We start from the raw sequence: 57,189 nt of genomic DNA, 5'->3' as shown, positions 1-57,189 counted from the left end.
ACCAGGCCAGGCGAGTGTCGATAACCCCCAATACTACTCCCACGAGCATTAACACTAGCAGTTGCTTCACCGCCACTCGGTAAACCGGCGGTCTTTTTATGCCCACCTTTTGCTCACCTGATGCTCATCAACGCGTCTTCTCTCATTACGCTCGATGTCGAAATACTGCCAGTTCTGCTCTAACTTTGCCCATATCGGCTCATTTTGTAACCATAAGAGCGACGCGAATTATAGGTTGAAGCACCCCGGCAATCAACCGTAAGCGTCAACAGTCGCCTCATCAATTAGTTGAATACACTATCTTGTGGTGAAAAGTAGCAATAACCCTAGGGGTTGTATCCCAGGTGCACAAGTATGCCATCCAGTTCATCCAGGCTGCTGTAATTCAACACCAGTTTGCCCTTGCCTTTGTTGTTGTAAGAGATGGAAACCGGCACGCCAATTTTTTCCGACAGGGATTCTTCCAGTTTGCTGACGTCCGCATCGGCTTTTTCAACTTCTATTTTCGGCAGCCCTTGCTGGATTTTACGCACCAGCGCTTCGGTCTGGCGTACTGACAGCCCTTTCGCCACCACCTGGCGGGCAATGTCGCTCTGCTCCCCATCCTCCAGTGTCAGCAGCGCGCGGGCGTGGCCCATTTCCAGATCACCGTGTTCCAACAGGGTTTTTACATCCTCGGTCAGACTGATCAGGCGCAGGAGGTTGGTGATTGTGGTGCGGGATTTACCCACCGCTTCGGCCACTTCCTGGTGGGTCAAACCAAACTCGTCTTGCAGACGCTTGAGGGCAATGGCCTCTTCAATGGGATTGAGATCCTCGCGCTGGATATTTTCAATTAGCGCCATGGCGATGGCGGCTTCGTCAGTGACCTCGCGGATCACACAGGGGATGGTGTCCAGCCCCGCCAGCTGGGTGGCACGCCAGCGTCGCTCCCCGGCAATGATTTCGTAACGATCCGCAGCTATCGGACGCACTACGATGGGCTGCATGACGCCCTGGTTTTTGATGGACTCCGCCAACTCCTGCAGAGCCTGCTGGTTCATGTCCCGACGCGGCTGGTACTTGCCGCGCTGGATAAACTCCACCGGTAATTGACTCAACTTGCCGTCGCGCCCCTCCTCCGGTGAAGTGACGGCAGCAATTGCGTCTGCAGGTGAGTTGGCATTGGTGCCTAACAGGGCGTCCAATCCACGTCCCAGTCCTTTTCGTTTTGCTGCCATAAAATTTTGAATTCCTGCTTGATCTCGAGGCGGGGCTTTAAGCGTTAGCGAGTTATACGCAAGCGGCTCAGGCCTGCACGGTTTCGTTGACTTGAGCCGCTTCATGGCGGCGCAATATTTCCCCCGCCAGAGCCAAATAAGCAATAGCGCCCTTGGATTGACGATCGTAGACCAAGGCGGGTTGGCCAAAACTCGGCGCCTCCGCCAGGCGCACATTGCGCGGTACACAGGTACGATATAAACGATCGTCGAAATAACTCGTTAACTGCGCCGAGACGTCGTTGGTAAGGCTGTTGCGCGGATCATACATGGTGCGCAAGATGCCTTCGATGCGCAGCCCGGGGTTGAGTACCGCCTGAATCTGGTTGATGGTGTTGACCAGCGCCGACAAGCCCTCAAGTGCGTAATACTCACACTGCATGGGGATAATCACCCCGTCGCAAGCCACCAGTGCGTTAACGGTCAGCATGTTGAGCGATGGCGGGCAATCCACAATGATGTAATCAAAACGGCCATCGAGACTGCCCAGGGCCTCACGCAAGCGTCGCTCCTTGGCGGATAACTCCAGCATCTCCACTTCCGCTGCGGTCAGATCACCATTGGCCGGCAACACCGAGAAATCGCCAGTTTCGGAGTACACCAGAGCCTGCTCAGCAGTACAGCTGCCGACCAGTACTTCGTAGATGGACAGGTCGAGGCTGTTCTTGTCGATCCCGCTGCCCATGGTGGCATTGCCCTGGGGGTCGAGGTCTACCAGCAAGACTTTTTTGCGGGTGGCCGCCAGCGATGCAGCCAGATTGACACAAGTAGTGGTCTTGCCGACCCCACCTTTCTGATTAGCGATGGCGAATGTTCTGGTCAAATGAGTGTCCTGCAAAACCAAATAAGATTAACTGGATAACACCAGCAAATGACGTTGTCCGTCTTCGCGGGGGACCTGTAGGGTGTGAGAGGCTAAAACCTTATAGTGTTTTCCCACCTCTCTCAACTCGTCATGTGGATAAATGCCTTTCATGGCGTAATAAACACCGTCCGGCTGGAGCAAGTGCTGGCAGCCCGCCAGCATATCCCCGAGACTGGCAAACGCCCGGCTGATGACTGCTTCAAACAGCGGCTGCGGCTGCCAGGCTTCAACGCGGGTATGCTCAATACTGACATTATCCAGGCCGAGCCGGGTTTTTACCTGGAACAAAAAACGGGTTTTCTTGCCGTTACTGTCCAGCAGGGTAAAACGCTTTTGCGGGAAGAAAATAGCCAGCGGAATGCCCGGCAGGCCACCACCGGTGCCTACATCGACAATGCGCTCGGCCTCGATATAGGGGGCCACACTGAGACTGTCGAGCAAGTGGCGATCGACCATTTGCCGGGGGTCGCGAATCGCCGACAGGTTAAACGCCTGGTTCCATTTGTCGAACAATTGCACGTAAGCGATCAGTTGGCTGGCCTGGTGTTCGCTGACCGTCAGCCCCATCTGCTGGAGCCCGCCCAGCAATTGCTGCAGTAACTTGTCTTCCACTACCTCAACCACCGGCAGATTACACCAGCGCCTGTTTTTTCAACAGGCCTTTTTTCTTCAGGTAGATCAATAACAGCGACACGGCCGCCGGCGTGACACCTTGCACTCGCGACGCTCGGGCCAGGGTTTCAGGGCGGGCATCGGCAAGTTTTTGCTTGATTTCATTGGACAACCCCTCCACCACAAGGTAGTCAAAATCAGCGGGAATGGGGGTATTTTCGTGCTGGCGTACCCGCAGGATCTCGTCCTGTTGACGGTCGATGTAACCGGCGTACTTGGCATCGATTTCAACTTGCTCCCTAACCTGGGGGTTGTCGCTGGGGGTACCCTTGAGGGCCGCCACATCAGCGTAGGTCAACTCCGGCCGCCGCAACAAATCCAGCAAGCTGTATTCCCGCTGCAGCGGCGATTTCAGCTTTTCAGCCAGTTGCGTCGCGGCGCTGCTGCCGGCCTGAATCCAGGTGTCGCGCAGTCGCTGCTGCTCGAGCTCGATCGCTTCCCGCTTTTCAGTGAACGCCTGCCAGCGGGCATCGTCCACCAAACCCAACTTGCGACCGGTCTCGGTAAGGCGCAAATCGGCATTGTCCTCGCGCAACAGCAGGCGATATTCCGCCCGGCTGGTAAACATGCGATAGGGCTCGCGGGTGCCCATGGTAATCAGGTCGTCGACCAGCACCCCGATATAGGCTTCATCCCGGCGCGGGCACCAGTCGTCCTTGCCCTGGGCTCGCAGCGCGGCATTGGCACCGGCCAGCAACCCCTGGGCCCCGGCCTCTTCGTAGCCAGTAGTGCCATTGATCTGGCCGGCAAAATAGAGACCGTCAATGCACTTGTTTTCCAGGTTGTATTTGAGGTCACGGGGGTCAAAGAAATCGTATTCGATGGCGTAGCCGGGACGAGTGATATGGGCATTCTCGAAGCCTTTGATGGAGTGCACCAGTTCCAGCTGCACGTCAAAGGGCAGGCTGGTGGATATGCCATTGGGATAGAGTTCGTGGGTGGTCAGCCCCTCGGGTTCGATGAATATCTGGTGCGAGTCCTTGTCGGCGAAACGATGCACCTTGTCTTCCACCGATGGGCAGTAGCGCGGACCGATACCGTCGATCACGCCGGTGTACATGGGGGATCGATCCAGCCCCTTGAAAATGATGTCGTGGGTGCGCTGGTTGGTGTGGGTAATCCAGCAACAGGTTTGACGGGGGTGATCTTGCACCCGGCCGAGAAAGGACATCACCGGTTCCGGCGTATCTCCGTACTGTTGCTCAAGACCGGAAAAATTGACACTGCGCGCGTCAATTCGCGGTGGAGTTCCGGTTTTCAAGCGGCCGACTCGCAGCGGCAATTGGCGCAATCGCTGCGCCAGGGCGATAGAGGGCGGGTCACCGGCGCGGCCGCCGGAGTGATTTTGCAAGCCAATATGGATTTTGCCACCGAGAAATGTGCCCACGGTTAACACCACCGTGGTGGCGTGGAAACGAACCCCCATCTGCGTAACAACACCCTCGACCCGCTCGCCCTGGCCGTGGTCAGCGACGATCAGGTCGTCAGCTGCCTGCTGGAAGATATCGAGATTGGGCTGGTTTTCCAGGATATTGCGCACTGCCGCCTTGTACAGAATCCTGTCCGCCTGGGCACGGGTGGCCCGCACGGCTGGCCCTTTACGGGCATTGAGGGTGCGAAACTGGATGCCACCCTGGTCGGTGGCGAGGGCCATGGCACCACCCAGGGCATCAATCTCTTTCACCAGGTGGCTCTTGCCAATACCGCCAATCGCCGGGTTACAACTCATCTGCCCCAGAGTTTCGATGTTGTGGGTCAATAGCAAGGTATCGACCCCCATACGCGCAGCTGCCAGCGCAGCTTCGGTACCAGCGTGACCGCCACCAATCACGATTACATCATAGCGTTTCGGATAATCCATACACTGATCTCAGGGGGAAAAATGACTCTGTGGCCGAAGGCAAATTTCGGCGGCCGCATATTATAGGGGTGCTGGCGGATTTGATCAAAATTTCAGCGATGGATTTTGCCTATAAAACAAAATTATTAATTAATAATCTTTTAAATATATATATGTTGTTAAGTAGTTGTTGTTATTAATGGTCGCGCAGATATCTGTGGATAAGCCAAAAAAATCTTTTAAAAACAAAATTTTACAAGATTTGTAAGAGCTGTATTGAAGCGGTATGTCCTGCTCACAAGCTGCTGCTATCCTGCTGACAGAAAAGGTGAGATAGAGGCTGGCAGGAGAAACTCCCGGTTATCCCCATTTTCATGCCCAGTTAATTCAGGCTGGATACAGGCGTTGTCCACATTTTGGCTTTTAGGTCAGGCAAAAGTATTAATTTTCAGACGCTTAGGGGATAAACCTGTGAATAGTTGTGGATAACCTTTGTATCTTATGGTGGTAAATAGATTACAAGGGCACGCAGGAGCTTTCAGGTGACAAAATAGGGGGATTAAGCGATGGAAGAAGAATGGCGAAGATTATTTGCCAATACAGAAACTGGAGAAGATGCGCCCGAGTAATTCGTCCGGGGTAAAGCTGCCGGTGATTTCACCCAGTGCATTTTGTGCCTGGCGCAAATCTTCCGCCAGCAACTCACCGGCACCCATGTCCAGCAATTGCTGCTGACCGGTAAGCAGGGCACTCAGTGCTCGCTGGAGGGCATCCAGGTGGCGACGGCGGGCGATAAAGCCACCCTCCAGGGTGGCCTCGTAACCCATACACTCTTTCAGGTGGGTGCGCAGCTGGTCAATGCCAGCTCCGGTTTTGGCCGATAAACGGATTACCGCCGACTCGGTTGGCAGCTCTGTAGTGCAGGCGGGGTTGAGATCGGACTTGTTCAAAACCAGGGTGATGCGGTCGGGATCCGGCAACTGGTCGACAAACTCCGGCCAAATAGCGGCCGCTTTCCGCTCGCTGGTGGTGGTGGAATCCACCACCATAAGGATGCGGTCTGCGGCGCGAATTTCCTGCCACGCGCGGGCGATGCCGATTTGCTCCACCTCGTCGGGGCTGTCGCGCAGGCCGGCGGTATCGATAATGTGCAGAGGCATGCCATCGATGTGTATTTGCTCGCGCAGCACGTCGCGAGTGGTGCCTTCTATGTGGGTAACGATAGCCGCTTCCCGCCCGGACAGGGCATTGAGCAGGCTTGATTTACCGGCGTTGGGGCGACCGGCAATGACCACCTTCATGCCCTCACGCAGGAGCGAGCCCTGGCGCGCCTGCTCCTGCACCCGACGCAATTGCTGCAGAATCTGCTGCAGATCGCTGGCGACCTTACCGTCGGCGAGGAAATCAATTTCCTCCTCCGGAAAGTCGATGGCCGCTTCGACGTAAATGCGCAGTTGGATCAGCGCTTCCACCAGCTGGTGTATCTCTTTGGAAAAGGCGCCCTGCAGGGAGTGCACGGCGTTTCTGGCGGCTTGTTCGGAGGAGGCTTCAATCAGGTCGGCAATGGCCTCGGCCTGGGCCAGGTCCAGCTTGTCGTTGAGAAAAGCGCGCTCGGAAAACTCCCCCGGTTTGGCCAGGCGGGCGCCCAGCTCGGTGACCCGGCGCAGCAGGCAGTCGAGAATGATGGGGCCGCCATGGCCCTGCAGTTCCAGCACATCCTCGCCGGTGAAAGAGTTTGGGCCGGGGAAATAGAGCGCTAATCCCTCGTCAATGGTGTGTTGGTCGCCGTCGAGAAAGGCACCGTAGTGAGCCTTGCGTGGCTGCAGGGGGGCAGCGATTACGGCCGCCGCAATGGTGGCGGCGGCCGGGCCGGATACGCGCACAATGCCGACCCCGCCCTTACCGGGCGGGGTGGCTATGGCGGCTATGGTGTCTGTGCGGTAAGGCATAGGCTCCCGGAGGTTGTCGCAAGTGCTCGGCAGCGTCAGCGCGCTAGGTTTTGTCCCCGGCTTCAATCTGGCGGGTAATCACGTATTGCTGGGCGATGGAGAGGGTATTGTTAACCACCCAGTAGAGCACCAGGCCAGCGGGGAACCACATAAACATAAAGGTAAACACCAGCGGCAATAACTGCATTACCTTGGCTTGGGTAGGGTCCGGTGGGGTCGGGTTGAGTTTTTGCTGGATCCACATGGTGACGCCCATGACCACCGGCAGGATAAAGTAGGGGTCCTTGACGGACAGGTCGGCAATCCAGCCCAGGAACGGGGTGTGGCGTAATTGCACACTCTCCATCAGTACCCAGTAGAGGGAGATAAACACGGGCATCTGCACCAGGATGGGCAGACAGCCACTGAGCGGGTTGATCTTCTCCTTTTTATAGAGCTTCATCATCTCCTGGGACATCTTCTGGCGGTCGTCACCATAGAGTTCCTTCATGCGCTGCATTTCGGGGCCGAACTTGCGCATTTTCGCCATGGACTTGTAACTGGTGGCGGACAGGTGAAAGAAAGCCAGTTTAATCAATACGGTCAGGGCGATAATAGACCAGCCCCAGCTGCCGAGAATGCCGTGGATAAAGTCCAGCACGTGAAACAGCGGTTTGGCAATCCACCAGAGCCAGCCGTAATCAACAGTGAGGTCCAGGTAGGGCGATATGGACTCCAGCAGGTCAATGTCCTTGGGGCCGGCATAAAAAGAAGCTTTTATAACGCCATGGCCACCGGCGGGCACGGCGGTCTGGGGACTGGTAAAGCCCAACAGGTAGATGTCACCGCGGCCTTTGCGCAAACTGTAGTTATTGGTTTGCTCACTGTCGGGGATCCAGGCACTGAGGAAATAGTGTTGCACCATGGCGACCCAGCCGCCCTGGATGCTGGTTTTAAAACCGCCGGCGCGCACCAGGTCGGGGTCGGCCAGATCGTCAAAATCGAGCTTTTTGTAGTTGGTTTCGGTGGTGGTCAGCGCGGCGCCCAGATAGGGTTGCATGCCAAGCCCGTCAGCGGATACCGGGTTGTGGCTGTCGCGCTTGATTTGGCCGTACATGGCGGCCTGCCAGGTTTCCGGGCTCTGGTTGTCAATCAGGTATTCGACATTGACCAGATTGCTGTTGCGCTGGAAGGTGAAACGTTTGGTAATTTTGACGTCGCCTTGCTGGTAGTACAGATCAACCGAGAGGCTGTCCTGTCCCTGGGCAAGGCTGTATTGGGGCTGGCCACTGCGAAACAGCGGGCGACCGGCGGCGGTGTCGGTTGCGTTTTGGCCTATCAGTCCGCTTTGGGCAATATAAATAGTCGACTCGGTGCGGTTCAGCAGAATCAGCGGTTTATTCTTGTCCTCCAGGGATTCCTTGTGTTGCAACAGGGCGACTTTGACAAGGTCACCGCCAAGGGTGTCGATCAATACCGAGAGGGTATCGGTTTCGACACTGACCAGGCGGTTCTTGGCGGGTAAACCGGGTGACGGCAGGCTCGCCGGATTTTCGCTGCTGGCAGTGGCGGTTGGGATGTCACTGGCCATACTTGAATCGGCGGCGGCATCAGCCTCCAGCACAGTGTCCAGCGCAGTATCTGCGACAGCTTGTCCCGGAGTTGTAGTAATGGTTGTTTCCTGGGAAATAACTGGCCGGTTGCGTTCCTGGAATTCTCCCCATTGGTTAATCAATAGAATGGAAACTAATCCTATAGCTCCCAAAATGCTTATTCTTTGCCAATCCATTTAATTCGCTGCCGTAGTTAATTACTGGTTAATGGTCTGATGGTGATGTATCCGGGTGCTGCTGCGGCTCGGTACCAGGGACAAAATCGATACCGCCGGGGTGCCAGGGATGGCATTTTAACAGTCGTTTCGCTGTCAGTATGCAGCCTTTTATCAGGCCGTGATGTCCGATAGCCTCTTCGGCGTAGTGCGAACAGGTTGGGTAGAAGCGACACTGGTTGCCGACCCATGGGCTGGCGAGGTATCGGTAGACTTTAATCAGTGCGATACCCGCAGCTTTCATGCCGTATTTCCCGAGCGCGCCGGCGGTTGCAGATCGCCGGCTTTTTTGATCAGTCGGGACCACTGTTTATCGAACAGCTTGTGCTGGTTTTTCTTGTCCAGTTGGTCGAGACCTCTGCGCGCCAGGATAACGATATCCAGCCCGGCCAATTCCTGCTGGCGCAAGCGAAAGGTCTCGCGCAGCAGGCGTTTGATTTGATTGCGGCTGGTTGCCAGGCGAACGTTTTTCTTGCCGATTACCAGTCCCAGGCGAGGGTGGTTGCGGGTGTTTGGGCGGGAGAGAATCAGCAGATGAGCGTGTGGTGCGCGCACGGGGGCGTCGTTGAATACAGCCTGAAAATCGCCGGCGTTGAGTAACCTGTGAGACTTAGTGAAAGCCAAACTCGACACGCGACTATCCATCGACAATGTTACTGTTCGATTATTTAGGAGTGACCGGCGCCCGGGAAAATACCCGGGGGCGCAGTCCGGAGTGCAAACTTCCGCAATAGCTTGAACGGGAAGAATGGGCCTCTTTGCAGATCAAGGAGTGACAGCGCAGGATCTATTACGCTGCCAGTTCCTGACGACCTTTGGAGCGACGACGAGCCAGAACCTTGCGGCCGTTTTTAGTGGCCATACGAGCACGAAAGCCGTGGGTACGCTTGCGCTTTAATACGCTGGGTTGGAATGTTCTTTTCATGGGTCTGTCCTGCTGTTTAAGTCATAAACCGAAGCAATCGCGCGAATCTACTTTTGTTGCCGAGCCGCTAAAATGCAAACCATGGCAGCGGGGAGGAGATTCACGCAGGAAAAAAGAGGCGCGAATTCTAATAAATTAGGCCGTGTATTGCAACCAATTTACAGATCTGGGAAGTATTTTGTGAAATCGGTTTCTGTACCGTGTTTTGCACTGCTAATCACCAAGTTTTCAATAGTTTATACACAGACTTATACACAGGTGGTTGGGGCTGGGCTGCTACCAAAGATGAGTGTATGATGGGAAATGCTTCAGATTCGTCCTTCTAACTTATTGAAATATAAATAATTATTTTAATGGGTTCTGAAAATATAAAATTAATTGTGGATAACTTACCCGGGTTGTGGGTAAAATACCGCGCTCAGAAAATCAGCCGAAAAGGGCGCTCAGTAAAATAATGGAAAGCTTGTTGAGGGGAGAGGTTTTGCCAGAATCGGTCTGGAAACGATGCGCCGAATCATTGAAAAGTGAGCTGCCGTCGCAGCAGTTCAATACCTGGATTCGCCCCCTGAAAGTCGATGCAGGTTCTGCGGGTCAAAATCTGAGATTAATCGCACCAAATCGTTTTGTGATGGATTGGGTGAACGATAAATTTCTGTCGCGGATACAGGAGTTAGCGGGTCAGCATAGCAACCAGATGAATTTCTCGGTAGAGCTGTTGGTGGCCAATGCACCAGTTGCCGGCGGACGATTCCAGCGCCGTGAAAAACAACCTTCTATTATTACTCAACCCGCGCTCACGGCAGTTCCCGGTTTTTCCGGCGAATCGCCTGATACTCCCGCGAATCCAGAGGCGTCGTCGGCAGTAACCAATGTGATCGATGCGAGCTCGGCGCTCAGAAGCGAAGTACAAGGGGTTCGTGTTTCTCCGCAAAATAGTAATCGCGCTTCGACTGTTGAAGTTGAAGGCGGGTTAAAGCATCGCAACTATCTCAATGAGAGTTTTACGTTTCAGAGTTTTGTTGAAGGTAAATCCAATCAGTTGGGGTTGGCTGCCGCACGGCAGGTCGCGGAAAACCCGGGCGGCGCTTATAACCCGTTGTTTATCTACGGCGGTGTAGGTCTGGGCAAAACTCATTTGATGCACGCTGTGGGCAATGCCATGGCAGCTCAAAATCCCCACGCGAAGGTTGTCTACTTGCACTCCGAGCGGTTTGTGGCGGATATGGTAAAGGCTTTGCAACTGAATGCCATCAGTGATTTCAAGCGTTATTACCGCTCGGTGGATGCACTGTTGATTGATGATATTCAGTTTTTTGCCGGTAAGGAGCGATCACAGGAGGAGTTTTTTCATACCTTCAATGCGCTGCTGGAAGGTGGGCAACAGATTATCCTGACTTGCGATCGCTACCCGAAAGAAATCAATGGACTTGAAGAGCGCCTGAAATCCAGGTTTGGGTGGGGCTTGACGGTCTCAGTAGAGCCTCCCGAGCTCGAGACCAGGGTCGCGATCCTGATGAAAAAGGCAGAGCAATCAAATATGTTGTTGCCCAATGAAGCGGCCTTTTTTATTGCCCAGCGGATCAGGTCTAATGTCCGTGAACTTGAAGGGGCTTTGAAGCGGGTTATTGCCAATGCGCATTTTACGGGCCGAGCCATTGACGTAAACCTGGTCAAAGAAGCGCTTAAGGATTTGCTGGCTCTACAGGATAAGCAAGTTAGTATCGATAATATCCAGCGAGTAGTGGCGGAGTATTACAAGATAAAGGTCAGTGACGTGCTATCCAAACGGCGCAGTCGCTCGGTTGCTCGACCCCGGCAAGTCGCTATGTCGCTGGCCAAGGAATTGACCAATCACAGCCTGCCTGAAATCGGCGATGCGTTCGGCGGACGAGATCACACTACTGTGTTACACGCATGTCGCAAGATCAAGGAACTGCGTGAGCAAGACGCGGATATTCGCGAGGATTGGAAGAATCTGCAGCGATCTCTGACGACGTAATTAAGCTATTATTAACCTCCATTTTGTTGAGATACCGCGGTTGAATTTGGTTGTGGCTGGCAGGGGATTTTCAGTCGCATCGGATTAGGTAAGCAGGAAGTGAACCCAGGAGATTAGAGATAAAATCATGAAATTCAGTGTATCCCGTGAAGCAATTTTGAAACCTTTGCAACTGGTGGCCGGAGTCGTTGAGCGTCGCCAGACCTTGCCCGTTTTGGCTAATGTGCTGTTGGCTTTGGATAAAAACCAGTTATCCATTACCGGTACCGATCTGGAAGTGGAGATTATCGCCAGAGTCGATCTGACTGACTCAGTAGATATAGGTGAGATCACTGTCCCGGCACGCAAATTGTTGGATATTTGTCGTTCGCTCCCTGACGATGCAACGCTGAATTTCAGTTACGATAATCAGCGGGTTGTACTTAAATCCGGTCGCAGTCGGTTTACCCTGTCGACCTTGCCCGCGGCCGACTTTCCCAATGTCGAGCAAGCTTCAGGGGACATTTCTTTCAGCTGTGAACAACAGGATATCAAACGCTTGATTGATCGCACTGGCTTCGCCATGGCGCAACAGGATGTGCGCTATTACCTGAACGGTATGTTGTGGGAAGTGCAAACTGGGCTGTTGCGCGCTGTAGCTACAGACGGACACCGTTTGGCTATGTGTACTCGGCCTGTATCATTCAGCACTGACGCTTCGGTGCAGGCCATCTTGCCGCGTAAAGGTGTGGTGGAATTGGCCCGGCTGCTGGATGGGGAAGGTCTGGTCGATGTCGTGCTCGGGTCTAACCATATCAGGGTTGTCACGGAAAACTACACGTTTACTTCCAAACTTGTGGATGGAAAATTTCCCGATTACGAGCGGGTACTGCCACGGGGCGGAAATAAAGAAGTGATTGGGAGTCGAGAAGAGTTGCGCCAGGCCTTTGCGCGCACGGCGATCTTATCTAATGAAAAGTATCGTGGTGTGCGCCTGCTGTTGTCCGATGGTCAATTAACCATAGTTGCCAATAACCCGGAGCAGGAAGAGGCTGAGGAACAGGTTGGTGTGGAGTACAGTGGCGATTCACTGGAGATAGGCTTTAACGTCAGTTACTTGCAAGACGTCACTTCGGTTCTCAGTTCTGATAAAATCAAAATCACGCTTTCGGATTCCAATAGCAGTGCTCTGCTGGAGGAACCGGAAAACAGCGATTCGGTTTATGTCATTATGCCAATGCGCTTGTAATTTATGGCTACGCACGGCAGGTATACTGGTTAGTTTCTTATAATAGTGTTTTAAAGATATTCCTATATGACTGTAAAGCGCCTGGTGGTTACCAACTTGCGTAACCTCAAGGCGGTCGATCTGTTGTTATCACCGGGGCTGAATGTGTTCTACGGCGATAACGGCAGTGGTAAAACCAGTGTTCTGGAAGCAGTCAGTATCCTCTCTCTCGGCCGCTCGTTTCGCAGCCGCAAGTTTAAATCCCTTATTAATTACGACGCCAGCAGCTATACCGTTTTTGGTGTTGTTTTGGATGACAATCAGGTTCAAATTCCTGTTGGTATACAGCGCAGTGCCAACGGCGAAGTAATCATTAAAAAAGCCGGGCAGCGTTGTTCGGCGGCTGCCGAGTTAGCGCAGAGTTTGCCGATTAGGGTAATTAATGGCCATTCTTTTGCTTTGCTGGAAGGTAGTCCGCAAAACAGGCGGCAGTTTCTGGACTGGTTGGTGTTCCACGTGGAACACGAGTTTTTCGATGTTTGGCGAGCTTACGAAAAATGCCTAAAACAACGCAATAGCCTTATCAGACGTGGTAAAATTGACCGTTTAATGCTGGATTCCTGGGATGCTGAGTTGGCGCTGGCAGGCGAACGACTGCACGCCATGCGGCGTGCTGCCTTTGATTTGCTAGAAGTACAGTGTGGTCAGCTTCTGGCGACCGAAGGTGTTGGTATTGATGGGTTACGTCTCAAATACTCTCCAGGTTGGGATACGGAGCAGTCCCTAAGGGAAGTGTTGCGAGCCTGCCACCAACGAGATATTGATTTGGGTTACACCTTGCAGGGCCCTCATCGAGCTGACCTAAAACTCTATCAAGGTAAGAACCTTGCCGTGGAGGTTTTATCCCGAGGCCAGCAAAAGGTCTCGATTAGCGCGTTACACATCGCCCAGGGCATGGTGCTTAAAGAGCAACTGGATAAGCGTTGTGTGTATTTGATTGATGATCTACCGGCAGAACTGGATAGTAACTTCCGGTTTATATTGGCGGGTTGGCTGATTGAAATGGGTAGTCAGGTGTTTGTAACAGGGGTGGAAAGAGCGGCTGTACTTGGTCCGTGGCAGGATTTGTTGTCGAAAAAGGACAAGGTGAGTACAAAAGTGTTTCACGTGGAACACGGCAGCTTGACCCCGGAAGTGATTGAATAAGCCCTTTGGGAAGGAAGCTCCAGGCTTGATGCTTGATAGTGCATGTTTTAGCTGGAGCAGTACGTAGTGTTTATATTAAATTCTCTCATCGATTTGCTTAACAGGCTCCGGTCGAGAGTAACTTACAGAAATAAGCTTAAGCTATGTTGCTTAAATGTTGGAGTACAGGTTAATGTCAGAAAATATCTATGACTCATCCAGTATAAAAGTATTAAAAGGGCTGGATGCTGTGCGAAAGCGGCCCGGTATGTACATTGGTGATACCGATGACGGCACCGGGCTCCACCATATGGTGTTTGAAATCGTGGATAACTCTATCGATGAGGCCCTGGGTGGATACTGCTCGGAAATCAATATTGTCATTCACCCGGATGAATCGGTATCTGTATCGGATAATGGCCGGGGTATACCCACAGAAATCCATGAAGAAGAGGGGGTTTCTGCTGCCGAAGTGATTATGACGGTCCTGCATGCCGGTGGTAAGTTTGACAGTAATACCTACAAGGTATCTGGCGGCTTGCACGGTGTTGGTGTGTCAGTTGTAAATGCTCTGTCCGAAACCTTGAAGTTGACCATTCGCCGCGGTGGCAAGGTGTACGAGCAAATTTACCATTCCGGAGTACCGGAAGGCCCACTGGCGGTAGTGGGTGAAACCAAGCTGACCGGTACAGATGTACATTTCCACCCTTCTTCGGAAACCTTTACCAATATTGAATTTCATTTTGATTATCTCGCCAAGCGACTGCGGGAGCTGTCATTTCTGAATTCCGGGGTCAAGATCGTCCTGAAAGACGAACGTAGCGGCAAAGTTGAGGTATACCAGTATGAGGGCGGTCTGCGTGCCTTTGTTGAGTACCTCAACCTGAATAAAACACCGGTTAATAAGGTCATGCATTTCAGTACCCAGCGTGAAGATGACGGTATTGGTGTCGAGGTGGCTTTGCAGTGGAATGATGGTTTCCAGGAAAACATCTATTGCTACACCAATAACATTCCCCAGCGGGATGGAGGTACGCACCTCGCCGGATTCCGTGCGGCCCTGACTCGAGGCTTGAACAGCTATATTGAAAAAGAAGGAATCGGCAAAAAAGATAAGGTTAATACCACCGGGGATGATGCTCGTGAGGGTTTGACCGCAATTATCTCGGTGAAGGTGCCGGATCCCAAGTTTTCCTCCCAGACCAAAGAGAAACTGGTCTCCTCAGAGGTGAAAACGGCGGTTGAACAGGAGATGGGCGCCGCTTTTAGTGATTATCTGATGGAGAGCCCGCAGGAAGCGAAGGCTATTGTTGGCAAGATGATCGAAGCCGCCAAAGCCCGGGAAGCCGCTCGCAGGGCCCGGGAGATGACACGTCGCAAAGGCGCCCTGGATATCGCTGGCCTTCCGGGCAAGCTGGCTGACTGCCAGGAAAAGGATCCGGCACTGTCTGAACTGTACCTGGTGGAGGGTGACTCTGCCGGTGGTTCCGCCAAGCAAGGTCGGGCACGCAAGACCCAGGCTATCTTGCCACTGAAGGGTAAGATCCTGAACGTGGAAAAAGCCCGTTTCGATAAGATGTTGTCCAGCGCCGAGGTGGGTACCTTGATTACTGCCCTGGGTTGCGGCATTGGCACCCAGGAGTTTGATCCGGAAAAGCTGCGTTATCACAGTATCATTATCATGACCGATGCGGACGTGGACGGTTCTCATATCCGCACTCTGTTACTGACGTTCTTCTTCCGTCAAATGCGCGAATTGATTGAGCGAGGTCATATCTACATTGCCCAGCCGCCTCTGTACAAGATCAGCAAGGGCAAACAGGAACAGTACCTGAAAGACGATGATGCCCTGAACCAATTCCTTACCCAGGCGGCTCTGGAAGGCTCATCCCTGCACGTAAATGCTGACGCACCCGGTATTACCGGTGAGGCTTTGGAGAACCTGGTAAAAGAGTATCGCACGGTAATGGCGACCATCCAGCGACTCTCCAGGCTGTATCCCTCTGAAGTGCTGGAGCAGTTGATCTACCTGGATCGACTGCCCGAGGCGCAATTAGCGGATCGCAATGCCGTGGAGCAGTGGAATGAGCGCTTGATGGATCGCCTGCTGTTAAACAACGCCAGCGGCAGTCATCGCTATGAAATGGTGATCAAGGAAGACCCTGAGCGCAACCAGTTCCTACCCGTGGTGCGTATCACCGCGCACGGTGTCCCCAGTGACTTTTTGTTTTCCCGGGATTTCTTTTTGTCCGGCGAATACTCTTCAATCATCACCCTTGGGTCTCACCTGGAAAACCTGATTGAAGCGGGTGGTTTTATTCAACGCGGTGAACGCAAACTTGAAACCACTGTTTTTCGCGAAGCGCTTGAATGGTTGATGGTGGAGTCGCGCAAGGGCTATAACATTCAGCGTTACAAGGGGCTGGGGGAGATGAACCCGGAGCAGCTGTGGGAAACCACTATGGATCCGGAATCCCGCCGCATGTTGCAGGTAACAGTTGAGGACGCTATCGCCGCAGATCAGATTTTCACCACCCTGATGGGCGACCAGGTGGAGCCGCGGCGCGAATTTATCGAAACAAACGCTTTGGCAGTAGCGAACCTGGATGTTTAGTGAGTGACTGCTTACTGATCCTGCAGACTATACAGAGCAACGCTACGGTGTGTGTACGGTATGGCTATGCTGGGGCCGTGACGCCTCTGGTGAGGCGCCTGAGCTTGGTCTGGCGGACCGCAGGCTTCTGGGTATATCTCGGTGCTTATGGTCGTGCTGCGGACCTGTTCAGGACCAGCCGCAGGCCCTCCGCGCTCCCGGTTTCTAGACAGGGCTTTAATAGTCCCTGTGCTCCGCTTCAGTAATTGTTCGTAGCAAAACATGGTTTGGAGCGGCGGCTCGGTGGCGGTTCCCCGGCAGACTGGCCGCAGGTCCTTCTCGCTTTTCATCCCTGCTGCGAATTGTGAACTACTTAAGATTGTCGCTTCTCTGCGTTTCGCTTAAATATTGGCTAGTAGCAAAATAGGGTTTGGCGCGGCGGCCCGGTGGGTTGTGCCTTGCCAGACCGGCCGAAGACTCTTCGGACTTTTCGCGCTTTTGGTTATTTGTGCACGTCCTAATTGTCGCTTCTCTACGTTTCGCTTAAATATTGGTTAGTAGTAATACTTGGTTTGACGCGGCGGCCCGGTGGGTGTGCCCTGCCAGACCGGCCGCAGGCTCTCCGCGCTTTTCGCGCTCCCGGAAACTCACTCCGCTGACGCTACGTTCAAACATCCGTCCGCGAAAGCCCGAAAAGCGCGGAGAGCCTAAACGCGACCTGATTGGTCTGGCAGGGCACACCCACCGAGCCTTGACCAGGCATCGAGCGAGATTCTGGAAAAAACAAAATAAGGATAAAGATAAAGATAATGAGGTCCTCGCGAGAATCAAATATCTTGATCTTCTGCGGGTTTTGGTGGGCATGACGGGCGTACCGATCAGGTCTTGAGCAGATTTCAGATCTGTAAGCTCGAAGTGAGATTACACTGCTCTTAAAAGCGCAATGTAGTCAGCGGTGGGGGGAGCCCGTTGCGGATCAATCAGGCCATGCTTATCCCCCCGACCACATTTGGGGTAGTCGGCGAGGACTGTTCGAATCCCAATTTTTTGCGCGTCTTTTTGCGCAAAAAATGGTTGAGTTTCACAGCCGCCAAATGTGGACGGGGGGATATGGCCGATCCGCAACGGGCTCCCCCCATCGATGACGGGCAGTCCACTCATATCTCAAATGTGCAATTCTATTCAGTCTGTACGGAGAGCACTATTGGCTCCCACAGTAACTATGGGTGTCCCTGTAAGAATCGCAATGGGACCCCTAATGATGACGGGCAGCCTATTCATATATAAGAGGAGTAGCGAGAGAGGATAGCGACCTGAGTTAAATTCAGGTTAAGGAGTGGGTATTACGTTTGAGGACTAAAGCCCCAAAGTGTGCTGGGTGGATATGCTCGATCAGCAACAAGCTGCAATGGCACCGAAAGCAGCCCGACCGCGAGGTATGTCGGCCAGACGTCTGGCGGTTCGTCGATTAATACAACCCGCCAGACTTCCAACCTAATAGACTTGCAACATATATCGGGAGGCTAAAATTCAGCCCTTGACCGAGAGCAGGGATATATCCGCGACGCGCAGGAACAATTCCCGCAACTGGCTCAATAGTGCGATGCGGTTGTTGCGCAGGGCTTCGTCATCCACCATTACCATGACACCGTCAAAGAAGGCGTCAACCGGTTCTCTCAGTGCCGCCAATGCGGTGAGGCTTGCGGTGTAATCGCTGCGGGCGAAAAGAGGCTCGACTTCCTGCGCCATCTGCTCAAGGGCAAGCGCCAATGATTTTTCCGCTTCTTCCTGTAGCAGGGCCGGGTCCAGGGTTGTACTGGTTGCGTCCGCCTTGGCGAGAATATTGGATACCCGTTTATTGGCTGCGGCCAGCGCCTGGGCCTGGGGCAACTGGTTAAACGCGCTCACTGCCAACACCCGCTGGTGGATATCCAGCGGCTGGGTGATCTCCTTGCTTTGCACCGCCTGGAACACTTCGGCGGGAATGTTATCCTCCTCATACCAGGCGCGAAACCGCTCGATCATATACGCCAGTACCGCCTCAATGGTGGCTTGTGGCTGGGTGATATTGGCCTGATGCAGCTCCACTGACCACTGCAGTAACTGCTTGAGGTCGAGGGCAAGCTCTTTCTCCACCAGGATGCGCAGAACACCGAGGCTGGCGCGGCGCAGGGCAAAGGGATCCTTGGAGCCGGTGGGCTTTTCGCCTATCCCAAAAATGCCGCAGATGGTATCCATACGGTCGGCCAGGGCGACGATGGTACCTGTTATCGTCTCCGGCAGGGAGTCGCCGGCGAATTTGGGCTGATAATGCTCCTTCAGGGCACAGGCAATTTCGTCATCCAGGCCTTCGTGTTGGGCGTAGTAGTAACCGGCCAAACCCTGCATCTTGTCGAATTCACCGACCATGCTGGATACCAGATCGGACTTGCACAGTTCTGCCGCTGTTTCGACCTTGCTGTTATCGGCATTTAGCAGCGCGGCGATTTTTCCGGCCAGGGCCTTGATTCGCTCGGTCTTGTCATAGATTGAGCCGAGCTTGGCCTGAAACACAATGGGCTTCAGGCGCTGGCGAAATTCCTGCAAGCTGGTTTTCTTGTCGGTCTGAAAGAAAAACGCGGCATCGGACAAACGGGGGCGGATGACCCGCTCGTTGCCGTCGATAACCTGGGCCGGGTCGAGGCTTTCGATATTGGCAACAGTGATGAAATTGGGCATCAACTTGCCGTCGAAATCCACCACCGGGAAATATTTTTGGTGTTCCTTCATGGAGTAAATCAGGGCCTCGGGTGGCACCTTGAGAAAGCGTTCCTCGAAGCGGCCGGTTAAGGCAACCGGCCACTCGACCAGGGCGGTGACTTCGTCGAGCAAGTCATGATCGATAACCGCAACGCCATTGACCTTGTCAGCTTCCGCCTCGACCTGCTGCCGGATCAATTGTTGGCGGGCGTTAAAATCCACCATTACATGGGCTGTGGTAGTGAGCTTTTTCAGGTAGTCGTCGGCGTTTTCCACCAGCAGCGGCTGGTCGTAGTGAAAGCGATGGCCGCGGGTTTCCCTGGAGGCTTGCAGACCCATGATTTCAGCGTCGACGATTTCATCCCCCAGCAGCATAACCAGCCAGTGCACCGGTCTGACAAACTCGGTGCGGCGTGCGCCCCAGCGCATGCGCTTGGCGATTGGCAGGTTGGCAAGCGCGGTGCTGACGATGGCGGGCAAGAGGCTGGTTGCGGCTTCACCGCCGGCCACTGATCGGTACACCAGCTTGTCGACCTTGCCGTCATTTTCGCTGGCCAATTCGCTTAGCTCAATGCCGTTTTTACTGGCAAACGCCTGTGCAGCCTTGGTGGGATTGCCGTCGGCATCGAAGGCAATTTTCGCCGGGGGGCCCCAGATGACGACGTCCTTGGCGGCGGTTTGCTCGGCCAGGTCGCGCACTATCAGCGCCAGCCGACGCGGCGTGGCATAGGGCTCCAGCGTGGTAAATTCCAGCCCCTGTTGGCTCAGGCCTTGCTCCACTTCAGCAGCAAAAGCCAGCATCAATTTCTTCAGGGCGGTAGGTGGCAGCTCTTCGGTGCCCAGTTCAACCAGGAAATGCTGAGTCATTACTGCTCACCTCCTTCGCTCAATTGCAGTATTTGCTGGCGCAGATTGGCCTCCGCCAAGGGGAAGCCCAGTTGTTTGCGCACATCAAAATAGGCCTGGGCGACAGCCCGGGCAAGGGTCCGAACTCGGAGGATAAAGCGTTGCCGCTCAGTCACGGAAATGGCGTGCCTTGCATCCAGCAAATTGAAGGCATGGGAGGCTTTCATCACCATCTCGTAAGCGGGCAAGGGTAATCCCTTGTCGATCAGGCGCTGGCTCTCCTGCTCACACACATCAAAGGTCTGGAACAGAAAATCCACATTGGCTTCCTCGAAATTAAAGTGGGACATTTCCACTTCGTTTTGGTGGAAGACATCGCCATAGGTCACTTTTTCCCCAGTGGGACCAACAGTCCAGACCAGGTCAAAAATGGAATCCACACCCTGCAAATACATGGCGATTCGCTCCAGACCGTAGGTGATTTCGCCGGTTACCGGATAGCACTCGAGACCGCCTACCTGCTGGAAATAGGTAAATTGGGTGACTTCCATCCCATTCAGCCAAATTTCCCAACCCAAGCCCCAGGCTCCCAGGGTAGGTGACTCCCAGTTATCTTCCACAAAGCGTATATCATGAATGGCAGGGTCTATGCCCAATTCACGCAGGGAGTCGAGGTACAGTGCCTGGATATCGTCCGGTGAAGGTTTCAGCACCACCTGGTATTGATAATAGTGTTGCAAGCGATTGGGGTTTTCACCGTAGCGACCATCGGTAGGCCGGCGGCAGGGCTGCACATAGGCCGCGTTCCATGTTTCCGGGCCGATGGCCCGGAGGAAGGTGGCCGGATGAAAAGTACCGGCACCCACTTCCATATCCAGTGGTTGCAGGACCACACAACCCTGCCGGGCCCAGTATTGTTGCAATGCGAGAATCAGCCCCTGGAACGTGCTGACATCGGGTTTATTGAGTTCTGACACGATGGCCTGACCCTCCGGCGAAAAATTCATTTTTAAGACCCTGTCCAATGGGGCTAAGGCGCAGCCTAACTGCCAGCCTGGGACAGGGAAAAACAGGGGCCAGATTATAGCCTCGCGCGCTTGCTGCACCAAGGAATGCCGCTGTTTTTTCAGCTTTGTTGTTCAATTACAGGAGATTCGGTAGAGTGCCCGACAATCCGCGCGGAATTCCAACTTATATGACAGCCAACAAACAGCGACCTCCAGCACCGATAAAAGAGTGGCTGGCACTGCGATTATTGCAATTCAGCGCAGTATTGCCCCTGCCCCTGAGCCGCGCCCTTGGCGCTGTCATTGGTCGCTGTGGAGCGCTGTTGCAATCCCGTTCCTATCTGGTGACATTAAAAAACCTCGAGCTGTGCTTTCCAGCCATGCCCGTTGCAGAGCGACGCCAAATTGCCCGTCTGAGCCTCGCCGAAACTGGCAAGATGTTGCTGGAGACCGGCTCTATCTGGCTGCGGGAGATCGCCTGGGTCAATAAAAAAATCCTGCGCGTTCACAACCAGTCGTTACTGGATGCCGCCCTGGCCAGCAATCGCGGTGTGGTATTACTCGCTCCACACCTGGGCAATTGGGAGGTGTTGGGCCTCTATCTGGCCCAGGTTAGCAATGTGACGAGCTTGTACCAGCCACCGGACATGCCGCAGTTTGAAACGATTATTCGCCAGAGCCGGGAAAAGTCCGGAGCCAAACTGGTGCCCACTAACCGGCGCGGGGTAATGGCACTGCTAAAAGCACTCAAGGCGGGGGAGTTGACGGCTATCCTGCCCGATCAGGTGCCGGATAAAAAAGCGGGTGGCAGCTTTGCTCCGTTTTTTGGGCAGCCGGCCTTAACCATGACGCTGGTGCACAACCTGCTTCGCAGTGCTAACTGTGTGGCGCTTGCCGGATACGCGCAGCGGGTGCCAGGTGGTTTTGAAATCCATTTTCTGGAAGCGGATGCGGAAATATATTCTGTAGACCCTGCGCTGGCGTTGGCAGCAATGAATCGGGCTGTGGAGCAGTGCGTACTGCAAATACCGGAACAATATCAATGGGAATACAAACGTTTTCGCAAACAGCCGGACAACAAGCCCAACCCTTATAGCCCTGGTTAATCCACTACTGCTCGACGTTACTGATTGGTAGATGCAGTTAAATGGAGCGGAGCTATTTCCTGACGGATGAGATTCCAGCGCAGCAGGCCGAAGAATTGTGAGCCTGGTAGCCGGCCGAGCCTTAACGGCGCCAGAACATCGGGCTGAATAACACCAGCAGGGTGAAGACCTCAAGCCGACCCAGCAGCATGGCAAAACACAAAATCCATTTTGCCGTATTGCTGATATCACCGTAATGGGCAGCCACATCACCGAGGCCCGGGCCGAGGTTGTTGATACAGGCACCCACGGCAAAAAAAGCGGTGATAACATCGAGGCCGGTGGCGATCAGCGCCAGGAACATGATCAGGTAAGCCAGCACATAGACGGAAAAGAAGCCCCACACCGCATCCACCACCCGCTCGGGAACACTGGTGGTGCCGACTTTGATGGGGAATACCGCGTTGGGGTGGATGAGTCGGTGAATTTCCCGAACCCCCTGTTTGAAGATCAGCAATACCCGAATGACCTTGGTGCCGCCGCCGGTAGAGCCGGCGCAGCCGCCCATAAAGGAAAAATACAGCAACATAAACGGCAGGATATTCGGCCAGATACTGAAGTTGGTAGTGGCAAAGCCGGTAGTGGTTAATACTGATACCAGCTGGAATATGCCGTGGCTGAAGCTGTCGCGCAAATTGAATATTTTATAGTAGTAGAGTAAACCAACGGTGAGAACGGAGCCCAGTATGATCGCTGCGATATACATGCGCCATTCGGGGTCACGCAAATAGTGACTGAGTCGCTTGTCCTGCCAGGCGTAAAAATGCAGGGCAAAGTTGATGCCCGAAATCATCATAAACACCACGGCAATCGCCATGATAAGCTCGCTTTGGAAAAAGCCGATACTGGCATCGTGGGTGGAAAAACCACCGATGGCCACCGTCGCGTAGGAGTGACAGATGGCGTCAAACAGGGTCATGCCTGCGCCCCAATAGGCCAGGGCACAGGCGATGGTCAAACTCAAATAGATAGTAAAAAGTGCCTTGGCGGTCTCGGTGATACGGGGGGTCAGCTTGCTGTCCTTGACGGGACCTGGTGTCTCTGCGCGATAAAGCTGCATGCCCCCAATGCCCAACATCGGCAGAATGGCGACGGCGATGACGATGATACCGATGCCGCCGAGCCACTGCAGTTGCTGGCGGTAGTAGAGTATGGATTTGGGCAGATCGTCCAGCCCGGTGACAACTGTGGCGCCGGTGGTGGTCAGCCCGGACAGGGATTCAAATACCGCGTCTGTTATGGATAACTGCAGGCCATTGGTAAAGATAAAGGGCAGGCAACCGAACAGGCCCAGTACCGACCAGAACAGGGCGGTAACCAAAAAGCCATCGCGGTTGCGCAGATCCTGGCTGCCTTTCTCGGCGCCTAACCAAACCAGCAAACCGGTGGTGAAGGTAATGGCGAAGGCCAGCCAGAATGCCACCTGGTTTTTGTCTTCAAACCAGATGGACACCAGTACGGGCGGCAGCAGCGTCAGGCTGAATAACATCAGCAACACGCCCAGGATACGACCTATAACGCTATAATGCATGGCTAGAAAAAGGTAAATCCGACCTGGAACAATTGCTCAATATCCTTGGTGTGCTTTTTCTGCACCAGAAAGACAATGACGTGATCACCGGACTCGACCACAATATCATCGTGAGCAATTAATACCTGGCTGCCTTTTTCAGACTCGCGGACGATGGCTCCAATGGTTGCCCCGGCCGGCAGGTCAATATCTTCGATGGCCTTGCCCACTACTTTGGATGTGCGTTCATCGCCATGGGCGATAACTTCAATGGCCTCGGCCGCACCGCGGCGCAGGGAGTGCACATTGACAATATCGCCGCGGCGCACATAAGTGAGCATGCTGCCAATGGTGGTCTGCTGCGGTGAAATAGCAATATCGATAGCTCCTCCCTGGACCAGGTCGACATAAGCGGGATTGCTGATCAGGGTCATGACTTTTTTGGCCTTCAGGCGCTTGGCCAGCATGGACGACATGATATTGGCTTCGTCATCATTGGTCAGCGCCAGAAAGATGTCGGTATCCTCGATGTTTTCTTCCAGCAGCAACTCCTGGTCAGAACCACTGCCCTGCAACACAATGGCCTGGCGCAACCGCTCCGACAGATACTTGCAGCGCTCCTTGTTGAACTCGATCACCCGCACACTGTAGCGAGACTCAAGGTTTCTCGCCAACCGAAAGCCGATGTTACCACCACCGGCAATGGTGATGCGCTTGTACTGGTTTTCCACCCGTCGTAATTCGTTCATTACCGCGCGAATATCCGATTTGGCGGCGATAAAAAATACTTCATCGTCGGCCTCGATAACGGTGGATCCCTCGGGAGTGATGGCGCGATCCCGTCGATAGATTGCGGCCACCCGGGTATCCACAGAGGGCATGTGCTCGCGCAAGTAACTCAATTCCTTGCCCACCAGCGGACCGCCATAGTAGGCCCTGACAGCCACCAATTGCACCAGTCCGTCGGCGAAATCCAGTACCTGCAGGGCGCCGGGGTGCTCAATCAGGCGAAAGATATAATCCGATACCAGGCGCTCGGGGCTGATCAGGACATCGATGGGTATGGCTTCAGCGCGGAATAACTCCGGCTTGCTGAGGTAGGCGTTGGAGCGAATGCGGGCAATTTTCGTCGGTGTGCGAAACAGGCTGTAGGCCACCTGGCAGGCTACCATATTCAGTTCATCGTCACTGGTTACGGCAATCAGTAAATCGGCATCCTCGATGCCGGCCTGGATCAGGACGTTCGGGTGTGCCGCCTCACCGGTGACGATGCCGATATCGATGCGGTCAACCAACTCTCGCAGGCGCACCTCATCCCGGTCGACGATGGTAATGTCGTTGGCTTCATTGGCCAGGTTTTGTGCCAGTGAGCTGCCCACCTGGCCAGCCCCCAAAATGATGATTTTCATGGTCCTATGACCCTATTGATCGGCTGACCAACGTCGATCGTGTTAGTGCACGAGTTAATCTGCTTTTATCAGGCAGGCGTAATAAAAACCGTCGTTACCCTGCGCGCTGGGCAATAATTGCCGGCCGCAAGTTTGCGCCAATCCCCAATCGACCTGCAGGGGCTGGTGGCGGGCAGTGGCGCACTGCGACAGGAATTGCTCTACGACCGCGGTATTTTCTGTCGGCAGGATTGAGCAGGTTGCATAGATCAGCCTGCCGCCGGGGCGCAGAGTCAACCACAGGGCGTGTAATAAAGCCAGTTGCAATTCGGCAAGCTTAGCAATATCTGTGGCCTTGCGCAGTACCTTGATGTCCGGGTGGCGGCGGATAACGCCGGTAGCTGAACAGGGCGCGTCCAGCAAAATGCGATCAAATGGCTGTTGGTCCCACCACTGCTCTACTTGCAGGGCGTCAGCACAGAGCAGTTGCAGCGGTGCCAGCGGCTGTTCGGGCTGGCGCAACCGCTGCAGGTTTTCTTCCACTTTCAACAGCCGCCGGGGTTCCAGTTCCAGTGCCACCAGCTCGGTCAAGGTGGGCTGTAACTGTCGCGCCAACTCAAGAATGTGACCGGTTTTGCCGCCCGGGGCGCAACAGGCATCCAGCACCCGCTGCCCCGGTTGCAGTTGCAGCAGGTCGGCCGCCAACTGTGCTGCTTCATCCTGCACACTGACTCGACCCTGCGCAAACCCGGGCACCTGATCCACTGCCACAGGTTGCTCCAGGGTGATACCGTAAGGGCTATAGGGGCAGGGGTGGCCGGTCATACCGGCACTGTCCAATTGCTGCAGGTATTGCTGGCGGCTGACCTGGCCAAGATCGAGGCGCAGGGTAAAAGGGGGGTGACTGTTGTTGGCGTTATAAATCTGCTCCGCCTGCTCGGGCCAATGGGCGTCGATGCGCTTGCGCAACCAGTTGGGGTGAGCGGTGAGAAAGGCCGGGCTGCTGGCCAGGTTGTGGTGCAGTGCGACCTGTTGCCGTTGATAGTTACGCAATACCGCGTTGACCAGTTTTTCCGCCCAGGGTTTCTTCAGGGCTTTGCAGGCCTTGACGGTGGTGTCGATAGCGGCGTGGTCGGGAATGCGCAAATAGAGAAGTTGATAGAGTCCCAGCAGCAGCAGGCTGTGGATATCGAGGTCTTTCGTCTTTAACGGTTTGTCCAGTAGTCGTCCCAGCAGCGCCTGCAGTTTGGGCTGCCAGCGCAGGGTACCAAAACAGAGTTCCTGCAGCAGCGCTTGCTCGTTTTCGGCAACCTGTTGTTGGGCGGGTGCCATAAGACTGGCGAGGGAGGCTTGCTGGCGCAACACCGAGCTGATGGTCAGGGCCGCTTGTGCCCGCACAGGCAAGAGTGGTGTGTTCATGGCTTAGAGCACGCTGCCCACTTGGAAGCGCTGCCCGTGACCATTGAGAATCTCCGCCACCGGCAGTATTTTCTTGCCGGGAAATTGCAGTTGCAGCAGTCGCAGGCTGCCTTGGCCACAGGCAATATCAATACCCTCGGCGCTGGCCGCGAGGATGGTACCCGGCGCGGCACCACTGTCGCCGCTGGTGGTTACTCGCGCTTGCCACACCCTGACCGGTTGGTCGCCCAGCTGGAAATAGGCCACCGGGAACGGGTTAAAGGCGCGAATCATATTGTGCAATTGCCTGGCGGGCAGGTGCCAGTCGATGGCCGCTTCTTGCTTGCTAAGCTTGGCGGCGTAGCAGGCCTCGCTATCGTTCTGGGGGCGCGCCTGGATACTGCCCGCCTCGATTTGCTCCAGCGCCTGCAACAGTGCCGGGCTGCCCAGTTGTGCCAGTTTATCCTGCAAGCTGCCGCCGGTGTCCTCGGGGCTGATAGGGCACTCTGACAGGATCAGTATCGGGCCGGTATCCAGCCCCACATCCATTTGCATGATGGTGACACCGCTGCTGGTATCGCCGGCGGCAATGGCGCGCTGGATCGGCGCTGCGCCGCGCCAGCGGGGCAATATTGACGCGTGGACATTGACGCAGCCATGGCGTGGCGCCTCCAGCACCGCCTTGGGGAGGAGTAAGCCGTAGGCGACCACGACCATGACATCGGCCTGCAGTGCTGCCAATTGCTGTTGCGCCGCGATATCCTTGAGACTGGCCGGCTGGAACAGCGGCAACTGGTGCTGCTGGGCGAGGATCTTGACCGGGCTGGCGATCATTTTTTTGCCGCGCCCGGCACGTCGATCGGGTTGTGTGTAAACGCCTACTATCTGGTGATCGCTGTCAATCAAGGCTTGCAGGTGTTGGGCCGAAAATTCCGGGGTGCCGGCGAAGATAAGGCGCATGGGTATCCAGGTCAGTAGTCAGGGGGAGTGGCGAGCTCAGCGCCGCGTTAGCGCAACCGCTGTAACCGCGATCAGGCGTTTTGGCGCTGGGCCTTTTCCAGTTTTTTGCGGATCCGTTGCCGTTTAACCGGCGACAGGTAATCGACAAACAGTTTGCCCTTGAGGTGATCCAGCTCGTGTTGAATACAGATCGCCAGTAAGCCGTCCGGCTCCAGGGTAAAGGGTTGGCCATCCCGATCGAGTGCCTTGACGCTGATGTTGGCGGGGCGCTCGACCGTTTCATAAAAGCCGGGCACCGACAGGCAGCCTTCATCGTAGGGCAGGGTCGCCTCTTCCAGCACTGTAACCTCGGGGTTGATAAACACCAGCGGATCGGACTGGTCTTCGGAAATATCCATGACCACGATCTGCTTGTGCACGTTGACCTGGGTGGCGGCGAGGCCAATACCCGGAGCGGCGTACATGGTGGCAAACATATCATCGATCAGTTGGCGGATTTCTGCGTTAACCTCGGTTACGGGGCTGGCGACAGTGCGTAAACGGGGGTCTGGAAACTCCAATATTGTAAGTATCGACATAGGCCTTTGTGACAAACTTCTAGTAAATGTGGAACTTGCGCTGCTAACATTATGAATCATACCGCATTTATACGCGCAAATTGGTATATTTACGGCGGAAATCTCGCTCCCTTTCCGATTACCGGCTACTATTAAATTGGCATCGGGCTTCGTGTCCAGCGCTCGCTGGTTCAGCGGCGAGACTATCCGCACAGCGCAAATGGAGCCAGCACAGGGTCGTGGGCCATTATATAGCCACAACAGTCTTCGAGCCGAATAAACAGGATCGGTTTCTATGAAAAAATTATTGGTTGCTTGCCTACTCTTCGGTCTTGCCTTTGGCAGCGGCGCGGAGGATGTGCGGCTGCGAGGCTCTCATCCGGACAGCTATACGGTGGTTAAGGGCGATACGCTGTGGGATATTTCCGGGCGGTTTTTGGAAAACCCCTGGATGTGGCCGGAAATTTGGCATGTAAACCCCCAGATCGAAAACCCGCACCTGATTTACCCAGGTGATGTGGTGCGACTTATCTACCTCGACGGCAAACCCCGCCTGACGGTGGATCGTGGCAGTCGCAGCTTCAAGCTGTCTCCGGCAGTCAGGATCAAGGCCCTGGACCAGGCTATTCCGGCCATTCCGCTGGATGAAATTAACCACTTTCTCTCCCGCAGTCGGGTCGTGGCACCGGAGGAGCTGAGCGCCGCACCCTACGTGCTTACCGGTGCCGAGCAGCACCTGATTGTCGGTGCTGGGGATAGTCTCTACGCGCGCGGAGCCTTTATCGATGACGTCAACCTGTTCGGTATCTACCGCGCCGGACAAAAATTTATTGACCCGGAAACCGGCGAGCTGCTGGGACTGCAGGCGCTGGATATCGGCAGCGTCAGGAAGAAAGTCGAGCAGGCGGATATCGGTACCTTTGAAGTGACTCGCACCACTGAGGAAATTCGTATCAGTGATCGGCTGCTGCCCCATGAAGAGCGCACCATCGACCCGGTATTTTTGCCGTCCAAACCCGATAGCGATATTGAGGGCCAAATCATGGCGGTGGAAGGTGGCCTGACCCAGGTCGGTCCGATGAGTGTGGTGGCGGTCAACCGCGGCGATCGCGACGGCCTTGTGGTTGGCAATGTCATGGCCATATATAAGGATGGCGGTACGGTGCGCGACCGGATTGTCGGGGACCTGGTGAAGCTGCCGGATGAAAAGGCCGGCCTGCTGATGGTGTTCAGGACCTTTGAGAAAATGAGTTTTGCCCTGGTGCTGGAGGCATCACGTCCGCTGGCAGTGAAAGACCGGGTGAGCAACCCCTAGCCCGGCCTCAGGCTGACCTGCGCTGCTCCGGCAGCCGGGCAGGGCGGCGCGAGGCTTGCCAGTATGGATAACCCGTCGGGCCGTCCGTTGGGTGACCTGCAATTCGGCGGGTATGCATGGAGTGTACAATTCTAACGATCAAGGATGATTGCTATGGGTACAAAACCCCCTTCAAATAATTCCTCCAGTAATAGTGATGACTTACTAACTGAACCGTTGTTTATCGCTTTCCTGCTCTCTCTGCCCGAGCTCGGTGTAAGGCGCTACTGGCGTCTTTACCAGCGCTTGGGCGATTGGCAGCGACTGTTTCACTGGCCTTTGAGCCAGCTGCTGGACTTCCTGCCCAAAGAGGCCCAACCGGCGTTTGCGGATTTTTATCTGCATCGCTGGCAGAGCCGCTGCTGGTGTGATTTTGTGGCGCTCTGCCAGCCGCTGCTGGCTGACGGCGTGGTTCTGCTCTCCCATCTCGATAGCCGCTATCCGCCCCTGCTGGCGACCATTGCCGAGCCGCCACCACTGCTCTACGTCAGAGGCGATGTCGCCGCGTTGAGCGGGCCGCAACTGGCGTTTGTGGGCAGCCGCAACGCCAGCCGCTACGGCAAGGAGGCGGCGTTTGCTTTTGCCCGCTACCTGGCTGGCTTGGGATTGACGGTGACCAGTGGCCTGGCGGTGGGCATCGACGGCCAGTCCCATCGCGGGGCAGTGGCGGCCGGGGGCACTACGGTGGCGATCCTGGGGACCGGCATCGATCATATTTATCCCCATCGGCACCGGGCTTTGGCGGCCGAGATTGTCGCTGGCGGCGGGGCGCTGGTGAGCGAATTTCTGCCGGGCAGCCAACCTCACAGTGCCAATTTCCCGCGCCGCAATCGCATTATCAGCGGCCTCAGCCTCGGGGTGCTGGTGGTCGAAGCCGCCCTCAAGAGTGGCTCATTGATTACCGCCCGCCTGGCGCTGGAGCAGAACCGCGATGTGTTCGCCATACCCGGCTCGATCAACAGCCCCCTCAGTCGCGGCTGTCACGCGCTGATTCGCGATGGTGCCACCCTGGTGGAGACGGCAGAGGATATTGGGCGGGAGTTAAGCCACTGGTTGACGGGCTCGGACCAGGACCGCGCGATGCCGTCTTCGTCCTCCTCTGCAGCGCCGTCCGAACAGATTCCAGCCCCGGTGCAGAGCGCAGAAGAGCGGACCCTGTGGGCCTGTCTCTGTTACGAGCCGAGCAGCGTTGATCAGCTGGTGGCGCAGTCGCAGCTGGGCGCCGCCACAGTGCTGGCGCTGCTCTCCCACTGGCAATTACTGGGCCTGGTACAGGCGCAAAACGAGAGTTATTTGCGAGTTACCGGTTATTAGCTTCGGGCTATTAGAAATAGCGCCAGCTTCTGTGGTCAGGTCATTAATTCGCGTCGAGCAAGCGCTGGCAGTTGCCCCGGGGGGGTAGGGGCCCGGCTGGTGGCTTGTACTTTGGCCAGCCTTGGTATAACTTGCCGCGTTTCAGATAGCGGCAAGATTGAGTGTGAAAAATGGACTGGTCCCGTAATCCCAGAATCCAGAAAGCAGCAGAGCTGGTGGCCAGTGGTGCCATCATTGCCTATCCCACCGAGGCGGTTTGGGGCCTGGGCTGTTCACCTTTTGACGAGCAAGCGGTTTACAAGTTGCTGGCCATCAAACAGCGGGAAGTGGCCAAGGGCCTGATCCTGGTGGCCGCCTCCATGGAGCAGATCGCCGACTATATCAGGCCGCTGTCCAGCGCCCAGCAGCAATTGCTGGCTGCCAGCTGGCCTGGCCCGGTCACCTGGTTGATTCCCGATCTCGAACAGCGCCTGCCGAACTGGATCAAGGGTAAACACAGCAGCGTGGCCATGAGAGTCAGTGCCCACCCGGTAGTGGCCGGGCTCTGCCGCGCACTGGGCGGCCCAATCGTATCCACTTCTGCCAATCCCCAGGGCAAGACGCCGGCGCGCGAAGCGTGGCAGGTACGCCGTTATTTTGCCGATCAGGTGCAGGCAATTACCCCCGGTGTGGTGGGGCGGCGCAGCAAGCCGACGGAAATTCGCGACCTGGTCACTGGACACCTGGTGCGACCGGGCTAGAGCGGGAGACGGCCGGCCTGGCGTGCTACCGAACCTAACAGTCAACCTAATAACGCAGGAACAACAGACCATGGATCAGCCGGATAAAGAAGCCGTCAAACAATACTTGCTGGGACTGCAAGACAGTATTTGCCGTGGACTGACCGAGGAAGATGGCGGAACCGTTGAGTTTCTGGAAGATTCCTGGCAGCGCCCCGAGGGCGGCGGCGGGCGCTCGCGGGTGCTGGTCGACGGTGAGGTCATTGAGCAGGGTGGTGTCAATTTCTCCCATGTCCACGGCAGTCAAATGCCGGCCTCGGCCACGGCCCATCGGGCCGAGTTGTCCGGTCGCTCCTTTGAAGCCATGGGGGTCTCCCTGGTGATCCACCCGCGCAATCCCTACGTGCCTACCAGCCACGCCAATGTGCGCTTTTTTATCGCCGAAAAGGAAGGCGAGGCGCCGGTGTGGTGGTTTGGCGGCGGTTACGACTTGACCCCTTATTACGGCGATCGCGAAGACTGCCAGTACTGGCACCAGACTGCCAGGCAGGCCTGCGACCCCTTTGGTGATGATCTCTACCCACGCTTCAAGCGCTGGTGTGACGAATACTTCTATCTCAAGCACCGCAACGAAGCGCGGGGTGTTGGCGGCCTGTTCTTCGATGACTTCAACGAGCTGGGCTTTGAGCAAAGCTTTGCCTTTATGCGCGCTGTGGGCGACAGTTACCTGCAAGCCTATCGCCCGCTGATGGCGCGGCGCAAGGGGTTGCCGTTTGGTGAGCGAGAGCGCCAGTTCCAGCTCTATCGTCGCGGCCGCTACGTGGAGTTCAACCTGGTCTACGATCGCGGCACCCTGTTCGGACTGCAGACCGGTGGCCGCACTGAATCCATCCTCATGTCACTGCCACCGCTGGTGCGCTGGCAATACAACTGGCAGCCACAACCGGGCTCGGCTGAGGCGGAACTGTACGATGTGTTCCTGCCGCCGCGCGACTGGATTGCCGAGGGTGCAGCATGATGGATCGTTACGCTGTCTTTGGCTGCCCTATCGAGCATTCGAAATCGCCCCTGATTCACCGCCTGTTTGCCGAACAAACCGGCGAGCAACTGGTGTATGAGAAAGAGTTGGTGGCAGAGGGTGAATTCAACACCGCAGCGGACAGTTTTTTCGATGCCGGTGGCCGTGGCCTCAATATTACCGCGCCCCACAAGATAGCCGCACTGAAATACGCCGCCCGACTGACCGAACGAGCCCGGGTGGCGGGCGCGGTCAATACTCTGGCGCTCGATCACGGCGGGGTACTTGGTGATAACACCGACGGTGTCGGCCTGGTGACGGACATTATCAACATCCAGGGCTGGGATATTCGCGCCCAACGGCTGCTGATACTGGGTGCTGGCGGCGCTGTGCGAGGGGTCTTGCAGCCACTGCTGGCGCAAGCACCAGCACAGTTGGTGATTGCCAATCGCACGCCGGCCAAGGCCCTGCAGCTGGCGCGGGAGTTTCGGCTCTCGGGCGAGGCGCAGGCCTGTGGCTTCGAAGATCTGCAGGGTCAGCAATTCGATCTGGTGATCAACGCCACTGCGGCCAGCCTGGCGGGCGAATTGCCGCGTCTGCCGGATAACCTGCTGGCCGCTGATGCCGCCTGTTACGACATGACGTACGCCGCTGAACCAACGGTTTTCCTGCAGTGGGCCGCCGACCATGGTGCCAGTCACTGCGCCGACGGCCTCGGTATGCTGGTGGGCCAGGCGGCGGAGTCTTTCTATCTTTGGCGCGGCAAGCGACCCCGGGTTGAACCGGTACTAGAGGTCCTGCGCCAGGCGCTGTCCGCGAACTGAGGAATGCTTCAGGCCAGGCAACCCTGTTGCAGGTATTGATCTTTCAGCTTGACGTAATTGTTGGCGGAATAGCTGAAAAATTGCATTTCCGAATCCTTAAGTGGTCGTGCCTGCTTGCAGGGTGAACCCACGTACAGATAACCGCTGTGCAGGCGTTTGCCCGGCGGCACCAGGGTACCGGCGCCAATGACCACGTCGTCCTCGACCACCGCACCGTCCAGCACAATGGCACCGATACCCACCAGCACCCGGTTGCCTATGGTACAACCGTGCAAAGTGGCACTGTGACCGACAGTGACCTCATCGCCGATGGTAAGTGGCCAGCCATCCTTATTGAAAGGGCCGGCATGAGTTATGTGGAGCACAGTGTTGTCCTGGATGCTGGTGCGTTGGCCGATGCGAATGCGGTGCATATCGCCGCGGGCGGCGACGAACGGCCAAATGGAACTGTCCGCGCCAATTTCCACATCACCCACCAGGCGGGCGGATTCGGCCACAAACACGCGTTCGCCGAGTCGCGGCTGGTTGCCATTAAAAGTCGATAGATTGGTGGCCATAAGTTTGCTCCTGTTTTTACGGGTGTGGGGACTGCGACGCGCTTCGGCGACAGGGAAAATGCTGCTGTCGGAGTGACATATTGGGCAACAGTGAACCACAAAGCCTTGCCACGGTGTATTATATCCTGCTTCATTCAAAGAAATTAAAGGCCCCGATCCAATGACCAACCCCCTGTTAAGCGACAGCGAACTGCCTCCGTTTAAAGCCATCAAGGCCGAGCATGTGGTGCCGGCCATTAGTGAATTGATAGCGCAGTGCCGACAAAACCTGGCCACCGTTGTAGCGGCCAATCAGGGCGGGGGGGTGAGTTGGGACAGTCTGGTGCGGCCGCTGGAGGAGCAGGGCGACAAATTGAACAAGGCCTGGTCACCGGTGGGTCACTTGAACGCGGTTGTGAATAGTGAGGCCCTGCGCGAGGCGCACAGCCAGAGTTTGGCGCTATTAACTGCCTACGGTACTGAAGTGGGCCACCACAAGGGCTTGTACGAAGCCTATCTGGCGTTGGCCGAGAGCCCCCGGATGCAGCAATTGGACACGGCGCAGCAGACCGCGGTGGAACATGAAATCCGCGATTTCAAGTTGGCCGGGGTGGCATTGCCGGAGGCGCAGAAAAAGCGTTACGCGGATATCCAGCAGCGCCTGTCAGAGTTGAGCACGAAGTTTTCCAACCAGGTACTGGACGCGACCCAGGCCTGGTACAAGCGGGTGGAGAGCGAGGAGCAGTTGGCGGGTTTGCCGGAAAGTGCACTGCAGCAGGCCCGCCAGACGGCGCAAAAAAAAGGCGAATCCGGTTACGTATTTACCCTTGATCTGCCCTCCTACCTGGCGGTCATGACTCACGCTGCTGACCGCAATCTGCGCGAAGAGATGTACACTGCCTACTCAACCCGTGCCTCGGAAGTAGGGCCGAATGCCGGCCGCTGGGATAACGCCGAGTTGATTGACGAAATTCTCAGGCTGCGCCACGAAGCCGCAAATATGCTGGGTTTTGACAATTATGCCGAGCGCTCCCTGGCCACCAAAATGGCGAGCAGTTGCGATCAGGTGGAAGACTTTTTACTGCAACTGGCGCGCAGCAGTCGCCCGGCGGCGGAAGCCGAACTGAGCGAGTTGCAAGCATTTGCCCGGCAGCTGGATAACATCGAGGACTTGCAAGCCTGGGACCAGGCTTACTACAGCGAAAAGTTGAAGCAAAAGTCGTTCGCAGTATCCCAGGAGGAGCTGCGGCCCTATTTTCCTGCTGACAAAGTCATGGCGGGCTTGTTTGAAGTGGCCTCGCGCCTGTTTGACATCGAAATCGAAAGCGCCGAGGCGGAAGTCTGGCACGAGGATGTGCGTTTCTTTCATATTAAAAAGCAAGGGCAATTAATAGCCAGCTTTTACCTCGATATCTACGCCAGGGAAAACAAGCGCGGTGGCGCCTGGATGGACGAGTGCAGGAATCGACGCGCAACAGCCCAGGGCGTGCAATTACCGGTCGCCTATATGGTGTGCAATTTTACGCCGCCGGTAGCCGAGAAACCGTCGCTGTTGACCCATACCGAAGTAGTGACCCTGTTCCACGAATTTGGCCACGGTTTGCACCATATGCTGACCAATATCACCACGTCGGCGGTAAGTGGCATTCACGGTGTCGCCTGGGACGCGGTGGAATTGCCCAGCCAGTTCCTTGAAAACTGGTGCTGGGAAAAGGACGTCATTCCCATGATCTCCGGGCACTATGAAACGGGCGCGCCGCTGCCGGAAAAACTGTTGCACAACCTGTTGGCAGCAAAGAACTTTCAATCGGCCCTGCAGATGTTGCGGCAGGTTGAATTCGCGCTGTTCGATTTCCGCCTGCACAGAAATTATGACCCGAAAAACCCTCGGCCAGTGCAGGCGGTGTTGGACGCGGTGCGTCGCGAGGTGGCCGTCAACCAGCCACCGGCGTTTAACCGCTTTCAAAACAGCTTTACCCATATTTTTGCCGGCGGATACGCCGCTGGTTACTACAGCTATAAATGGGCGGAAGTACTCTCCAGTGATGCCTTTTCCCGCTTCGAGGAAGAGGGTATTTTTAATCCGGCCACCGGTACCAGTTTCCTGCAGGAAATCCTGCAGCAGGGAGGCTCCCGGGATGCCATGACCCTGTTTAAGAATTTCCGCGGTCGCGAGCCCAATACCGAAGCGCTGTTGCGTCACAGTGGTATCGTAGAATCACAGGACAGCACAAATTAATGCTGCCTGTGGCCATTTGTGCAAACGGCAGCGACAGGGTCTAGAGAGGTAATATGTATGACGTCCGATTTAAAAAAGCGATTTATTGCCGGCGCGGTTTGTCCGCGCTGTGCCGAGATGGACAAGATCGTGGTCTACCACCAGGAGGGCAAGGATTACCGCGAATGTGTGAGCTGTGGCTACAGCGATGTGATGCACTTTCCCGGCGCAGGGCGCGAACTGGAAACCCGGGTTAACAAAACCGAGGAGGAGAAGAAAGCGGAAGTGCAGGTCATTAAATTTCCCGCGTCAGGCAACGTCGCGGCAGACCCGAAAACGAAAAAGGAGTGACCTTCGGTCAGTGCAGGGCACCGTTTTTCGATGGAGGCAGGTCGTTATCGGCGTCTTCGGCATAGCCGGACAACTGCAGCGAGATGGCCATTTCTTCCGCCAGGCAGGGCCAGTCGTCCAGCACGTTGGCACTGCCCGCCTGTTTGCGCTGGGCCACATAGTCTTTAAAACGGCTGGACTCGAATACATCCTCCCTGTCGATGCATAATTCGAGAGAAAGCTGCACCGCCATATCCAGTTCATTGGCAAACGGCTCGCCAATCAACTGGTGAATTATCAGGTTTGACAGGGTCATATCGATGGGTGCCAGCGGCATGCCGCAGCGGCCGATGAAACGGTCGTTGATCTCTTCCATCAAGCGATGGGCGAGATAGGCCTCGCTCATCAACATGGTCAAGCGAGAGCGATCCTCCAGCTGTGCCGGGGGCTGGATAAAATAATCCCTGGCGATACCCAGGAATACATCGGTATAGGCGCCGATACCGGCCTCGTCTGTGATCCTGGCAACGGCCTCCAGGCAATTTGGCACGCTGTCGATATAATTGAGAACCAGCTTCAACAACGCGTCGACGGCATTGTTTTCCGGCAGGCGAATGGCTCTGTGCAAGTGTGGCAGCTCCTTGGTTAACAGGGTGACGAGGTGGCCGGTTTCCGCTTCGCTCTTCTTGGCGCGGTGTATAACGTTCCGTATCACAGTTAGATCATCTGTATCCATATCACTCAACAGTTACTGATGGCTCGTCGCAGCGACCCTGTTGTCGTCAAATGCTTTCATTGAAGATAACCCAAATATCCCCAAAAACAAGTTGGCCCTCAGAATAAATCAGTATATGAACTGGTAGTCTTGATGGTGTGAGGTCACGCTCTCCGGTGCAAGGCGGCCCCCAGGCTGCATCCTGCAGGGCCCTAACTTAACCAGAACCAAACGAAATAAAAACATTGACTCACTGCAACTAATCTGGATACCCTTGGTTGCGGGGAGTAGATGCGACAGTTCGTCGCAGCCTGTCTGTCACAAATTCCGGTTATTTAATGCGTTGCTCTTGGCCTCGGCTTCGAAGCGCACGGGAGGTTTTGTGCAACTGATCTGGCACAGAGCGAAAGGAATAGACCTGACTGCTCCCCGGTAAGCCGGCGGTACAATAAAAAACCGAGTAAAAGTAATTTTGATTCGGGCGCGTCTGCCACCTCTGTGGACGGGCGTTGACATATAAGAATAGCTACACGGAGATCTTTGGCGATGTTATCAAGAGTTGGGCGGCTGTCTGCCTGTCTGCTCGGTCTGGCGACCATGGTGGGTGTCAATTCCACTGCGCTGGCTGAGGAAGTGGAGCGCTGGGGGGTTAATATGCCCGTCGGTGTGACGCAGGTAAGCCGTGAAACCTACGGCCTGCACATGGATATTTTCTGGTGGTGTGTGGGTATCGGCGTGGTGGTGTTTGGGGTCATGTTTTACACCATGATCGTGCACCGCAAGTCCAATGGCGCCAAAGCTTCCAATTTTCACGAGAGTACAACCCTGGAGATTATCTGGACGGTTGTGCCTTTCCTGATCCTTATCATCATGGCCATACCGGCCACCAAGACACTGCTGAAAATCTACGATTTCTCCGAGACTGACATGGATATCGTGGTCACGGGTTACCAGTGGAAGTGGAAATACGAGTATTTGGGAGAGGAGGTCAGTTTCTTCAGCAGCCTCAGTACTCCCCGGGAGCAGATCGACAACCTGGCCCCGAAAGGCCCCAATTACCTGTTGGAAGTTGACGAACCGCTAATTATTCCCACTGGCAAGAAAGTCCGTTTCCTGATCACTGCCAATGATGTTATCCACGCCTGGTGGGTACCGGATCTGGCCGTTAAAAGAGATGCCATTCCAGGTTATGTCAATGAATCCTGGACCATTGTCGACGAACCCGGCGTCTTTCGTGGCCAGTGCGCCGAGCTGTGCGGCAAGGATCACGGCTTTATGCCCATAGTGGTAAAAGCGCTGCCGCAAGATGAGTTCGACCAATGGCTGCAAACGAAAAAGGCAGAGGCGGCCACGTTGCGCGCCCTGACCGAGAAAGAATTTACCTTTGATGAGCTCTACAGCCAGGGCGAGGCGGTGTATAACCGGGTTTGCGCGGCTTGCCACCAGGTCAACGGTGCTGGTGTAGCCGGTGTTTTCCCGGCCATTAAGGGCAGTGCCATCGCCACCGGCCAAATGGCCGCTCATCTGGATATTATTGTCAACGGCAGCAAGAAAAACCCGGCCATGGCGGCCTTCGGCCCCCAGTTGTCAGAAGTGGATATCGCCAGCGTCATTACCTTCCAGCGCAATGCTTTCGGCAATAATATGGGCGACAGTGTGCAGCCCATCGACGTTCTCAAGTTCAAACAAGGGGGGCAGTAGTCATGGCTCACGGTCCTGCTAAAGGTATCAGCCGGTGGTTGTTTACCACCAATCACAAAGACATTGGCACCATGTATCTGTGGTTCAGTTTTGCCATGTTTTTAATGGGTGGTGTATTTGCCCTGGTTATTCGGGCAGAGTTATTTGAGCCGGGCCTGCAGATTGTGCAGCCGGAATTCTTTAACCAGATGACCACTATGCACGGTCTGGTGATGGTGTTCGGGGCCGTTATGCCGGCCTTTGTGGGTCTCGCCAACTGGATGGTGCCGATGATGATCGGCGCCCCGGATATGGCTCTGCCGCGGATGAATAACTGGAGTTTCTGGATTCTGCCCTTTGCCTTTGCCATGCTGGCATCGACCCTGTTGATGGAGGGCGGCGCACCCAACTTCGGCTGGACGTTCTACGCCCCGTTATCTACCACCTACGCGCCGCCCAGTGTGACCTTCTTTATCTTTGCGGTGCATATTATGGGCGCCAGTTCGATCATGGGCTCCATAAACATTATCGCCACCATCCTGAATATGCGTGCGCCGGGCATGACCTTTATGAAAATGCCCCTGTTTGTCTGGACCTGGCTGATCACTGCCTACCTGCTGATTGCGGTTATGCCGGTGTTGGCGGGTGTGGTCACCATGATGTTGATGGATATCCATTTCGGCACCAGCTTCTTTGACGCCGCCGGTGGCGGTGATCCGGTACTGTTCCAGCATGTGTTCTGGTTCTTCGGTCACCCCGAGGTGTATATCATGATCCTGCCGGCGTTCGGTGTGGTCAGCCAGATTATCCCGACCTTTGCGCGCAAGCCGCTGTTTGGCTACGCCTCCATGGTCTATGCCACCAGCTCGATTGCCTTCCTCAGCTTTATCGTCTGGGCCCACCACATGTTTACCGTGGGCATGCCGGTGGCCGGTGAACTGTTCTTTATGTACGCCACCATGCTGATTGCGGTGCCGACCGGAGTAAAGGTGTTCAACTGGGTAACCACTATGTTCAAGGGTTCCATGACCTTTGAAACGCCGATGCTCTTTTCCCTGGCGTTTGTGGTGCTGTTTACCATCGGCGGCTTCTCCGGTTTGATGTTGGCCATTGCACCGGCCGATTTCCAGTACCATGATACCTACTTTGTGGTTGCCCACTTCCACTACGTGCTGGTGCCCGGGGCTATTTTTTCCATCACTGCGGCGGTGTACTACTGGCTGCCCAAGTGGTGCGGCAGGATGTACGACGAGACCATGGGCAAAACCCATTTCTGGCTGGCATTTTTGGGCTTGAACCTTACTTTCTTCCCCATGCACTTTGTCGGCCTGGCGGGTATGCCGCGGCGAATTCCGGATTATGCACTCCAGTTCGCCGACTTTAATATGATAGCCAGTGTCGGCGCCTTTTTGTTTGGCGCGGCCCAGATCCTGTTTCTCTACAACGTTATCGCCACCATCAAGAAGGGCAAGCCGGCGACCGACGAGGTTTGGGAAAACCCGGAAGGGCTGGAGTGGACCGTGGCGTCCCCGGCTCCCTATCACACTTTCACTACTCCCCCACAGGTGAAGTAGGTTGGTGAACGAGCGCGGCTATGACTGATTCAGTGCAAAAATCCATCCTCGCCACCGCCCTCAGATTATCCGGGGTGGTGGTCGCGATGTTTGTGTTTGCGGTGTACATCATGCCACCTATGTACGACCTGTTTTGTGAAATAACCGGTCTCAACGGTAAAACCGGCGGCCAATACCAGGCCACAGACGCTAAAGTTGATGAAAGTCGCTGGGTGACGGTGCAGTTTCTGGCGACTAACAACGAGAATATGCCCTGGAGCTTTAAGCCGGCGCTGACCAGTATCAAGGTACATCCCGGTGAAGAAGTGGAAGTGCGTTACCTGGCAGTCAATCCGACCTCGGCTAATATGGTCGGGCAAGCGGTACCCAGCGTCGTGCCCTTTAAAGCGGCGGATTACTTTCACAAAACCGAGTGCTTCTGCTTTAACCAGCAGATTTTACCGGCAGGCCAGCAGGCGGAGTTACCACTGCGTTTTATTGTCGACCTGGATCTGCCGCAACAGATAACCACAATTACGCTGTCTTACACCTTGTTTGATGTAACTGAACGAACGACAACGAATCTGGTCTCCAGTTTGTAGCCAGGGCGGCGACAGTTGATGGCCAGAGCTAATAATGATTGCAACTGAAAATAAAGATTAGGACGGGTAGCAATATGTCGAGTGAAGGAAGTTATTACGTACCAGAGCAGAGCAAACTGCCAATCTTTGCTTCTTTGGGACTGTTTCTGACGGTGTACGGCGCGGCCAACTGGCTCAATGGTGATGACAGCGGGCCAACCATCTTCTTCTTTGGCGGCTTGGTGTTTGCCTTTGTGCTGTGGCAGTGGTTTTCGACAGTCATCACTGAAAATATCAACGGTCTCAACAGCACCCAGTTGAAAAAGTCCTATGTCTGGGGCATGGGCTGGTTTATTTTCAGCGAAGTCATGTTCTTTGCGGCTTTTTTTGGCGCGCTCTTCTACATCCGCACTATGGCCCTGCCGTGGTTGGGCGGAGAGGGCGATAAAGGTGTCACCAATGAAATTTTGTGGCAGGGGTTTGAGGCTCAGTGGCCGCTGATGGTTACTCCTGATATGGCGGTTAACGGCGATGCGGCGCAGGTTAAAGGCCCGGCGCAAAGTATGAGCTTTAGTTCAGTTGAGTCCATCTGGACCTGGCTGCCTTTCTGGAATACGGTGATTCTGCTGACCTCTTCGGTTACAGTCCACTTTGCGCACACCGCGTTGAAGAACAATGCCCGCAAGGGCTTTGTCGGTTGGCTGGGTTTGACTGTGTTTCTGGGTATATGCTTCCTGATTTTGCAGGTGGAAGAGTATGTCGAAGCCTATCAGCATATGGGGCTGACTCTGGAGACCGGCGCCTACGGCACCACCTTCTTTATGTTGACCGGCTTTCACGGCGCCCACGTTACCCTGGGTACCTTTATGCTGCTGGTGATGTTTCTGCGCGCTGCATTAAAGGGTCACTTCCACCACGACGATTGCTTCGGCTTTGAAGCGGCCAGCTGGTATTGGCACTTTGTCGATGTGGTCTGGGTCGGTCTGTTTATTTTCGTTTATATTCTGGGTTAGGGTTCGAGCTGTTGGGGGGATTGCGCGGCACCTGTGATCGCAGGGCCGGAGTCCCAGGGTGCCGAGCTACCCAATTGACCGGTTTTCAGGCCGTAAAATATACACCCCAGTAACAGTCCCGCCAGGGTTATCCTGATGCCCAGCGCGTAAAGAGTGCGCTTCGATTTTGACCCCATATCGTTGAGCAAAAACACCAGTGCGCTGCTCAAGCTGATCAAAACGCCAAGAAAGAGTACGACGATAACAATTTTAAGCCACATGGCGATTCAGCCTTATATACCTGACAGCGGGTTGGTCGCGGTAAACCGATGGAAACAGCGAGATCAATGCCCGCCAGTTTAACACTTTCATTTAACTGGAAGATAACCCTGCTGGGACTGCTGTTCCTGCCGCTGCTGGCCTGGTTAGGTTTTTGGCAGCTCGAGAGGGCGGCGGAAAAGTCCGCACTGCTGGCCGCTATCGCTGCGCAGCAGGCCCTGCCGCCGGTGCAACTCGACCTGCGGGCAGGGAGCGGCGAGCTGTCCGGTTATCGACGGGTCAGGGCTGTGGGGACATTCCTGCAAGAGCGTACCTGGCTGGTGGATAACCGGGTATTGCAGGGCAGGGTCGGCTATGAGGTTATAATGCCGCTGCAACTGGAATCGGGGGGCGTCGTTCTGGTCAATCGCGGTTGGGTGGCGGCACCGCCGCTGCGCTCGGAGTTGCCGACAGTGGCGACGCCGGCCGGCAGGGTAATAATTGAAGGTCGACTGCAGCAACCTGAAGGTAATACCCTGGTGCGTGACCTGGAGAGCAGTAAGGCCTGGCCCAAACGCATTCAGCAACTGGATGTCCAGGCGGCGGGGCGACAACTGCAGGCCGCGCTGCTGCCCTGGGTGTTGCAGCTGGGTGCAGACGATGAACACGCTCTGGCCGTTGTATGGCGGGATGTGAATACCTCACCGGACAAGCACACAGGCTATGCGGTGCAGTGGTTTGCCATGGCGGTCGCCCTGCTGATCGCCTTGTTGTTTGCCAATATCAAGCGAGCGACAGCTGTGCCAACACCTAAAGACAGGCAGGAGTAGAGAGTTGAGCAGTACCCTGAATATGAATACCGATCGCCAACACGAAGCGCCGAATAAACCCAGCTCGCGCTGGATAAGCTGGTTGATTCTCGCCATTATCGCACTGCCTATGATGGCCGCCTATATCATTTTTACCACCGGGGTTGGCATTCCTACGGCTACGGTCAACAAGGGCGATCTGCTGCTACCCGCCACCTCCATTAGCGACCTCGATATCACCACCGGGGCGCAGCAACCCCTGTCGATTCCAGGCGAGAAAAGGCTCTGGCGGATGCTGGTCGTTGGCGGTAACACCTGCGACCAGGTTTGCCAGGACTTGCTCTACCTGTCGCGCCAGGTGCACGTACGGCTGGGTGAAAAAGCCGTGCGAGTCGAGCGGCTCTACCTCAATACGGCTGCGACCTATGCGCCGGGTTTCGCGACGGAGTTGGCGGAGCAACACCCGCGCCTCGTGCAAGCCCACGTCAACGCGGAACAGTGGCAGCAAACCTTTGCCGGGACTTCAATCTCCGCCCATCCGCTCACCTCTCATCACCTTTATGTGGTTGATCAGGAGGGCTTTGCCATGATGAGCTATGATTCCAGCCACAGTGGTAGCGCCCTGCTGGATGACATCAAACGCCTGCTAAAGTATTCCTACGACGATTGATAGTAAGTAACTATGTCTATGACCCGATTGCGTATTCGATTGACGGCTTGCGCCTGTGTACTGGCGTTTGTCGTGGTTGGCCTCGGCGCTTTTACCCGCCTGGTTGATGCAGGCCTCGGTTGCCCGGATTGGCCTGGCTGTTACGGCCATATGTTATGGCCGAACAGCGAGCATGAAATTGCCAGTGCCGAAAACCTATACCCCCATGCTCCCGTGGATACCGACAAGACCTGGCCGGAGATGGTGCATCGCTATTTTGCCGGCGGTCTGGGGCTGGTGATTCTGGCTCTGGCGGTTCTCGCCCACAAACACCGCCGCCCGCCGCAAAAATTACCCTGGCTGCTGGTTTTGCTGGTGATCGTACAGGCGCTGTTTGGCATGTGGACGGTGACGCTCAAGTTGTGGCCCCAGGTGGTCACGGCGCACCTGCTGGGCGGCTTTGCTACCCTGGCGCTGTTGTGGTTGTGCTTCTTGCGTTGCCGCGAGCAGGCGCAGGCCGAAGCTGGCACTAATTCGGCCAGTGGGCCGGTGCTGAGCAGGAGCCTCAAGGGCGCAGCGCTGATCGGTTTGCTGGTGGTGATCGGACAAATCGCACTGGGGGGCTGGACCAGTTCCAATTACGCGGCTCTCGCCTGTATTGATCTGCCCACCTGTCACGGAGTCTGGTGGCCGGAGACCGATTTTGCCCAGGGCTTTAACCTGGCCCAAACACTGGGGCCAAATTATCTCGGCGGCTTGATGGACAACCAGGCTCGAACCGCTATCCACCTCAGTCATCGCCTCGGGGCCGTGCTGGTGACGGCTATTTTGCTTGTTTTGGCAACGCTGCTGTGGCGCTCCGGTTGGCGCGACTTGCGCCGCCTCGGTGCGGTTTTAGTGTTAGTGCTGGCGCTGCAAGTGGGCCTGGGTATCACAAATATTCTGGCGGCATTGCCTTTGGCAGTCGCCGTAGCGCACAATGGCGTGGGCGCAGTGCTGTTGTTAACGCTGGTGACCATCAACTATCGAATCTATCGCCGTGGCGTGATAACAATAAAAATTTAGCAGTGCAGGAGTACTAGCATGGGTAAGTCAGCCGCAGACACAGACCATACCGCCGCCCTGGGTGAAGCCGCCAGCTGGCGCGATTACCTGGAGCTGTGTAAGCCGCGGGTGGTTGCACTGATGATCCTCACCTCGGTAATCGGTATGCTGTTGGCGCAGCCCGGTATGGTGCCGCTGGATATACTGATTATGGGTAACCTGGGTATTGCCTTGTGCGCCGGTTCTGCCGCCGCCGTGAATCACCTGGTGGACCGGCAAATCGACCAGAAAATGCTGCGCACGTTTAACCGCCCCATTGCCACCGGCCGCCTGGCGCCTCTGCCGGCAGCGTTTTTTGCGCTGGTGGTGGGCCTTGTGGGAATGACCGTGCTGCTGGTATTTGTCAACGCCCTTACCGCCTGGTTGACCCTGGCATCGCTGCTGGGCTACGCGGTCATTTACACCCTGTTTCTAAAGCGTGCGACACCACAGAACATTGTTATTGGCGGGCTGGCAGGTGCGGCACCACCCCTGCTTGGCTGGACCGCGGTAACTGGCGAAATCGGTGGCCACGGCCTGCTGCTGGTGTTGATTATTTTTGCCTGGACGCCGCCCCACTTTTGGGCCCTGGCAGTGTATCGCAAAGAGGAGTATGCCAATGCCGATATACCCATGTTGCCGGTTACCCACGGTGAGCGCTACACCAAGATCCACATCTTGCTTTACACCCTGATCCTGTTTGCCGTGTCCCTGTTGCCCTATGCCACTGGCATGCTCAACTGGCTCTACCTGCTGGGGGCAGTAGTTCTGGGTGGGGGCTTTCTCTACTGGAGTTTGCGCTTGTTGCTGAGCAGCGATAACAGCCTCGGGATGGACACGTTCAAGTATTCCATTGTCTATTTGATGCTGCTGTTTGTGATAATGCTGGCCGATCACTATCTGTTGCCAGTCAACCCACTGATGAGCCAGCTGGGCTAAACGGCAACCACTATGACAGCGTCCGCGACTGCAAACAGCAACCTGAAAACCGCCCGCCAGCGCCGGGGTATTTTGCTCACTGTGGGCGGGGTTTTGATATTTATCCTGCTGGTGTTGGCCCTGTTTATCAACAAGATAACCACGCCGCGGGTTATCAGCCCGCTGGAATTGCGCGCCAATGGTACCCTGGTGTTTGAACAACCGCGCATCATCAATGATTTCCAGCTGTTGGACCAGCACGGCGAGGGTTTTAACCTGGAGTCCTTGAAGGGCAAATGGTCGCTGCTGTTTTTTGGTTTTACCCACTGTCCCGATGTCTGTCCGGCGACATTGGCGGTGCTGAGGGACGTAAAGGCGCAGATGGACAGCGACCTGGTCGCGCAGACCAGCTTCGTGCTGGTAACGGTGGATCCGGCCCGGGATACGGTGGCCCAGTTGGCCCAGTATATGCCTTATTTTGATCCGGATTTTATCGGCCTGACCGGCGAGTTTTTACAGATCAAACGCCTTGCCAATCAACTTAATATGGCGTTTGTAAAAGTCAAAACTGGCGCCGGTAGCGACGACTACAGCGTTGACCACAGTGCCAATATTGCCATTATCAACCCCTACGGCCACTATCATGGCTTTATCAAGTCGCCGCCGGATACCGCGCGGGTCAAATTAACCCTGCAATCGATTATCTCGTCGTTCTGATCGCCCCCAGGCGTTTTCCTTTAAAGGTACTGTGGCTAAAACGTAGTGTCTAAATAGCCGGTCGCCGGGCCAGGCTGAGGGCAAAAAAAGTGCTGGCCGACAACACGGCCGAGGGGCCGGCGGGGGTATCAAGCCACCAGGAAGCCGCGAGGCCACCGACGATGGCGAGCATCCCGAGGCCGCTGGCGCAGATAGCCATCTGCTCAGGGGTGGTCACCAGGCGACGACTGGTGGCCGCCGGCAGTATCAACAGCGCGGTAATCAGCAAGACACCCACCACTTTCATCGCCACTGCGATCACCAACGCCATCAACAACATCAGGCTGGTGCGCACCAGGGTGACCGGAACGCCTTCTACCCGGGCCAGGTCCTCGTCCACTGTAATGGCCAGTAGCGGCCGCCACAGCCAGAGCAGAATCGGCAGGATGATCGCTGCGGTGAGGTAAATGGCGAGCAGGTCAGCGCTGGTGGCGGCGAGCAGATCACCAAACAGGTAGGCGTATAAATCCACCCGTCCGTCACCAAACACACTGACCACCACCAGCCCCAGTGCCAGCATCGAGTGGGACAGAATGCCGAGCAATGTATCCGTGGCAATATTGCGGTTGTTTTGCAGCACCACCAGCAACAAAGCCAACAACAGACACAGCAGGGTAACCGCGACATTGATGTTGACGCTGAGGATCAGGCCAAAAGCCACGCCGGTGAGTGCCGAATGGGCCAGGGTATCGCCAAAGTAGGCCATCCGGCGCCAGACCGCAAAACACCCCAGCGGCCCCGCGCACAGGGCGACACCGCAGCCTGCGGCGAGGGCGAAGTAGAGGAAATCAGGCATGGCTGTGCTCCTTGCAGGCGCCGGCACTGCTTTGGCGGGCACTGATTTCACCGTGAATATTGTGCGAGTGGTCGTGGTGGTGGGTGTAGACCGCAATGCCGGTGGGCGCCACATGGCCAAATAGCTCCAGGAAGGCGGGGTGCTCGGACACGGTTTCCGGGTGGCCGTGGCAACAGACGTGCTGGTTCAGGCAGATTACGGTGTCGGTGGCTTCCATCACCAGGTGCAAGTCGTGGGAGACCATCAACACCGCGCACTGCTGTTGTTGGCGGATATCGGCAATGAGCTGGTACAAGCGCGACTGCCCGGCCACATCCACGCCCTGCACCGGTTCGTCCAGCACCAGCAGGTTGGGGCTGCGCAGCAGCGCCCGGGCCAGCAGCAAGCGCTGGGTTTCACCGCCGGAGAGAGCGTGCACGGGGGCCCGCTCGAGATGGCTGATGCCGGTGAGAGCCAGGCAACCGGCGATGGCCTGGTCGTCGCGCAGTGCCAACTGCATAAAACGGTGCACACTCAGGGGCAGGCTGCGATCGATATGCAATTTTTGCGGCATATAGCCAATCCGCAAGCCCTTGGCTCGGGCCAGGGTGCCGGAGGTGGCTTTTTGCAGGCCCAGTATGATTTTGACCAGGCTGGTTTTGCCGGCCCCATTGGGGCCGATCACTGTGACTATTTCCGCCGCTCGGATAGCCAGGGACACGTTGTTCAACACCGTGCGCTGGTCGAATTGCAGGTGCAGGTCGTGGGCTTCTATCAGCACTGGGGTCATGGTTGGGGGGCTCCGCCAGTGGCCTGGCAATTGGCGCAGTGGCCGATCAATTCGATGGACTGGGCATCGATGGAAAAGCCGAACTCGGCGGCGGTTTGGTCGATGCTGGTTTGCAATCCCTGGTAGGCGAACTCGATAGCGATACCACAGGCTTTACAAATTAAAAAATTGTTGGCGTGCCGGGTGCTGGGATGGGTACAGCCAATAAACGCATTGAGGGAGTTGATCCGGTGAATCAGGCCCTGCTCCAGCAAAAAGTCCAGCGCCCTGTAGACGGTGGGTGGCGCCACCCGCCGGGTGGATGCTGCGGCGAGCATGTCCATCAGCTTGTAAGCTCCCAGTGGTTGGTGGCTCTGCCAGATCAGGCGCAACACGTTTTCCCGCAAACTGGTCATGCGAGCGCCACTGCGGCTGCAGACTTGCCTGGCCGTTTGCATGGCGCTGCTGATGCAGCGGTCGTGATTGTGCGCAGTGGATGCAATTGAGGTTGGAATCTGCTTCGGTGACGACATACCAGTCTGTCCGGGGCTACAAACATGTTATTATATAACATAACGCAAGGAACCAACCATGTCATGCCCGCTCAATAAATTAATCCGTTATCTGCGGCTGTTTTCATTACCGCTGTCACTTTTATTATTGCTATTGTCACCGCCGGTCCTGGCGCAACCGATACAGGTCGTTGCCAGTATGCAACCACTGGCCCTAATGCTGCGCTCAGTGGCCGTCGAGGGAGTCGAGGTGCAAGTGCTGCTCGATGCCGGTCAGAGCCCCCACGACTTCAACTTGAAAATGTCAGACCGGCGCAAGTTGGCCGCCGCAGACCTGGTTGTCTGGGTGGGGCCGGAAATGGAGCCCTATCTGGCCAAGCTTGTTACTGACGGTAACGCCCTGGCATTGGAGTCGATGCAGGAATCTGTACCACAGCCAACCGGGCACACAGCTGCCCACCAACATCATGATCATGGCGACGATAAACATTTGTGGCTGGACCCGCGCCGAGGCGCGGCCATGCTGGTCGCACTGGGAGATGCGCTGGCGCAATTGCTGCCGGAGCGGGCCGCGGAGCTACGGATCCGGGCCGCGGCTACCAGTCAGGCTGTTAAGGCACTGCTCGAGCGCCCGCCCTCAGGGGCGGCCACGCGTCGCTATGCCGTGGCCCACGACGCCTATAGCCAGTTTGTCGAGGCGTTCGGTTTTCCCGCTCCGGTAGTGATTGCCGATTCGCCGGAACTCGCCCCCGGGGTGCGGACCTTGATGCAGGCAGGGGCCCGGCTACAGCCTGGCGACTGCCTGCTGGTGGACCTGAACCATCGACGCAAGTGGGTGCAAAAATTTGCCAGCGATCACCAGTTGGAGCTGATCGAGGTAGATATCATGGGGGTAGACCAACAGGTAACTAACTACGTTGACCTGCTGTCCGGCTTGTTAACGGTATTTGAGCACTGTCGGTAAAACGGCCACCCTGGAAGAGGTAAAAAAGCACTGGCCAGGAAGTGAGGAGAGATATTGGCCAGTGCAGAGAAGAGCAGCAGTGTAAATCCGGTGACGTTTATTGCTCGGCTACTGCTTCGAGCTGTGCGCTAAAGCGTTGTTCCAGTTTCCTGGACAATTGCTCATTGACGTCACGGACGTGTTGGTCGAGTTTGGCGGCGACCTTTTGTTCAGTTGTGAACTCATGGGTGACCCAGCTGGAGCTGGCTCCGGTTTCTGCCACCAGCACCGCGAGATTTGTGAAGCCGTAGCCGGCCTTGTCGGCAGCTGCACCCTGTGCGAGGAATGCCATCGCAAGCAATACACCAAGCTTTTTCATAATCAGGCCCTCCGGTCTGGTTCATGGTTGTGATGGCCGGGGCTTGGAACCCAGTCATCTCCGATCTGTTACCTTACGTTACAAAGAGTAACACTGCTGTGCGTGTTTTGCCAACTTTTAGTTGTGTAAATATACGCAAAGAGCCGGTTAAATATTCGGTAAAACCACTAAAAGACACTACATATTGTGTTTTATTGTTTGTATTGGCCGGTTGGCGTCTATATGCGGTGTGTGTAAAAAAGTGTTACCAATAGTAATTTTGTTCCCGGGAGCGCACTCCGGGGCATTTGTTCTTCTCGCCCAGCTGTAAGAAAATGGTTGTTTTTAATTTCAAGCTCCGCCTTGAGCGCTGAGCAGAGTGGCAAAACTATGTCTGTAAAACCCCTGGTTCTGGTCGATGGATCATCCTATTTGTATCGAGCGTTTCACGCCCTGCCGCCCCTGACGAACTCCAAAGGCAAGCCCACCGGTGCCGTAAAAGGTGTGATCAGCATGTTGCGCCGGCTGCACAAGGATTATCCGGATAGTGTGGTCGCGGTGGTCTTCGATGCCAAAGGTAAAACCTTCCGCGATGAAATCTTTGCCGAGTACAAGGCCCAGCGCCCCCCGATGCCGGACGACCTGCGGGTCCAGGTGGAGCCGATTCACGCCATTATCCGGGCCATGGGTCTGCCGTTGTTGGTGGTGGACGGTGTCGAAGCCGACGACGTGATTGGCACCCTGGCGCGGCAGGCCACCGAGCAGTCCCTGGAGGTGGTTATCTCTACCGGCGACAAGGACATGGCACAGCTGGTCAGCGAGCATGTCACTTTGGTGAATACCATGACCGACAGCCGCCTGGATCTCGCCGGGGTCGAAGAGAAATTCGGCATTCCAGCCGACCGGGTGATTGATTACCTGGCGCTGATGGGTGACAAGGTCGACAATATCCCCGGCGTGCCCGGGGTTGGGGAAAAAACCGCGCTGGCGTTACTGCAGGGCTTGGGCAGTCTGGACAATATCTACGCCAACCTGGAGGCGGTGCGCGAGCTGGGCTTTCGCGGTGCTAAAAAAATGCCGGAAAAGCTGGCGGAGCATAAGCAGTCTGCCTATCTCTCCTATGAGCTGGCAACCATTAAAACCGACGTTGAGTTGGAGGCTGGCCCGCAGGACCTGGTGCCGGGTGAAGAGCAGCGCGAGCAGCTACTAAACCTGTTCCAGGAGCTGGAATTCAAAACCTGGGTGCGCGAGTTGCAGCCGGATGAGGCCGCAGCAGCGACGGTGGACCAGGGCGGGGACACAAGCGCGACGGCCGGTGCCGCGGTATTTGATGCTGCGGTGGAGTATGAAACACTGCTCGACAAAGCCGCTGTACAGCGCTGGGTTGAGCGCTTGAGCCAGGCGGAGTTGTTTGCCTTTGATACCGAAACCACCAGTCTCGATTATATGGTGGCGCGAGTCGTGGGTGTCTCCTTCGCAGTGCAACCGGGCCAGGCGGCCTACCTGCCGTTCGGCCACGATTACATTGACGCCCCGGAGCAGCTGGATGAGGCCTGGGTCTGGCAACAACTGCGCCCCCTGCTGGAAGACCCGGCGCGGAAAAAAGTTGGCCAGAACCTCAAGTACGACCAGAGCGTACTGGCCAACCACGATATCACCCTGCGCGGTATCACCTTCGACACCATGCTGGAATCCTACGTGCTGGATTCGGTTGGCAGCCGCCACGACATGGATACCCTGGCGGAAAAACACCTGGACCACAAGACCATCCACTTCCAAGACATCGCCGGCAAGGGTGCCAAACAGTTAACCTTTAACCAGATCAGCCTTGAGCAGGCCGGACCCTACGCCGCCGAGGATGCCGATATCACCCTGCGCCTGCACCAGACCCTGATACCGCGCCTGCAAGAAGTGCCGACGCTGATGCGGGTATTTAGCGAGATAGAAGTGCCGCTGTTGTCGGTGCTATCCCGGGTTGAACGCACCGGGGCGCTGATCGATAGCAACTTGCTGGGCCGCCAGAGCCAGGAGATCAGCGAGCGCCTGCTGGCGCTGGAGAAACAGGCGTTCGACCTGGCCGGAGAGGAGTTCAACCTCGGCTCGACCCAGCAACTGGGCCGGATCCTGTTCGAAAAACTGCAGCTGCCAGTCATCAAAAAGACCCCCAAGGGGGCGCCCTCCACCGCAGAAGAGGTGCTGCAGGAACTGGCGCTGGACTATCCGCTGCCAAAACTGCTGATCGAATACCGGGGCCTGGCAAAACTGAAATCCACCTACACCGACAAGCTGCCGGCGATGGTCAACCCGACCACCGGCCGCGTGCACACTTCCTACCACCAGGCGGTCACGGCCACCGGTCGGCTGTCGTCTTCGGATCCGAACCTGCAGAACATTCCCATCCGCACCGAGGAGGGGCGGCGCATTCGCAAGGCGTTTATCGCGCCGCCGGGTTACAAAATTGTCGCCGCCGACTACTCCCAGATCGAGCTGCGCATTATGGCGCACCTGTCCGCCGACCCGGGCTTGCAGAGCGCTTTCGCCAACGGCCTGGATGTGCACAAGGCGACTGCCGCCGAAGTCTTCGGTGTGGCGCTGGAGCAGGTTACCCCAGAGCAGCGGCGCAGTGCCAAGGCCATCAATTTCGGGCTGATTTATGGCATGTCGGCGTTCGGCCTGGCCAAGCAATTGCACGTCGGGCGCAACGAGGCGCAGCAGTATATCGATCGCTATTTCGATCGCTATCCGGGGGTGAAGGACTATATGAACCGCACTCGCACCGAGGCGGCGGAAAATGGCTTCGTGGAAACCCTGAAAGGGCGGCGCCTGTACCTGCCGGAAATCAATTCCCGCAATGGTATGCGCCGCCAGGCGGCAGAGCGCACCGCTATCAACGCGCCGATGCAGGGCACGGCCGCTGACATCATCAAGCTGGCCATGCTCGATGTGGATAGCTGGTTACAAGGCGGTTCGCTGGATGCCAGGATGATTATGCAGGTGCACGATGAATTGGTGCTGGAGGTGGCCGAAGGGGACCTGGACGCGGTGTGTGAAGGCCTGCGCCAGCGCATGGAAGCCGCGGTGAGTCTGGATGTGCCATTGCTGGTAGAAACCGGTATCGGCGACAACTGGGATGAGGCTCACTGATAGCCGGGTAAAAATATACTTTTTTCCGTGTGGTGGTATGAACTTTTCTGGTTGCTGCGGGTCTTAATTAGCAAGATATTTCATGGTGTCTTGCTCTCCTTACTTAAATGGTCTTTTTGCCATCAGCTTTTTTAAAAAGCGCCCCGGTTTACCGGGGCTTTTTTTTACCTGCTATTTGGCGCCGCTGCCTATTCGCCTGGCCCAATTCCCGCAGGGGACGCGGGCGGCAAATATAGCCACTGGTCCAGCTGCGCCGCCAACTGTTTGATCCCGCTGCCCTTGAGGGAGGAAAACAATTGCGCAGATACCAGGTCGGCAACTTGTGCCTCGCGCAGGTGTTTTTGCAGCGCCAGCAGCGTTGCCTGGGCCGGCCCCTTCTTCAGCTTGTCCGCCTTGGTGAGCAGACAATGCACCGGCATCTCCCGTTCGATGGCCCAGTTCAGCATCCGCGTATCGAACTCCTGCAGGGGATGGCGAATGTCCATCAATAGCACCAGCCCACGCAAGCACTGGCGCTTTTGCAGGTATTCGGCCAGGTTGCGCTCCCACTCCTGCTTCATTTTCAGTGGTACTTTGGCAAAGCCATAGCCTGGTAAATCCACCAGTCGCTGCCGCTCGGTGAGGGAAAACAGGTTGATCAACTGGGTTCGCCCGGGGGTTTTACTGGTTCTAGCGAGCTTGCTATTGCGGGTTAAAGTATTGATAGCACTGGACTTTCCAGCATTGGAACGGCCCGCAAAAGCCACTTCCGCACCTTCGTCGGCGGGGCACTGATATATATTGGCGGCGCTGGTGAGGAAGGCGGCGCTGTCGTAGTGAAGCGGGGAGTTGCTGTTGCTCAAGAGATAACCCTGTAAAAATAGTGTGATTTCAGATAGTTAGTATATAATGTCGCGGTTTTTGGCCACGCACGGCCAGAGTAATTGTCGCCGGCTCGACTCGCGGACACCAGACCCTAGCAGGTTAGGCAGGCAGAGGGCAATTGCGTAATCACAACATTATTGATGGATTAGCCGATGAAAAACATCTTTAGGAATGCCGCAATGGCTCTGGCTTTAATCACCGCTGCTGCCACCCAGCAAGCGCTGGCCGGTGGTGATGCCGCCGCGGGTGAAGGCAAGGTAGCGGTCTGTGCCGCTTGTCATGGTGCTGACGGCAATAGCCTGGCACCGAATTTCCCCAAATTGGCTGGTCTGGGGGAGAAGTACCTGCTCAAGCAATTACAGGACATCAAGGCCGGCACGCGCCCGGTGGTAGAGATGACTGGTCTGCTGGACAATTCATCCGATCAGGATTTGGCGGACATGGCCGCTTTTTTTGCCAGCAAGCCTATGCAGCTGTCCGGTGCCAAGGAGATTCGCCTGCGGGTCAATGCCGGCATCGAGGTTGACGGGCTGGCGCTGGGTCAAAAAATCTATCGTGCCGGCAATCCGGTGGTGGGTACTCCGGCCTGTACCGGTTGTCATTCGCCCCGAGGGCTCGGCAATGAGCCGGCTGGCTATCCGCGCCTGAGCGGCCAGCACCCCGATTACATTGAGAAGCAGCTGCGTGCCTTCAGGGCCGGTGAGCGTGTTAACGACGGCGACCAGAAAATCATGCGCCAGGTGGCTGAGTACCTGAGCGATGCCGATATCAAGGCGCTGGCAAATTACATTGCCGGGCTGAACTAGGCATCACCCTTAAAAAAGCGGCTGCGGCCGCTTTTTTTATGCCCACTGTTTGTGACGTTTGCCAGGGGGCACCGTCCATGATCATTTACAGGTGCTGCGCTCAGGCACATTTTTCAGGTGTAACGGTTAGGTCAATTGTTTTGGTCTATCCTGTTCAGGATTATGGTTTGTGTCCTTTTGTGCCTGATGTTTTTGCCGGATGTTCAGCTTGAGTTAAGCGCCGTGCCCGGACAATAGTCTGGACAATGGAATCGCCGGAACAATGGATAGTCTGGCAGGGCTTGTGGTCATATAGCTGGTTGCGTCGCACAGGTTGTGTCTCAAAGCGGGTTCGGCATTCCGCCATATTACATACAAATTGAATGAATTGATTAGGGAGTAATGTTTATGCGAGTACTGGTAAGCGTATTTGCACTGTTGTTTTCACTGCTGGCTTGCGCCGAAGATACCGCCAGGGGCCAGGCCTACCGTGAAGGCGTGCACTTTATTGAGTTGGATAATCCGGTGCGAACCCAGGACCCCAACAGGATCGAGGTTACCGAAGTATTCTGGTACGGCTGTGGCCACTGTTTTCACTTTGAGCCCATGGTGCACCAGTGGAGCCTGAAGCAGGCCGGTGATGTGAATTTTCAGCAGAGCCCCGCCATGTGGAATGACACCATGGAGGTTCACGCGCGGGCCTTTTACGTGGCCAAGGCCCTGAATATTCTCGACAAGGTTCACCAGCCCCTGTTCAACGCGCTCAACCTGCAGGGCAAGCGTCTGGCGGATAAGGGGTCACTGGCGACTTTCTTTGCCGATTACGGTGTCGACCAGGAGACCTTTGACAAGGCGTTTAACTCTTTCGGTGTGACCAGCCAGGTCAAGCAAGCCAGCTCCAGGGCGCGCAGCTACGGCATTACAGGTACCCCGGAAATCATCGTCGATGGCAAGTATCGGATCAGCTCCAAGCTCGCCGGCAGCCAGGAAAACATGCTAAAAGTAGCGGACTTCCTGGTTGCTAAAATCCGCGCCGAACGCTCCTGAAGCCGGGAGGATTACGTCGGGTTGGACCGCTTGGGTGCGCCTGGCGCTGCGGCCTACGAAACTGCGCTAAAACGACTATACTCTAGAGAGTTTGCAACCGGGCAAGTAGTTTATGAGCAGTAACGTCAGCGATTGGCGGGAGAAGTACCTCAACTCTCTGGATGAACGCGATCGCCTGAAGAAACAGTTTGAGCGTCGGCACAAGCTCTTGCGCAGGGCCTTGGTGCGCGTCAGTCTCGCTGCGGAGGGGCGTGACGACGGGCTCGACCGGGAGCTGGGTAAGCTGAGGGCCAGTGCCAATAGCGATGGCCAGTTGACCCTGGCGGTAGAGCGGCTGGAAGAAACCCTGCTGCGGCTGGAACAGGTGGACGAACCACCGCTCAGCGGTTCTGCAGGGCAGCTGGATTGTTTTCTGGGGCGCACCGAGTCCGCTGGCGACGGCAGTAACCTCAATGGCAACGGTTATCCGGATGCCGATGAACTATTGATAAACGAAGGTTTGGCGCGGGAGCTGGATGCGATCCTGCCGGCGCGTGGGCCCGATTCGGCGACCGCCTCCCTGGAGCGCCAGTTTGAAACCCTGTTTGCCGAGGACAAGGACCGAATTCAGGGCATTCTGCTGGAGTTTCTGGACCGTATAGAGCCGGTGGAGTGCACCCGCCAAAAAGCCAAAAATGCGCGGGCGAGGCTGGCAGGCGAATTCTCCTGGCGGGAGCTGGTGCCGACGCTGGAAGATGTGCGCGATCTGGCACTGCAGTCTTACCTGCGAGCTGATGAAGAGCACAAAAATTATTTGCTGCGTATGCATCAGCAGCTCGAAGGTGTGGTCGCTCGCCTGGGCGGGGTCGCCAGCAGTTACCAAAAAGAGGTGGCGGCGGACCAGGAGCTGGAGCTGCAGTTACACCAGCAGTTAAACTCTATGGGCAAGTCAGTGCAGCAGGCGAACAAGCTCGACACTCTGAAGCAGGAGATCGATGAGCACCTGGGTTTGATTCAGGAGGCCCTCGATAAACGCCAGAAAAGTCGCGACGAGGTTCGCGCCAGTGGTCAACTGGATATACTGACCAGCCGCCTGCGCCAGGTGGAGGAAGAGGCCAAAACGGCCAAGCAAGAGCTGGAAACCCAGAAGCAAAAGGCCACCACTGACGTGCTCACCGGGCTGCCCAATCGGGAAGCTTATAATCAGCGTGCCCACGCTGAGTGGATGCGCAAGCAGCGCGACGACCAGGCATTGACTTTGGCGGTTTGTGATATCGACAAGTTCAAGGCCATCAACGATAAATTTGGCCACCAGACTGGTGACCGGGTACTGCAAGTGTTGGCAAAGACCATTTCCCAGCGCCTGCGAGCGACGGATTTTATTGCTCGCTACGGCGGTGAAGAGTTTGTCATGCTGCTGCCACAGACGCCCCTGCAAATGGGCTGGCAGTTGATGGATAAAATCCGCGCAGCGATTGCCGAAGCGCCCTTCCGTTTCAAGCAGGAGCCCCTGCGAGTCACTCTGTCCCTCGGGCTGGTGGAAGTCAGGCCTGAGGAGAGTATTGAGAAAGCCTTCGAGCGTGCTGACAAGGTGCTCTATCGAGCCAAGGAAGAAGGTCGCAATCGCTGTTTGAAAGAGGAGTGAGAGAGGCCTCCAGGCGCCGCGTATAGCGCGTTAATTGGCCTGGTTGAGAGCCACCGGAACCTGCTGGAAAAAACCGCTCACCAGCACTGGCCACTGTTCCTCCCACAGCTGGGTGGGCCCGCGCTTGAATTCGCTGCGGACAAACTGGGCAATCTTGCCTTCTGCCGTGACTAACAGCAGGTTGGCGGCGGCAGTCACAGGAATGATCGG

Annotated in this window: 52 protein-coding genes (2 of these 52 cut by a window edge); 26 read left to right on the top strand and 26 right to left on the bottom strand. The window is 56.0% G+C overall.

Annotation, left to right across the window (positions count from 1 at the left end; all coding sequences use genetic code 11):
• From G8764_RS16105 to rpmH, 10 genes are all read right to left on the bottom strand, one after another.
• A protein-coding gene (locus G8764_RS16105) for an ATP synthase subunit I (RefSeq protein ID WP_166165692.1) crosses the window boundary here: on the bottom strand, positions 1–106 show its beginning. It extends 263 nt beyond the left edge of the window; 106 of the gene's 369 nt are visible here — the first part of the coding sequence; its start codon is at positions 104–106; its stop codon lies off the left edge, out of view.
• Positions 107–326: 220 nt separating this feature from the next.
• Positions 327–1,220 (bottom strand): ParB/RepB/Spo0J family partition protein, encoded by an 894-nt coding sequence (locus G8764_RS16100; protein WP_166165691.1) that lies wholly within the window; start codon positions 1,218–1,220, stop codon positions 327–329.
• Positions 1,221–1,287: 67 nt separating this feature from the next.
• The gene (locus G8764_RS16095) at positions 1,288–2,082 is read right to left on the bottom strand and encodes a ParA family protein (protein WP_166165690.1); all 795 of its coding nucleotides are present in this window, start codon (positions 2,080–2,082) and stop codon (positions 1,288–1,290) included.
• 27 nt (positions 2,083–2,109) lie between these two features.
• Complete coding sequence (gene rsmG / locus G8764_RS16090; protein ID WP_166165751.1) at positions 2,110–2,691, bottom strand: 16S rRNA (guanine(527)-N(7))-methyltransferase RsmG; 582 nt, start codon at positions 2,689–2,691, stop codon at positions 2,110–2,112.
• Between the two features lie 64 nt (positions 2,692–2,755).
• Complete coding sequence (gene mnmG / locus G8764_RS16085; protein ID WP_166165689.1) at positions 2,756–4,657, bottom strand: tRNA uridine-5-carboxymethylaminomethyl(34) synthesis enzyme MnmG; 1,902 nt, start codon at positions 4,655–4,657, stop codon at positions 2,756–2,758.
• Between the two features lie 566 nt (positions 4,658–5,223).
• Complete coding sequence (mnmE, locus tag G8764_RS16080; RefSeq protein WP_166165688.1) at positions 5,224–6,585, bottom strand: tRNA uridine-5-carboxymethylaminomethyl(34) synthesis GTPase MnmE; 1,362 nt, start codon at positions 6,583–6,585, stop codon at positions 5,224–5,226.
• 43 nt (positions 6,586–6,628) lie between these two features.
• Positions 6,629–8,353, bottom strand: coding sequence for a membrane protein insertase YidC (gene yidC, locus G8764_RS16075; protein WP_166165687.1), 1,725 nt, complete (start codon positions 8,351–8,353; stop codon positions 6,629–6,631).
• A 28-nt stretch (positions 8,354–8,381) separates the two neighbouring features.
• Positions 8,382–8,636 carry a membrane protein insertion efficiency factor YidD gene (yidD, locus tag G8764_RS16070; RefSeq protein ID WP_166165686.1) on the bottom strand — a complete coding sequence of 85 codons (255 nt, stop codon included), beginning with the start codon at positions 8,634–8,636 and terminating at the stop codon, positions 8,382–8,384.
• The gene (rnpA, locus tag G8764_RS16065) at positions 8,633–9,025 is read right to left on the bottom strand and encodes a ribonuclease P protein component (RefSeq protein WP_341806404.1); all 393 of its coding nucleotides are present in this window, start codon (positions 9,023–9,025) and stop codon (positions 8,633–8,635) included. Before rnpA ends, yidD begins: the two co-directional genes overlap by 4 nt.
• Positions 9,026–9,182: 157 nt before the next feature.
• Positions 9,183–9,317, bottom strand: coding sequence for a 50S ribosomal protein L34 (gene rpmH, locus G8764_RS16060; protein ID WP_166165684.1), 135 nt, complete (start codon positions 9,315–9,317; stop codon positions 9,183–9,185).
• A 454-nt stretch (positions 9,318–9,771) separates the two neighbouring features.
• On the opposite strand from rpmH, the gene dnaA reads away from it, so the two are divergent.
• The 4 genes from dnaA (at position 9,772) to gyrB (ending at position 16,322) form a co-directional block, all read left to right on the top strand.
• Positions 9,772–11,316, top strand: a complete 1,545-nt coding sequence (gene dnaA, locus G8764_RS16055) for a chromosomal replication initiator protein DnaA (protein WP_207951921.1) — start codon at positions 9,772–9,774, stop codon at positions 11,314–11,316.
• Positions 11,317–11,443: 127 nt separating this feature from the next.
• Positions 11,444–12,544: a DNA polymerase III subunit beta gene (gene dnaN, locus G8764_RS16050; RefSeq protein WP_166165682.1), complete on the top strand. Its 1,101-nt coding sequence runs from the start codon at positions 11,444–11,446 to the stop codon at positions 12,542–12,544.
• Between the two features lie 66 nt (positions 12,545–12,610).
• Complete coding sequence (gene recF / locus G8764_RS16045) at positions 12,611–13,729, top strand: DNA replication/repair protein RecF (protein ID WP_166165681.1); 1,119 nt, start codon at positions 12,611–12,613, stop codon at positions 13,727–13,729.
• A gap of 154 nt (positions 13,730–13,883) precedes the next feature.
• Positions 13,884–16,322 carry a DNA topoisomerase (ATP-hydrolyzing) subunit B gene (gyrB, locus tag G8764_RS16040; protein ID WP_425049213.1) on the top strand — a complete coding sequence of 813 codons (2,439 nt, stop codon included), beginning with the start codon at positions 13,884–13,886 and terminating at the stop codon, positions 16,320–16,322.
• A 1,509-nt stretch (positions 16,323–17,831) separates the two neighbouring features.
• On the opposite strand, the gene glyS is transcribed toward gyrB, so the two are convergent.
• Positions 17,832–19,907: a glycine--tRNA ligase subunit beta gene (gene glyS, locus G8764_RS16035; RefSeq protein ID WP_166165679.1), complete on the bottom strand. Its 2,076-nt coding sequence runs from the start codon at positions 19,905–19,907 to the stop codon at positions 17,832–17,834.
• Positions 19,907–20,893 carry a glycine--tRNA ligase subunit alpha gene (glyQ, locus tag G8764_RS16030; protein WP_166165678.1) on the bottom strand — a complete coding sequence of 329 codons (987 nt, stop codon included), beginning with the start codon at positions 20,891–20,893 and terminating at the stop codon, positions 19,907–19,909. The genes glyS and glyQ overlap by 1 nt, the downstream gene beginning before the upstream one ends.
• Before the next feature lie 188 nt (positions 20,894–21,081).
• On the opposite strand from glyQ, the gene G8764_RS16025 reads away from it, so the two are divergent.
• On the top strand, positions 21,082–21,999 hold the full coding sequence (locus G8764_RS16025; protein ID WP_166165677.1) for a lysophospholipid acyltransferase family protein: 918 nt from the start codon (positions 21,082–21,084) through the stop codon (positions 21,997–21,999).
• Between the two features lie 121 nt (positions 22,000–22,120).
• Here G8764_RS16025 and G8764_RS16020 read toward each other — a convergent pair whose 3' ends face one another.
• The 5 genes from G8764_RS16020 to def all read right to left on the bottom strand — a co-directional run bounded on the left by G8764_RS16020 (position 22,121) and on the right by def (position 27,872).
• Complete coding sequence (locus G8764_RS16020; protein ID WP_166165676.1) at positions 22,121–23,569, bottom strand: TrkH family potassium uptake protein; 1,449 nt, start codon at positions 23,567–23,569, stop codon at positions 22,121–22,123.
• 2 nt (positions 23,570–23,571) lie between these two features.
• Complete coding sequence (gene trkA / locus G8764_RS16015) at positions 23,572–24,957, bottom strand: Trk system potassium transporter TrkA (RefSeq protein ID WP_166165675.1); 1,386 nt, start codon at positions 24,955–24,957, stop codon at positions 23,572–23,574.
• A gap of 54 nt (positions 24,958–25,011) precedes the next feature.
• Positions 25,012–26,355: a 16S rRNA (cytosine(967)-C(5))-methyltransferase RsmB gene (gene rsmB / locus G8764_RS16010; protein WP_166165674.1), complete on the bottom strand. Its 1,344-nt coding sequence runs from the start codon at positions 26,353–26,355 to the stop codon at positions 25,012–25,014.
• Between the two features lie 3 nt (positions 26,356–26,358).
• A complete protein-coding gene (fmt, locus tag G8764_RS16005; RefSeq protein ID WP_166165673.1) occupies positions 26,359–27,294 on the bottom strand; it encodes a methionyl-tRNA formyltransferase in 936 nt (311 codons plus the stop codon).
• Between the two features lie 71 nt (positions 27,295–27,365).
• Entirely contained in the window at positions 27,366–27,872 is a 507-nt protein-coding gene (gene def / locus G8764_RS16000; RefSeq protein ID WP_166165672.1) for a peptide deformylase, read from the bottom strand.
• 274 nt (positions 27,873–28,146) lie between these two features.
• On the opposite strand from def, the gene G8764_RS15995 reads away from it, so the two are divergent.
• From G8764_RS15995 to aroE, 5 genes are all read left to right on the top strand, one after another.
• Positions 28,147–29,166, top strand: a complete 1,020-nt coding sequence (locus G8764_RS15995; RefSeq protein WP_166165671.1) for a LysM peptidoglycan-binding domain-containing protein — start codon at positions 28,147–28,149, stop codon at positions 29,164–29,166.
• Between the two features lie 153 nt (positions 29,167–29,319).
• Positions 29,320–30,519: a DNA-processing protein DprA gene (dprA, locus tag G8764_RS15990; protein WP_166165670.1), complete on the top strand. Its 1,200-nt coding sequence runs from the start codon at positions 29,320–29,322 to the stop codon at positions 30,517–30,519.
• A 170-nt stretch (positions 30,520–30,689) separates the two neighbouring features.
• On the top strand, positions 30,690–31,259 hold the full coding sequence (tsaC, locus tag G8764_RS15985) for an L-threonylcarbamoyladenylate synthase type 1 TsaC (RefSeq protein ID WP_166165669.1): 570 nt from the start codon (positions 30,690–30,692) through the stop codon (positions 31,257–31,259).
• Positions 31,260–31,329: 70 nt separating this feature from the next.
• Positions 31,330–32,256, top strand: a complete 927-nt coding sequence (hemF, locus tag G8764_RS15980; protein ID WP_166165668.1) for an oxygen-dependent coproporphyrinogen oxidase — start codon at positions 31,330–31,332, stop codon at positions 32,254–32,256.
• Positions 32,253–33,080, top strand: coding sequence for a shikimate dehydrogenase (aroE, locus tag G8764_RS15975; RefSeq protein WP_166165667.1), 828 nt, complete (start codon positions 32,253–32,255; stop codon positions 33,078–33,080). The genes hemF and aroE overlap by 4 nt, the downstream gene beginning before the upstream one ends.
• 8 nt (positions 33,081–33,088) lie before the next feature.
• Here the strand turns inward: aroE and G8764_RS15970 are convergent, their stop codons facing one another.
• Positions 33,089–33,637 carry a gamma carbonic anhydrase family protein gene (locus tag G8764_RS15970; protein ID WP_166165666.1) on the bottom strand — a complete coding sequence of 183 codons (549 nt, stop codon included), beginning with the start codon at positions 33,635–33,637 and terminating at the stop codon, positions 33,089–33,091.
• 160 nt (positions 33,638–33,797) lie between these two features.
• On the opposite strand from G8764_RS15970, the gene prlC reads away from it, so the two are divergent.
• Together prlC and G8764_RS15960 are read left to right on the top strand one after the other, a co-directional pair.
• Positions 33,798–35,855, top strand: coding sequence for an oligopeptidase A (prlC, locus tag G8764_RS15965; protein ID WP_166165665.1), 2,058 nt, complete (start codon positions 33,798–33,800; stop codon positions 35,853–35,855).
• Positions 35,856–35,912: 57 nt separating this feature from the next.
• Entirely contained in the window at positions 35,913–36,185 is a 273-nt protein-coding gene (locus G8764_RS15960; protein ID WP_166165664.1) for a YheV family putative zinc ribbon protein, read from the top strand.
• A 7-nt stretch (positions 36,186–36,192) separates the two neighbouring features.
• Here G8764_RS15960 and G8764_RS15955 read toward each other — a convergent pair whose 3' ends face one another.
• Positions 36,193–36,879 carry a hypothetical protein gene (locus G8764_RS15955; RefSeq protein ID WP_166165663.1) on the bottom strand — a complete coding sequence of 229 codons (687 nt, stop codon included), beginning with the start codon at positions 36,877–36,879 and terminating at the stop codon, positions 36,193–36,195.
• A 597-nt stretch (positions 36,880–37,476) separates the two neighbouring features.
• Between G8764_RS15955 and coxB the strand changes: the two genes are divergently transcribed.
• From coxB to G8764_RS15935, 4 genes are all read left to right on the top strand, one after another.
• Entirely contained in the window at positions 37,477–38,580 is a 1,104-nt protein-coding gene (gene coxB / locus G8764_RS15950) for a cytochrome c oxidase subunit II (protein WP_243748848.1), read from the top strand.
• Between the two features lie 2 nt (positions 38,581–38,582).
• Positions 38,583–40,133: a cytochrome c oxidase subunit I gene (ctaD, locus tag G8764_RS15945; RefSeq protein ID WP_166165661.1), complete on the top strand. Its 1,551-nt coding sequence runs from the start codon at positions 38,583–38,585 to the stop codon at positions 40,131–40,133.
• A 20-nt stretch (positions 40,134–40,153) separates the two neighbouring features.
• Positions 40,154–40,714 carry a cytochrome c oxidase assembly protein gene (locus G8764_RS15940; protein WP_166165660.1) on the top strand — a complete coding sequence of 187 codons (561 nt, stop codon included), beginning with the start codon at positions 40,154–40,156 and terminating at the stop codon, positions 40,712–40,714.
• A gap of 74 nt (positions 40,715–40,788) precedes the next feature.
• Complete coding sequence (locus G8764_RS15935) at positions 40,789–41,706, top strand: cytochrome c oxidase subunit 3 (RefSeq protein ID WP_166165659.1); 918 nt, start codon at positions 40,789–40,791, stop codon at positions 41,704–41,706.
• On the opposite strand, the gene G8764_RS15930 is transcribed toward G8764_RS15935, so the two are convergent.
• Positions 41,703–41,966, bottom strand: a complete 264-nt coding sequence (locus tag G8764_RS15930; protein ID WP_166165658.1) for a DUF2909 domain-containing protein — start codon at positions 41,964–41,966, stop codon at positions 41,703–41,705. The two genes, G8764_RS15935 and G8764_RS15930, sit on opposite strands and share 4 nt — an antisense overlap.
• A gap of 66 nt (positions 41,967–42,032) precedes the next feature.
• Here G8764_RS15930 and G8764_RS15925 point away from each other — a divergent pair, with 66 nt between their 5' ends.
• From G8764_RS15925 to G8764_RS15905, 5 genes are read left to right on the top strand one after another with little or no spacing between them, the layout of a single operon-like run.
• Positions 42,033–42,773 (top strand): SURF1 family protein, encoded by a 741-nt coding sequence (locus G8764_RS15925; protein ID WP_166165657.1) that lies wholly within the window; start codon positions 42,033–42,035, stop codon positions 42,771–42,773.
• Positions 42,774–42,777: 4 nt separating this feature from the next.
• Positions 42,778–43,422, top strand: a complete 645-nt coding sequence (locus tag G8764_RS15920; protein ID WP_166165656.1) for a hypothetical protein — start codon at positions 42,778–42,780, stop codon at positions 43,420–43,422.
• An 18-nt stretch (positions 43,423–43,440) separates the two neighbouring features.
• A complete protein-coding gene (locus G8764_RS15915; protein WP_166165655.1) occupies positions 43,441–44,466 on the top strand; it encodes a COX15/CtaA family protein in 1,026 nt (341 codons plus the stop codon).
• A gap of 18 nt (positions 44,467–44,484) precedes the next feature.
• Positions 44,485–45,423: a heme o synthase gene (cyoE, locus tag G8764_RS15910; protein ID WP_166165654.1), complete on the top strand. Its 939-nt coding sequence runs from the start codon at positions 44,485–44,487 to the stop codon at positions 45,421–45,423.
• Between the two features lie 12 nt (positions 45,424–45,435).
• Complete coding sequence (locus G8764_RS15905) at positions 45,436–46,119, top strand: SCO family protein (protein ID WP_166165653.1); 684 nt, start codon at positions 45,436–45,438, stop codon at positions 46,117–46,119.
• Positions 46,120–46,168: 49 nt separating this feature from the next.
• On the opposite strand, the gene znuB is transcribed toward G8764_RS15905, so the two are convergent.
• Genes znuB through G8764_RS15890 form a run of 3 tightly spaced genes read right to left on the bottom strand, consistent with a single transcriptional unit; the run spans position 46,169 to position 48,235 of the window.
• Positions 46,169–46,954, bottom strand: coding sequence for a zinc ABC transporter permease subunit ZnuB (gene znuB, locus G8764_RS15900; protein ID WP_166165652.1), 786 nt, complete (start codon positions 46,952–46,954; stop codon positions 46,169–46,171).
• Positions 46,947–47,723, bottom strand: coding sequence for a zinc ABC transporter ATP-binding protein ZnuC (gene znuC / locus G8764_RS15895; RefSeq protein ID WP_166165651.1), 777 nt, complete (start codon positions 47,721–47,723; stop codon positions 46,947–46,949). The genes znuB and znuC overlap by 8 nt, the downstream gene beginning before the upstream one ends.
• Positions 47,720–48,235 carry a Fur family transcriptional regulator gene (locus G8764_RS15890; protein ID WP_166165650.1) on the bottom strand — a complete coding sequence of 172 codons (516 nt, stop codon included), beginning with the start codon at positions 48,233–48,235 and terminating at the stop codon, positions 47,720–47,722. The genes znuC and G8764_RS15890 overlap by 4 nt, the downstream gene beginning before the upstream one ends.
• A 178-nt stretch (positions 48,236–48,413) precedes the next feature.
• On the opposite strand from G8764_RS15890, the gene G8764_RS15885 reads away from it, so the two are divergent.
• The gene (locus G8764_RS15885; protein ID WP_166165649.1) at positions 48,414–49,178 is read left to right on the top strand and encodes a metal ABC transporter substrate-binding protein; all 765 of its coding nucleotides are present in this window, start codon (positions 48,414–48,416) and stop codon (positions 49,176–49,178) included.
• 97 nt (positions 49,179–49,275) lie between these two features.
• Here the strand turns inward: G8764_RS15885 and G8764_RS15880 are convergent, their stop codons facing one another.
• Positions 49,276–49,536 (bottom strand): hypothetical protein, encoded by a 261-nt coding sequence (locus tag G8764_RS15880; RefSeq protein WP_166165648.1) that lies wholly within the window; start codon positions 49,534–49,536, stop codon positions 49,276–49,278.
• A 369-nt stretch (positions 49,537–49,905) separates the two neighbouring features.
• On the opposite strand from G8764_RS15880, the gene polA reads away from it, so the two are divergent.
• On the top strand, positions 49,906–52,659 hold the full coding sequence (gene polA / locus G8764_RS15875; protein WP_166165647.1) for a DNA polymerase I: 2,754 nt from the start codon (positions 49,906–49,908) through the stop codon (positions 52,657–52,659).
• Between the two features lie 188 nt (positions 52,660–52,847).
• On the opposite strand, the gene yihA is transcribed toward polA, so the two are convergent.
• A complete protein-coding gene (gene yihA, locus G8764_RS15870; RefSeq protein ID WP_166165646.1) occupies positions 52,848–53,501 on the bottom strand; it encodes a ribosome biogenesis GTP-binding protein YihA/YsxC in 654 nt (217 codons plus the stop codon).
• 174 nt (positions 53,502–53,675) lie between these two features.
• Between yihA and G8764_RS15865 the strand changes: the two genes are divergently transcribed.
• The 3 genes from G8764_RS15865 (at position 53,676) to G8764_RS15855 (ending at position 56,979) form a co-directional block, all read left to right on the top strand.
• Positions 53,676–54,329, top strand: a complete 654-nt coding sequence (locus G8764_RS15865; RefSeq protein WP_166165645.1) for a c-type cytochrome — start codon at positions 53,676–53,678, stop codon at positions 54,327–54,329.
• Positions 54,330–54,716: 387 nt separating this feature from the next.
• Complete coding sequence (locus tag G8764_RS15860) at positions 54,717–55,355, top strand: thiol:disulfide interchange protein DsbA/DsbL (RefSeq protein ID WP_166165644.1); 639 nt, start codon at positions 54,717–54,719, stop codon at positions 55,353–55,355.
• A 112-nt stretch (positions 55,356–55,467) separates the two neighbouring features.
• Positions 55,468–56,979 (top strand): GGDEF domain-containing protein, encoded by a 1,512-nt coding sequence (locus G8764_RS15855; protein ID WP_166165643.1) that lies wholly within the window; start codon positions 55,468–55,470, stop codon positions 56,977–56,979.
• Positions 56,980–57,009: 30 nt separating this feature from the next.
• Here G8764_RS15855 and slmA read toward each other — a convergent pair whose 3' ends face one another.
• Positions 57,010–57,189, bottom strand: partial view of a nucleoid occlusion factor SlmA gene (slmA, locus tag G8764_RS15850; RefSeq protein WP_166165642.1) — the 3' end only. It continues 444 nt past the right edge of the window; only the last 180 of its 624 coding nucleotides appear in the window; the start codon falls outside the window, past its right edge; the stop codon is at positions 57,010–57,012.

The sequence above is a fragment of the Pseudomaricurvus alcaniphilus genome, from assembly GCF_011440395.1.
GTDB classification, from domain to species: Bacteria; Pseudomonadota; Gammaproteobacteria; order Pseudomonadales; family Cellvibrionaceae; genus Pseudomaricurvus; species Pseudomaricurvus alcaniphilus.
This window is presented reverse-complemented; position numbering and strand designations above follow the sequence as displayed.

What these genes read in the sequence shown, in the direction of transcription:
- G8764_RS15915 (WP_166165655.1), top strand. Translation starts at nt 43,441, where the DNA reads ATGACCCGATTGCGTATTCGATTGACGGCTTGCGCCTGTGTACTGGCG.
- mnmE (WP_166165688.1), bottom strand. Translation starts at nt 6,585, where the DNA reads ATGCCTTACCGCACAGACACCATAGCCGCCATAGCCACCCCGCCCGGT.
- G8764_RS15940 (WP_166165660.1), top strand. Translation starts at nt 40,154, where the DNA reads ATGACTGATTCAGTGCAAAAATCCATCCTCGCCACCGCCCTCAGATTA.
- dnaA (WP_207951921.1), top strand. Translation starts at nt 9,772, where the DNA reads ATGGAAAGCTTGTTGAGGGGAGAGGTTTTGCCAGAATCGGTCTGGAAA.
- recF (WP_166165681.1), top strand. Translation starts at nt 12,611, where the DNA reads ATGACTGTAAAGCGCCTGGTGGTTACCAACTTGCGTAACCTCAAGGCG.
- G8764_RS15995 (WP_166165671.1), top strand. Translation starts at nt 28,147, where the DNA reads ATGAAAAAATTATTGGTTGCTTGCCTACTCTTCGGTCTTGCCTTTGGC.
- tsaC (WP_166165669.1), top strand. Translation starts at nt 30,690, where the DNA reads ATGGACTGGTCCCGTAATCCCAGAATCCAGAAAGCAGCAGAGCTGGTG.
- G8764_RS15880 (WP_166165648.1), bottom strand. Translation starts at nt 49,536, where the DNA reads ATGAAAAAGCTTGGTGTATTGCTTGCGATGGCATTCCTCGCACAGGGT.
- coxB (WP_243748848.1), top strand. Translation starts at nt 37,477, where the DNA reads ATGGTGGGTGTCAATTCCACTGCGCTGGCTGAGGAAGTGGAGCGCTGG.
- znuB (WP_166165652.1), bottom strand. Translation starts at nt 46,954, where the DNA reads ATGCCTGATTTCCTCTACTTCGCCCTCGCCGCAGGCTGCGGTGTCGCC.
- ctaD (WP_166165661.1), top strand. Translation starts at nt 38,583, where the DNA reads ATGGCTCACGGTCCTGCTAAAGGTATCAGCCGGTGGTTGTTTACCACC.
- G8764_RS15930 (WP_166165658.1), bottom strand. Translation starts at nt 41,966, where the DNA reads ATGTGGCTTAAAATTGTTATCGTCGTACTCTTTCTTGGCGTTTTGATC.
- G8764_RS15865 (WP_166165645.1), top strand. Translation starts at nt 53,676, where the DNA reads ATGAAAAACATCTTTAGGAATGCCGCAATGGCTCTGGCTTTAATCACC.
- G8764_RS15860 (WP_166165644.1), top strand. Translation starts at nt 54,717, where the DNA reads ATGCGAGTACTGGTAAGCGTATTTGCACTGTTGTTTTCACTGCTGGCT.
- mnmG (WP_166165689.1), bottom strand. Translation starts at nt 4,657, where the DNA reads ATGGATTATCCGAAACGCTATGATGTAATCGTGATTGGTGGCGGTCAC.
- gyrB (WP_425049213.1), top strand. Translation starts at nt 13,884, where the DNA reads ATGTTGGAGTACAGGTTAATGTCAGAAAATATCTATGACTCATCCAGT.
- trkA (WP_166165675.1), bottom strand. Translation starts at nt 24,957, where the DNA reads ATGAAAATCATCATTTTGGGGGCTGGCCAGGTGGGCAGCTCACTGGCA.
- G8764_RS15905 (WP_166165653.1), top strand. Translation starts at nt 45,436, where the DNA reads ATGACAGCGTCCGCGACTGCAAACAGCAACCTGAAAACCGCCCGCCAG.
- cyoE (WP_166165654.1), top strand. Translation starts at nt 44,485, where the DNA reads ATGGGTAAGTCAGCCGCAGACACAGACCATACCGCCGCCCTGGGTGAA.
- G8764_RS15925 (WP_166165657.1), top strand. Translation starts at nt 42,033, where the DNA reads ATGCCCGCCAGTTTAACACTTTCATTTAACTGGAAGATAACCCTGCTG.
- G8764_RS16025 (WP_166165677.1), top strand. Translation starts at nt 21,082, where the DNA reads ATGACAGCCAACAAACAGCGACCTCCAGCACCGATAAAAGAGTGGCTG.
- G8764_RS15935 (WP_166165659.1), top strand. Translation starts at nt 40,789, where the DNA reads ATGTCGAGTGAAGGAAGTTATTACGTACCAGAGCAGAGCAAACTGCCA.
- rpmH (WP_166165684.1), bottom strand. Translation starts at nt 9,317, where the DNA reads ATGAAAAGAACATTCCAACCCAGCGTATTAAAGCGCAAGCGTACCCAC.
- def (WP_166165672.1), bottom strand. Translation starts at nt 27,872, where the DNA reads ATGTCGATACTTACAATATTGGAGTTTCCAGACCCCCGTTTACGCACT.
- glyQ (WP_166165678.1), bottom strand. Translation starts at nt 20,893, where the DNA reads ATGAATTTTTCGCCGGAGGGTCAGGCCATCGTGTCAGAACTCAATAAA.
- dnaN (WP_166165682.1), top strand. Translation starts at nt 11,444, where the DNA reads ATGAAATTCAGTGTATCCCGTGAAGCAATTTTGAAACCTTTGCAACTG.
- yidD (WP_166165686.1), bottom strand. Translation starts at nt 8,636, where the DNA reads ATGAAAGCTGCGGGTATCGCACTGATTAAAGTCTACCGATACCTCGCC.
- G8764_RS15960 (WP_166165664.1), top strand. Translation starts at nt 35,913, where the DNA reads ATGACGTCCGATTTAAAAAAGCGATTTATTGCCGGCGCGGTTTGTCCG.
- rsmG (WP_166165751.1), bottom strand. Translation starts at nt 2,691, where the DNA reads ATGGGGCTGACGGTCAGCGAACACCAGGCCAGCCAACTGATCGCTTAC.
- G8764_RS16020 (WP_166165676.1), bottom strand. Translation starts at nt 23,569, where the DNA reads ATGCATTATAGCGTTATAGGTCGTATCCTGGGCGTGTTGCTGATGTTA.
- fmt (WP_166165673.1), bottom strand. Translation starts at nt 27,294, where the DNA reads ATGCGCCTTATCTTCGCCGGCACCCCGGAATTTTCGGCCCAACACCTG.
- znuC (WP_166165651.1), bottom strand. Translation starts at nt 47,723, where the DNA reads ATGACCCCAGTGCTGATAGAAGCCCACGACCTGCACCTGCAATTCGAC.
- polA (WP_166165647.1), top strand. Translation starts at nt 49,906, where the DNA reads ATGTCTGTAAAACCCCTGGTTCTGGTCGATGGATCATCCTATTTGTAT.
- rsmB (WP_166165674.1), bottom strand. Translation starts at nt 26,355, where the DNA reads ATGAACACACCACTCTTGCCTGTGCGGGCACAAGCGGCCCTGACCATC.
- G8764_RS15855 (WP_166165643.1), top strand. Translation starts at nt 55,468, where the DNA reads ATGAGCAGTAACGTCAGCGATTGGCGGGAGAAGTACCTCAACTCTCTG.
- dprA (WP_166165670.1), top strand. Translation starts at nt 29,320, where the DNA reads ATGGGTACAAAACCCCCTTCAAATAATTCCTCCAGTAATAGTGATGAC.
- G8764_RS15885 (WP_166165649.1), top strand. Translation starts at nt 48,414, where the DNA reads ATGCAACCACTGGCCCTAATGCTGCGCTCAGTGGCCGTCGAGGGAGTC.
- yidC (WP_166165687.1), bottom strand. Translation starts at nt 8,353, where the DNA reads ATGGATTGGCAAAGAATAAGCATTTTGGGAGCTATAGGATTAGTTTCC.
- G8764_RS15970 (WP_166165666.1), bottom strand. Translation starts at nt 33,637, where the DNA reads ATGGCCACCAATCTATCGACTTTTAATGGCAACCAGCCGCGACTCGGC.
- G8764_RS16100 (WP_166165691.1), bottom strand. Translation starts at nt 1,220, where the DNA reads ATGGCAGCAAAACGAAAAGGACTGGGACGTGGATTGGACGCCCTGTTA.
- aroE (WP_166165667.1), top strand. Translation starts at nt 32,253, where the DNA reads ATGATGGATCGTTACGCTGTCTTTGGCTGCCCTATCGAGCATTCGAAA.
- G8764_RS15890 (WP_166165650.1), bottom strand. Translation starts at nt 48,235, where the DNA reads ATGTCGTCACCGAAGCAGATTCCAACCTCAATTGCATCCACTGCGCAC.
- prlC (WP_166165665.1), top strand. Translation starts at nt 33,798, where the DNA reads ATGACCAACCCCCTGTTAAGCGACAGCGAACTGCCTCCGTTTAAAGCC.
- glyS (WP_166165679.1), bottom strand. Translation starts at nt 19,907, where the DNA reads ATGACTCAGCATTTCCTGGTTGAACTGGGCACCGAAGAGCTGCCACCT.
- hemF (WP_166165668.1), top strand. Translation starts at nt 31,330, where the DNA reads ATGGATCAGCCGGATAAAGAAGCCGTCAAACAATACTTGCTGGGACTG.